We start from the raw sequence: 57,537 nt of genomic DNA on the forward strand, positions 1-57,537 counted from the left end.
CTGATCGTAGTTATGAAGATAGCAGGAGCATTGATTCAGCCTATGGGTGATGAGAAAATGGCAAAGTGTCTTGATGCCATGGGAAACAATCTAGTATTAGTTTTTGCCGCATTACTTACTGTAGTCTTAATGTTTTTTTTGCTAGTTACCATGATTATTGCTGCTGGCAGTGTTGCCATGATGCTTCGATAGGGGTTGGTAAAATAACATATGATCGCTTTCATTACAGTTTGGATAAAGGGCATTATATTTGTAGTATTGTTTGCCTCCTTTCTTGAACTTTTGTTACCTAATAACAGTATGCAACGCTTTGTTAGAGTAATTATGGGTTTATTCATCATGCTGGCGATAGTAAATCCTATCATTGGTGTTATTGAGCATCAATTAACGGCTGATCAATTACCGGTACTGGCAGCACGAGCAGACAGTAACGTAGCTGCTGTCGATGTCTTACAGGCTACTAACAATGTTGCCGGAAAACGTGATCAATTGGCCCGTGATTTATATGTAAAAGATTTATCCAGACAAATTAGAGCAACTGTCATGGCCGTCGATGGTGTTGCTGATGCTAAAGCAGTAGTAACTATTGATAATGGCGATACTGGCACACCCCCAACTAGTAAAGGAATGGGTAAATTAAAAAATGTAGTGATATATATTGAACCAGGAATTACTGCCAGTGAACGAAAAATTTCCAAGGTTGCTGTCGGCGTTTCTATTCCTGAAGCGGCCCCTGAAGCAAAGAAAGTGCCTGCAGTGGTAGTAGATAAAGTTACCCGGGTAGTGACAGAACTCTATCAGCTTAGAGCTAGTCAAGTTGAAGTTAGGTGGATGAATTAAGGAGGTTAAGGCTATGAGTATGCAAGGAACTTTCCTGAAGGAATGGCTATCAGGAGCAAAAAAAGTTATGCCCAGCCAATTGCTGAAAGCTGGGGTAGTAAACGCCAGGCTGCTATGGCTGGGATTACTGGGAATTATCTTGCTGGTATTTGGCGGTGTCTATGAACCGTTTATTGCTACACCGAAACCAATTGTTCCCGTCGAAACTGTCAAAAATACGCCGGCGGTGAACCGTAGTTATGAAGAAGCTCTTGAGAGCAAGGTGGGCAATTTATTAGCGCAGATTAAAGGCGCAGGCGCGGTATCTGTAAGTATAACACTAGAAAGAAGCAGTAAGCAGGAGCATGCTCAAAATATCACCAAAGAAACAAAAACAATCCAAGAAAAAGATAATACCGGTGGTATCCGCACCACAACGGAAACGAAAGAATCGCAGCAAGTGTTATTAAGCAAAGAAAGTGGAGCTGATAAACCAGTAATGGTTCAAGAATATAAGCCTGTCATTAAAGGTGTACTGGTAGTGGCTGAGGGCGCCCAGGACTCAGCAGTTAAAGCCAATCTAACCAAAGCCATTGAAGCAGGTCTTGGAATTCCAGCCTATAAAATAACTGTTTTGCCCCAAAGAAAGTGAGGTTAAAAGAGATGAAAATAATATCTGTTTTTTTCATAAACAAACTAGGAAAATTTGCCTCTTTGCTCGTAGTCTTAGGGATACTTTTACTGATAATCAGCGGTGCCTGGAACTACTACCAGGATATGCTTCAGGTCAGGGCTAACCGGTCTAATGCTATGCAGGTTACAAAGCAGGTATTTCCTGATCAAGTTGTACCGGTTATGGCTCCTGATTTTTTTACCGAGTATCGTCTGGAACGGGATAAAATACGCAGTGAACGGTCTGATCTTTTGCGAGAGATTATCCAGAATGCCCCCACCCAGGATACCAAACAACAAGCGCAGGAAACAATCCTCAAAATGACTTTGGAAAAACAGCGGGAAGTAGAAATGGAAAACCTGATTAAAGCAAAAGGGTTTACTGATGCGCTGGTCTTTGTTCGCGACAATTCGGTTAGCGCAGTAGTTAAGACAACGGCACTTACCCACGAAGAGGTTGTTCAGGTGGCCGAAGTAATCAGTCGTATTTCCGGGATCAAGCCTGGCGATATAACGATTAGTGCAAAACCATAACCACAGCATACGGCTATGGTTTATTTTTCTAACCAAAATTGTAAAAGTGGAAAAAGCTTGGTATAATATATAGTTATAAGATATCTGTCTCTCTATATAATAGTTAGTAGTATGTAGCTGAGCGTTAGGGGGGTTGGAGTGGAAAAGAAAGAACGCCTGGAAAAGACTGAGCATAATGATGTTGGTTCTATTCGGATAGCTGATGAAGTAGTTGGCATAATTGCCGGACTTGCAGCAACAGAGGTAGCTGGTGTTGCTGGCATGAGCGCTGGCTTAGTTGGCGGTATTGCTGAAATGCTGGGCAAGAAAAACCTTTCAAAAGGTGTTAAGGTTGAGGTCGGCGAACGGGAAGCAGCTGTTGATCTATATATCATTGTTGAATATGGTGTCCGCATACCGGATGTAGCCTTACGGGTCCAGGAAAATGTTAAGCGCGGCATTGAGTCTATGACTGGTCTTGATGTTGTTGAGGTTAATATTCATGTTCAAGGCGTAGGTTTTGCCGCAGAAGGTAAAGAAGAAGATATTAGGGTAAGATAATTTAGGGTAAGATAATTAGGATTAGGAAAGGCCAAAGAAAGGAGACGCTATGGGAATCATTGACCGCATCATTTTATCAATTTACACATTTTTACTGGCATTCTTGTCAATTGTCGTTATTCTCCTGTCTTTACGCCTTATTCCTTTGGAAGTGGCGGGGACGAGCCTTGCCTATGTATATGGTCAATGGGAAGCTTCGCTGGTTGGAGCCGTTTTTTTTCTGGTAAGTATCAGACTGCTTTTGGCTGGCCTTCGTTCCCGCAAAGTGAAAGATACCATTGTTCACCATAATGACATAGGAGATGTGCATATTTCTCTTACAGCTGTAGAAAATCTGGTAGAGAAGGTAGCACGGCATATTCGAGGCGTACGCGGTATTAAGGTCAAAGTTTCGCTAGTTGGGCAGGAAATAACGGTGAAGTTAAACGCTGTCGTAAGCCCGGAAAGTCATGTTCCAACAGTTGCCAGCGACATTCAGAGTCGTGTACATGAATACATAAAAAATACGGTTGGTATTGAATTAGCCGATGTGCAAGTCATGGTAGAGAACATTAGCAATGATTTCAAAACTAAGCAGCGTGTTGAATAGGGGTGGCAGCATTGAATTCTAAACTCTTGGAGGAAATCTGGCAACAACATAACGGTAAACTTCTAGGGGTAGTATTCGGTTTCGTCTTTGGCATCCTCGTCATATCTTTTGGTTTTTTCCGTACACTATTTGTAGTTTTGTGTGCTGTAGTTGGTTATATTGTTGGTAAACGTATTGATCAAAAAGAAGATATTCTGGAAATACTGGACAAGCTGCTGCCGCCAGGTTATAATCGGTAGTTGCTGAAAGAAAGAGGGAAATTATGAGTCGCAGAAAAGCCCGTGAGATGGCTGTCCAAGCACTATTTCAATTAGATTTTAACTCCGGTGCTACCAGTGATGAAGCACTTAATTCTGTACTTAGTGAGCGGGAAGATACCAATGAGACTACCAGACTTTATGCCCAGTCATTGGTGGAAGGGACTAAGCAAAACCTTGCAGCAATTGATGAATATATATCCGATTTGTCACGGGAATGGAAAATTGACCGTATGGCTGGCGTTGACCGCAATATAGCCAGAATGGCTATTTATGAAATGAAATATAGTCCGGAACCTATGCAGCCAGGTGTTGCGATAAATGAAGCGGTCGAACTGGCTAAAACTTTTGGCACTGAGGATTCAAGCCGCTTTATTAATGGTATTTTAGGGTCAATTGTAAAAAATAAAGAGTTATGATGAATGTTGTATTAGGGATAGATACCAGCTGCTATACTACTTCAGTGGCAATACTTGATGAACAGGGTCAGCTAATTGCTGATTGCCGGCGAATATTATCGGTCAAAGCAGGGAAGCGCGGCCTGCAGCAATCAGAGATGGTATTTCAGCACACGCGCAATTTGCCTGAACTTTTTCTGCAGGCCTGGCCAGACAAACCTATATGTTTTACAGCGATTGGGGTCTCGGCTTTTCCACGGCCATTGCCTGATTCCTATATGCCTGCTTTTCTGGTAGGTGAAGGCTATGCCAAAGTGCTGGCTCTGAGCCAGGATATACCGCTTTATCGTATTAGCCATCAGGAAAATCATGTTTTTGCCGGACTCTGGTCTGCTGGCGGCCCTGTTGCTTCCAGCTTTTTAGCTGTTCATTTATCGGGAGGTACAACAGAAATTGTCCGGGTAGCTAACAATGCAAGCGCACCTGACTCACGGCGTCTGTCTATTGATATTCTGGGCGGCACGAGAGACATTCATGCCGGGCAACTGGTCGACCGTATCGGAGTTCTTCTAGGTTTAACGTTTCCTGCAGGTCCTCGCCTGGAAGCATTAGCGGCAGAGAGCCATGAGCAGGCTATTAAAATTCCCCTAACGGTACGGGAAGCCTGTGTTAGTTTTGCCGGCCCGGAGACCCATATTCGCAAATTAGCAGCACAAGGTATAGCTCCAGCGATAATTGCCGCTAGCGTCGAACTATGTATTGCCAAGGCAGTGACAGCGATGATAAAACAGGCTATCTCCCGCACTGGGCTTACTGATGTATTGCTGGTTGGCGGCGTAACTGCCAATCAGTTTATCAGAAAATATCTCTGCGATCAGCTGGCAGAACCCTTGCATGCCAAATTGTATTTTCCTCAACCTGGTTATAGTCCTGACAATGCAACTGGTGCTGCTTATTTTGCCTTAACCAGCCAGTATTAGTGACCATATAAACTCACCATGGCCACCTTTCTTGCATAGAATACAAAAAGGTTATAGGCCTGGAGGTGACACTATGGTACCTTATATTCTGTCAGGTGCGTTAATTGGCGCAGTTATTGGACATCTAATTCCCCCTGGGTATTTTTTCTGGTTCGTGGTGGGAAGTGTCGGTGGCTATGCAGCGCAACGATATTTTGGCACCCGCTTTTAGGGAATAAAAACAAAAGCCGGGCAGAAGGCTTTCAAAACTCTTTAGCCAGACTTATGTCTGGTTTTTTTTCCTCAGCAGAAAGTAAAAAATATGGAGTATTTTTATGAATAATATCTATACCGTTAGTGACCTAACTAAATATATCAAAAGTATATTTGACCGGGATGCCAAACTAATTTCCGTTTTTGTCAAAGGTGAAATTTCCAACTTTAAAAGTCACTATTCTGGTCACTGTTATTTTACCCTTAAAGATGCTGGCTCACAGATTAAAGGAGTCATGTTCAAAAGCCGGGCACAATTTCTAAAATTTGAGCCCCGTGATGGGATGAAGGTTGTAGCTGTTGGTCAGATTACTGTGTTTGAAAGGGATGGGCAGTACCAGCTTTATGCCGAGCAATTAATACCTGACGGTGTAGGCGAACTAAGTATTGCGTTTAATCAATTAAAAGAGAAATTAGCGGCAGAAGGTCTGTTTGATGACAGCCGCAAAAAAAAGTTAGCTCTTTTACCTACAGCAATCGGTATTGTCACCTCGCCGACCGGCGCTGCCCTGCGTGACATTATTACAGTTGCCAAACGTCGCCACCCAGGCATACCACTCACCTTATACCCGGTTCTGGTTCAGGGGATAGATGCGCCAGGTCAGATTGTACAGGCCATCCGCGACTTTAACCGTTTAAAAAATGTAGATGTACTTATTGTTGGCCGCGGTGGCGGTTCTATCGAGGAATTGTGGGCCTTTAATGATGAGCAAGTGGTGCGGGCAATAGCGGCTTCTCACATCCCAATTGTATCGGCCGTAGGGCATCAAACCGATTATACCTTAGCTGATTTTGCTGCTGACTGCCGGGCGGCAACGCCATCACAGGCAGCCGAAATTGTGGTACCAGATGTCTACGAACTCAAAAGATATATTACTACACTCCAAACCATGCTGGAAAACAATATCCGGTTATATATCAAGCACCGCCGTCAGGCGGTCTGCCAATTGCGGGATAGCAAAGTATTTACTCAGCCGGAAAAACTTTTTGCTGATAAAAGACAATGTATTGATTCGTATATGGAACGGTTGGGGCAATCGATGCGAAAAATTCTTGCAGCTAAACAACAGGTCTTACAAATAAATACGGAAAAACTGGCAGTATTGAATCCTTTAGCGGTCCTTTCCCGAGGCTACAGTCTTGTTCGTACTTTGGAGGGACAAGTTATAACAAATGCCTGCCAGGTAAAGCCTGATCAGCCATTAGAAATAATTTTACATCAAGGGCGCCTTAGTGTTGAAGTTAGTAAAGCAAAGGAGGATATTCATGGCTAGTAAAACAAGCAGCAAACAAAAAAATGTATGTTTTGAGGAGGCTCTTGGCAAATTAGAAGTAATTGTAAAACAATTAGAAGCAGGTGAACTACCGCTGGAAGAAGCGTTAGATAAATTTGGTGAAGGTATAGCCAACGCTAAGTTATGTTTTGAGCAATTGAATACTGCTGAAACACAAATAGATAAAATTTTGCAGCAAGAACAAGGGCGTTTAGTTGAGCAGCCGTTAATCGTGGAGGGGAACTAACTATGACAGCAGAAACATTGGGACAGTACTGCCAGCAAAAAATGGAGTTGATTGATGCCGCACTTTTGCAGTATATTCCGGTTGACAGCTATCAACCCACTATATATGAAGCCATGCGTTACAGCCTGTTTGCCGGAGGAAAAAGGCTGCGGCCGCTTATGCTTATGGCAGCCGCGGATGCCGTTGGCGGCAAAGGCAGTGATTATTTGCCTGTAGCTTGCGGTCTGGAAATGATTCATACCTATTCACTTATTCATGATGATCTGCCGGCCATGGATAATGATGACTACCGGCGGGGCAAACTTACTAACCATAAGGTATATGGCGATGGTATGGCAGTATTGGCTGGTGATGGTCTGCTAACAGCTGCTTTTGGCACAATGTTGTCACAGACCGGGGTGGAGCCTCAAATACTAATCCAGGTAGTTAATGAAATAGCTGTTGCCGCCGGGCCTGCCGGAATGGTTGGCGGTCAGGCAATTGATCTTATTTCTGAAGGTCAGACCGTTGATGCCAAAACGCTGCAATATATCCATCAGGCCAAAACCGGGTCCTTATTTAAAGCGGCTTTGCGTTCCGGAGCTTTGTTAGCCGGCGGCAGCCAGGAACAGCTTACTGCTTTGACTAGTTATGCTTTACAATTTGGCTTAGCGTTTCAAATAACCGACGATATTCTTGATATTGTTGGTACTCAGGATAAAATTGGGAAGCCTGTAGGCAGTGATGTGAAAAACCACAAAGCAACTTACGTAACACTCTACACCCTTGCCGGAGCTAAACAGTTAGCTCAGCAAACAGTAAACGAAGCTCTGTACAGTCTGCGCGGGTTTGGATCTGAAGCTACTATACTGCGTGAACTCGTAGAATACCTAATAAATCGGGAAGCCTGAGGTGTAGTCAATGGCCGGATTCCTAGCCGGAATAGGACAAAATATTATCTTAATGACAGCTTTGACCGCTTGGTTTACTGCGCAAGTGTTAAAAACCATGACAGCATACTGGCGGCATGGTGCCTTTAATGCGGAACGGCTTGTTGGTGCCGGTGGTATGCCCAGTTCGCATACGGCGTTAGTAGTAAGCCTGGCTGTCAGTATCGCATTGAGAGAAGGGATTACATCAGACCTGTTTGCGGTAGCGGTAATATTGGCAGGTATAGTTATGTATGATGCTGCAGGAGTACGGCGGGCGGCAGGGCGACAGGCTAAGGTAATTAACAAGTTGGTACACGAGATGCGAGTAGAACATAAAGTAAAGGAAACCCGTCTTAAAGAACTTTTAGGCCATACACCACTGGAAGTATTGGGCGGAGCTCTTCATGGTACACTTGTGGCCTACGCATTTTATGTATTTTATAGATGAATGTTAATATTTAGATATGCTATAATATGTGTGGTAAAGATACAGTTTCATTAGATATCATATTATTAATAGCAACTTACCTGACCCTAGTCAGGGAAAGCGGGGAACAACTTTGAGTAGACTGCTTGACAGTATTAATGGCCCACAGGATATTAAACACTTTTCCTTGGCCGAAATGGAACAGCTCGCTGAAGAAATCCGCGAGCTTCTTATACATACAGTTGCCGCTACCGGCGGCCATTTGGCACCTAATTTAGGGGTTGTAGAACTTACACTGGCCTTACATAAAATGTTTGATAGTCCTAAGGATAAATTCATTTGGGATGTCGGACACCAATCCTATGTACATAAAATTTTAACAGGACGCCGCACAAATTTTTCTACACTGCGTACTGCTAATGGCATTAGTGGTTTTCCTAAACGCTCTGAAAGTGAGCATGATGCTTTTGGTGCCGGGCATTCAAGTACTTCGATATCTTCGGCTTTAGGAATAGCCTTAGCACGGGATATGTCAGGTGAGAAATACAATGTGGTTGCCATAATCGGTGATGGCTCACTAACAGGCGGAGAAGCTTATGAGGCGCTTAACCATACTGGGCATCTTGGTGTAAATCTTACGGTGATCTTGAATGATAATGAAATGTCTATTGCCAAAAATGTTGGTGCCATTTCAGAATACCTGGCAAAAATGCGTACAGCGCCGACATATTCAAAAGTCAAACGTGATATTGATTTTTTGCTGCGTAGTATTCCGGCAATCGGTGAAAGTGTTGCCAAAGCGGTTGACCGGCTTAAAGGCAGCCTCAAATATCTTTTAGTTCCGGGAATGTTGTTTGAAGAGCTAGGTTTTACTTATTTTGGTCCTATTGATGGACATAACATCCCGTTAATTTTGGATGTACTTACTAAAGCAAAGAGCATTAACGGGCCGGTAATTGTTCACATCGTGACCCATAAAGGCAAAGGCTATTTACCGGCAGAAAATAATCCTGATAAGTTTCACGGGGTAGGACCTTTTTGTGTAGAAACGGGAGAAATAATAAAACCAAGCGGAGCACCGCCTTCCTATACCCAGGTATTTGGTAATGCAATCGTCAAGCTGGCAGAGTGCAATCCCAATATTGTAGCCATAACTGCGGCCATGCCTGACGGTACAGGCCTGAGAAATTTTGCCATGAAATTTCCTAGACGTTTTTTTGATGTGGGTATTGCTGAACAACATGCCGTTACGATGGCCGCTGGCCTGGCTACCCAGGGAAAACGGCCGGTGGTTTCCATATATTCAACTTTTATCCAACGCGCTTATGACCAGATTCTTCATGATGTATGTCTGCAAAATTTACCTGTTATTTTTATGCTGGATCGGGCCGGTATTGTCGGTGAAGATGGGGCAACCCATCACGGTGTATTTGACTACTCTTTCTTACGGCATATTCCTAATATTGTCATTATGGCTCCCAAAGATGAGAATGAGCTGCAAAATATGCTATATACGGCAACTGAGCTTAACGCGCCTGTAGCCATTCGTTTTCCGCGAGGCAGCGGTGTAGGGGTAGAGCTGCAGTCTGAATATACGAAACTCGAAATAGGCAAAGCCGAGAATTTGAGTTCAGGAAAAGATGTAGTTTTACTGGCAGTCGGGGCGTTGGTCGAGCCTTGTCAAAAGGCTGCTGCAATACTTGCTGACAAGGGAATTGCGGCAGGCGTAGTAAACAGTAGATTTATAAAACCGCTGGATGGTCAATTGATCCGTCAAATAGCCCGTGATACTGGTATTATTATTACGGTTGAAGATAATGTTGTCACAGGAGGGTTTGGTTCAGCCGTACTAGAATATATTAACTCACAACACCTTAATTGGGTAAAGGTGTTGCGGCTCGGACTGCCTGACAAATTTATTGAACATGGAACTCGTAATTACCTGTTGAATAAATATGGCTTGCATGCGCAAGGCATTGCAGACAGTGTTGAAACTTTTCTCAGCCAGTTTGGAGCGCGAAAATGACTGGAGAGCGTACGAAAGAACGCCTTGATATATTAGTAATGGAAAAAGGGCTGGCTGCTAGCCGGGAACGGGCCAAAGCCTATATCATGGCTGGCCTTGTTACTGTTGACGGCCAAAAAGTAGATAAGGCCGGTACTGTTGTTCCCACTAAAGCCAATATTGTTGTTCATGGTGACAATATTGGCTATGTTAGCCGGGGCGGCCTCAAGCTGGCTAAAGCTCTAACTTATTTTGGTCTTAACTTAACAGGTAAAGTTATGGCTGATGTAGGTGCTTCAACAGGCGGTTTCACTGATTGTGCTTTAAAAAATGGTGCTGCTAAAGTCTATGCAATTGATGTTGGCTATGGACAGCTTGCCTGGTCGCTGCGAACAGATGAGCGAGTAATAAATATGGAACGTACGAATATTCGTAATGTGCGTCCGGAAGATTTAGCCGAATTACTGGATTTTGTTTCTATTGATGTGGCCTTTATCTCACTTGATAAAGTATTGCCGGTAGTAAAAACGTTGCTGAGCTCTCAGGGGATAGTTGTGGCACTCATCAAACCACAATTTGAGGCAGGGCGGGATAAAGTCGGTAAAAAAGGGGTAGTCCGTGATCCGGCCATCCATCGTGAAGTTATTAACAATGTCATAAAAACTGCTAAATTAAAACTACTTACACCTTTAGGACTGACTTACTCACCAGTAAAAGGCCCGGAAGGTAATATTGAATACCTATTATATCTGGCTAATTATTCAGCCGCAGAAATAATGGATGAGTCAAGTGTTGCGGCGGTGGTCGCCGAGGCTCATACCAACTTAACGGGATGACGGAGGAACACAGGTGTGTTGACTGTAGGGCTGTTTCCTAACACGAAAAAGCAAAGTATTGGTACTGTACTAGGCTGGATTGTACAGTATTTTAAAGAACGCAATGTAAAAGTGATTTTGCCGGAAGATGCGGCACAAAAACTTAACTGTATGCAGCTAGCCGGAAAGCTGGAATGCATGAAAAACGAAATTACTTTTGGTATTACTTTAGGCGGGGATGGTACGCTCCTTAATACGGCCCGGGAAATTGCTCCTGTTGGCATTCCAGTTTGTGGAATAAACATGGGAAATTTAGGTTTTCTGACAGAGATTGAGTTACCGGATTTGAGTGTTGCCCTGGACCGGTTGGTCAAAGGTGATTACTATATTGAAGAACGATTAATGTTGGATGCTGTTGTTATCCGTAATGGCAGTCCCATCTACATTTCGCCTGCACTCAATGATGTAGTTGTTGCCAAAGGCGGTTTTTCCCGGATGATAAAATTAAAATTATTTATTGATGATGAGCTCACGGCTGAATATCCGGCAGATGGACTAATTATTGCTACCTCAACCGGTTCAACTGGTTATTCACTATCCTCGGGTGGACCGATTATTAACCCCGAATTAAAGGTAATTGTTATAACCCCTATTTGTCCGCATACACTGCATTCGCGCGCATTGGTCATTTCCGAACGGGAGGAAATAAAATTACGAATGCAGGCTACTCATGACGATATTGTGCTTACAGTAGATGGCCAGACGGTATATAGTTTGCGGCCTGATGATATCGTAGTTGTGCGGCGTTCAGCCTTTCGCGCCCGGTTTATCAAATTTACTGGTAAAAGCTATTATGAAACCCTACGGACTAAACTACGGCGAGGCGATCGGGATGGTAGTTGTTAATGCCGTTCAAATGGCTCATAATTTTATAATTTCCCGGTTACAAGCGGCTAAGCTCGTAGTTGATGCCACTGCCGGCAATGGTAAAGATACGCTATTTTTGGCAAAGAACACTCCCGCGACTACTGCCATTTTAGCCTTCGATATCCAACCACAAGCTATTGCCAATACAGAGATAGTAGTAAAGCAGCATCAATTCCACCATAAAATACGGCTTATTTTAGATAGTCACGCCAATATTGCCAATTATATTGATCAGCCGATAGATGCTGCTATGTTTAACCTGGGCTATTTGCCAGGCGGGGATCACACGCTAAGTACTTGTCCGGATATCACTATCGAGGCTATAAGCCAAACCCTGCAATTGCTTGCTGTTGGCGGCTTACTAACTGTCGCTGCTTACCCCGGTTATGAGCATGGTAAGCGTGAATGCCAGGCCGTTCACCAGTATCTAGCAGGTTTAAGGCAACAGACATTTGCGATTGGCAGCTGGGGCATGGTAAATCAGACAAACAGTCCGCCAGTTCTCTATGTAATTGAAAAAAGAAGGAGTGAATAGCTTGAAGGCTCTACGTCACTCAAAAATTAAAGAAATTATTGAACGCTACATAATTGAAACTCAGGAAGAATTGGCAGATGCACTAAGTAAACAAGGTATTGCTATTACTCAGGCCACTGTTTCCAGAGACATTAAAGAACTTATGCTTATTAAAGTTCCTACAGGCGATGGACGCTATCGCTATGCTTTCCCAGCTGAGCAAAATATTGTTTTCTCCCAGGCCCGTTTAGAACGCACGTTTCGGGATTCTATCGTAGCTATCGATTCCAGCCAAAACATCGTCGTTTTGCGTACACTGCCAGGTACTGCACAGGCAGTCGCCTATACTATTGATTATGTAAAATGGCCGGAAATTATCGGCACAGTGGCCGGTGATGATACGATCTTTGTTTTGGTTAAGCCGCTTGAAGCTGTTTTGCCGGTCATCGCTAAATTTCAATTACTCATGGGCAGTGGAATGTAGCGTTTTGAGGAGAGATAAGAGATGCTGAAATCGCTGACAGTCAACAATTTTGCGCTTATTGATAAAGCCCATATTGAATTTGTGTCAGGGCTCAATATTTTGACTGGGGAAACAGGGGCTGGTAAATCGATTCTAATTGATGCCTTGTCGATCATTATTGGCGGCAGAGCTTCCGCTGATTCCATTCGCTTTGGGGCTGACCACTTCCGTATCGAAGCTGTTTTTGATATAGCTAACCTTGCTTCGATAAAAGATAGTATAGACGAACAAGGCATTACGCAGGAAGATGACGGTACATTAATCCTTACAAGACGTCTCACCAAGCATGGCAAGAATTCTATTCATATCAATGGCTGTCAGGCAACGTTAACCACTTTGCGAAAAATCGGTGAAAGACTTGTTGATATGCATGGACAGCATGAAAACCAAGCCTTATTGAGACCTGATGTTCATCTGGCACTTACTGATACATTTGTGCCGGAAATCAGCCCCAAACTTGAAGAATACCGGCAAGCCTATAGAAAATGGCACAAGACCAGGACGGAGCTAGCTTCACTTACCCAGGATTCGCGGGAACGACTGCAGCGCGAAGAAATGCTTGCCTGGCAAACACAGGAAATTGCCACTGCCACTTTGACGGTCGGTGAAGAAGAAAAGCTTGAAAGCCAGATTACAATTCTGGCTAATGCCGAAAAAATCATCAATGCCGTATCGCGTTCTTATATGCTTTTAAGCCAGGGGAATAAGGGGTTTAGCGGTGTCGTGTCCTGCCTTGCTGATATTAAACATGATCTCGAAATGGCGGTACGTTATGATACTGCTATCAATGAGCAGTTAGTTGTCGTGACCGATTCTTTATACCAGCTGGAAGAAACAATGGGAGCGCTCAGGGATTATCGGGAAACTATTGATTTTAATCCAGCCAGGTTAGCTAAACTGGAAGAGCGGCTTGATATAATCCATAAACTTGAAAAAAAGTATGGTGCAACCGTTGCGGACATACTTGCTTATTACGAACAGGCTGCTGCGGAACTGGCAGCTATCACTAATTATGATGATCGCCTAACCCAGCTTGAACAGGCAGAAGTTAATCTTGCCAGGGAAGTAGAGCAATTGGCAGCGGTACTTACTAACCTGAGACAGACAGCCGGTCAGGAAATGGCTGGGCAAATATCAGCCCATTTGGCTGATTTGGGTATGCCTAAGGCCAAATTTTTAGTAGATGTTAAACAGACTCAACATTACACTGCTACTGGTGCTAACGACATTGTTTTTTTGTTTTCAGCAAACCTGGGAGAAGAGCCTAAGTTATTACAAAAAATTGCATCAGGCGGCGAATTATCACGGATAGCACTTGCTATCAAAACAGTATGCTCCCAGCGTGAGGAAACGCCGACGATGGTATTTGATGAAATTGATGCTGGCATTGGCGGACAAACAGCCCAAAAAATAGCAGAAAAAATTGCTAGAATTGCTGCTGCTGATACGCAAGTATTATGTATAACCCACCTGCCGCAAATTGCAGCAATGGCTGATTGTCATATATATATTGAGAAAATTATCGCCGAGGAACGGACAATGACCAGAGTCACTACTCTTACTCCCGATGAGGAGTTAACCGAATTGGCCAGGATGGCCTCCGGTGAAATAACACAACTTTCTAGGGATAATGCAGCTCAAATGTTAGAAATGGCTAAGCAAAAAAAAGTGAATTGGAAAAATAAAGCGTAAGCGTGAGCTTGCGCTATTTTTATTGAAAAAATGCTTACTATTCAGCTTCCAAGACAATAAATGCTAATAATTCCGGAATAATCCCCTCTAAATTCGGGAAACTCTAATTTTGCAGTAGATTAAAACTAAAATAATTCAAGAGGTGAGCGGTCAAGCAGTAATTTGGGGAAGAATGTAATAAGGGAGTGATGGCAGAAAATATGACAAGATTTAATCGGCTATTCAACAGCAGGCTAATTGGGGCAATGTTGATTATCAGCGCAATCTTTGCATTTTGTCTTTCTCCCCAATTCCGAAATATTTACGGTCTTCCTCTGCAAATCAGAATTATTGAAGGAGAAACAGCGCTATTTGATGTGAATTTTCCGCTTACGGTTACTGTTAGACATGATAGTGAGAGTATTCGGGTAAAAACTCCGGAATTTTTACCAATTATGGCACTATCACGCTCCGTATCGCTGCAACCAATCAAGCTCGGACAATCCACGGTGGAGTTTAAACTGTTCGGTATTATTCCATTTCGAAGTGTTCAAGTCGATGTATTGCCGCCTGTTCGTCTGATTCCAGGTGGACACTCTATTGGAGTTGTTCTTCGTTCTCAAGGTGTCATCGTTGTTGGTAACTCGCCGGTATTAACTGTGCAAGGACAATATACCACTCCGGCGAAAGATGCAGGCATAGTGGTAGGGGATGTAATTATCAGCATTAATGGCATCGCTGTGCAAAGTGATGCCCAAGTGGCTGAAATAATTGATGAAAGTGGCAAAAATAACCGTAATATTGATATTTTGCTTAAACGCACCGAAGGCCAGCAGCATGTTACAGTATCACCTGTATTATGTAATGATACCAACCGCTATCGTATCGGATTATTTGTGCGTGATAGTGCAGCAGGAGTTGGAACATTGTCTTTCTATGAACCTGACTCCAAAACATATGGTGCGTTAGGTCACGTTATTACCGACAGTGACACCAACCAACCTATTGATTGTGATCAAGGAAAAATCGTACTGGCAACAGTATCAGGGATTCAACACGGTAAAAGAGGACATCCGGGGGAAAAAATTGGCATTTTTATTGAAGAAGACCAATTACTAGGTAACATCAGGAAAAATACCCCCTTTGGAATTTATGGAGAGTTAAATACAAAATTAGTAAATGAAAAATACCCCGAATCAATTCCCGTAGCTTCTATGAGCCAGGTTCAAGTAGGACCGGCTGAGATGTTGACCGTAGTAGATGATCAAACCATTGATAAGTTTAATATCGAAATCCAAAAGATAAACCTCCAGGAATTCCCTGAAAGCAAAGGATTGGTTATCAAGGTTACTGACCAAAGACTTATTGAAAAAACTGGTGGAATTGTACAAGGTATGAGTGGTAGTCCTATTATTCAAAATGGTAAACTTGTCGGGGCGGTAACGCATGTTTTTGTCCATGATCCAACAAGCGGTTATGGTTGTTTTATCGATTGGATGTTGATGGAAAGTGGTATAATTCCTAAAAAAGACCGTCAATCTGCCAGAAAATTATTTAGTTTTTCTGGCAGTATTTTTTATCTTTAGTTAAAGAATTAGTTGTTACTTGTCATATACAATCTTAATCCTATATAATTAAAGGTGAATTTTGAATCAAATTAAAATAATATGGTTTTTTCTTCCAATGAAGGAAGGAATTGCCGTGCGCTTGTCGAATATGTTTATTATACATAGAATAGGTACTGGGAGGATGGGGAAGTATGGTGAGAGAAACAATCAAAGTAGCTATTGCTGACGACAACAAAGAGTTTTCGGATATTTTACAAGAATGTCTTAACCGAGAACCTGATATCGAATTAGTCGGTGTAGCTTATAACGGCGAACAAATATTGTCCATTATTGAGGAAAAGTTGCCAGATGTTATTATTCTAGATATTATTATGCCACATTTAGATGGACTTGGCGTTTTGGAGAGACTTAATCTTTCTAATAATACGAAACGTCCTAAAATAATTATGCTGACTGCATTTGGCCAGGAGACTATAACACAGCGAGTGGTAGAGTTAGGTGCCGACTATTATGTTTTAAAACCGTTTAATATGGATGTACTTATTAGTAGAATCAGGCAGTTAGCTGGTACGGTGAATGTGGCGCACCCGGTTACTGCTGCAGCTACCATGCCTGTAGTCAAATCTCGCCCGATAGATGTGGAAGTTACTAATATTATTAGAGAAATTGGCATTCCAGCCCACATTAAGGGCTATCAGTATCTTCGCGACGCAATTATGATGATTGTAGCAGAAGTGGAGTTATTAGGAGCTGTAACCAAAGTTCTTTATCCCATGATTGCTGAGAAATATTCGACTACCCCTAGCCGGGTAGAACGAGCCATTCGCCATGCTATTGAGGTCGCCTGGAACCGGGGTAATATTGAGATGATTAATAAGATCTTTGGTTACACTATCAAGTTGGATAAAGGTAAACCCACTAATTCAGAATTCATGGCCATGATTGCCGATAAACTGCGAATGGAAATGCGGGCTAGCTAAGCAAATATTGCAAACCCTCTTGACGATTGTGATATGCTACCCCCAGACAGGACAGTGAAATAAAAAACACTGTTCAGTCTGGGGGTAATATTATGCCGAAAAAAGGAAAGATAGCGGCAGAAGAAAAAATACGTATCGTAGAATCATATCTATCAGGAAAAGTCGGATGTTGTGAAGCGGGACGATTGGCAGGAGTAAATCATAAGACGATTGCAGATTGGGTCAGCCGATATAAGTCGGAAGGGTCGGGAGGATTTCTGCCCCAAAAGCATGAGCGGGCATACAGCAAGGAAACGAAGCTATCGGCGGTTTTTGATTATTTGACTGGAAAAGGTTCCTTGCAGGAAATATGCCAGGAATACAAAATACGGAGTACCAAACAACTCCGGGACTGGTTAAAGGTGTATAATCGTCATGAGGACTTCACGATACAGACAGGAGGAAGCCGCATGACGAAGGGCCGGAACACCACCGCACAAGAGCGGATACAGATTGTAAAAGAGTGTATTTCCAATGGATATAATTATGGCGCAGCAGCGCTCAAATACCAAGTTTCATACCAGCAGGTCTACACGTGGACAAATAAATATCGCAAGATGGGAGAAGCGGGGCTGGAAGACCGGCGGGGACACCGCGCCGGAACGCTGCCGAGCCGTACGCCGGAGGAAGAACTAAGAGACCGGATAGCGCAGCTTGAACGGGAAAAATACGATCTTGAAATGGAGAACGCCTTGTTAAAAAAAGTGAAGGAATTGGAAAGGAGGCGACGCTGAGCTTCGTAAGGTGTCAGTCAACCTATGAAGCAGTGAGAATACTATCTGAGGAGCGGTCATTTCCTGTATGGAAGCTCTGCGACTTTTTACACATCACGCGTTCAGCATATTATCGATGGCTGATGCATCCGAAGAGCAACCGTGAGTTGGAGAACGAGCGAATTGCAGGTGTAATTGGGAATATACATAAAGCGCATCCGGATATGGGATACCGTAGAATACGGGACGAGTTAGACAGGAAACACGACATCCATGTAAATGATAAACGTATTCTTCGGATCAATCGTGCTCTTCATATCCAATCAACGATTAAGTATAGAAGGCACGGATGCACCAGGAGCGCGACATCTCCGGAATACATCGCCAAAAACTATCTAAAACGGCAGTTTCACGCAGATGTGCCAAACTCGAAATGGCTGACGGATGTGACGGAGTTCAAGTATTACATTGGGCCGGAAGTCCACAAGATATATTTGAGCGCTATATTGGATCTGTATGATCGGCGCATCGTCTCCTATGCCCTAGGCGATCACAATGATAACAGGATCGTTTTCGACACATTTGACGCTGCAGTGACCTCCAATCCCGATGCCCATCCGATGTTTCACAGCGACCGTGGTTTCCAATACACAAGCCGTTCTTTTCACATGAAGATTCAGGCCGCAAGAATGAAGCAAAGCATGTCTAGAGTGGCGCACTGTATCGATAACGGTCCGATGGAAGGCTTTTGGAGCATTCTAAAACGTGAAATGTATTATGGGTACAAATTCACCAGCCGGGAACAGCTTGCGCAAACTATTTCCGACTACATCTATTATTACAATTACCAGCGTTTACAGCGTCGTTTGTCTGTCATGACACCGATGGAGTTCCATCAACAGTACACAAAGGCTGCATAAAAAAACGCTGCCCACCATTCGGTCAACAGCGATCAAGTTCTTCTATTTTTTCATTGTCCTCTTGACGGGGTGCACAGCATTGTCTTGAGGGTTTGTTTATTTATTGCAGGATTTTTTAGCCAGGCAATGAATAAAATAACAACATACTTATCTTTATTCAACTCATTACGGAGGCTTTAGTATGCAGCAGTATAAGATTCTTGCTATTAATCCTGGCTCAACTTCAACCAAAATAGCTGTCTATACTAATGATGTAATTGACTTTGAGCAAGTTATCCGTCATAGTATTGACGAGCTTAAACCTTTCACAACAATCTATGATCAGTATGACTACCGGTTGCAGTTAGTGAAGAAAGCTCTCTCAGACCACCATATCATAGTTAATAGCTTAGCGGCTGTTGTCGGGCGTGGTGGTCCGTTAAAACCGCTAGGCAGTGGCACATATGCGGTAAACGATAGAATGATCCATGATTTAAAACGAGAAGTACAAACTGAACATGCCTCCAACTTGGGTGGCATGTTAGCAAGAGGCATTGCCGATCAGAACAATATTCCGGCTTTTATTGTAGATCCGGTAAGTGTAGATGAGCTCGAACCATTGGCCAGAATTACCGGCTTACCAGAGATACCTCGCCGCAGCTTGTTTCATGCCCTCAATTTAAAAGCCGTTGCCCATAGCGTAGCCAAAGATTTAAATAAAGACTATGCTGCCCTTACCTTAATTCTTATTCATCTTGGTAGTGGTATTTCTGTTGGTGTGCAGCAAAATGGCAAAATGATTGATGTAACCAATCCTAATGATCTCGGTCCTTTTTCTCCGGAACGTGCCGGTGCTGTACCTTCCTATGGTTTGCTTAACCTGTGTTTTTCCGGTAAATATACCCTTGATGAAATCAAGAAGAAGCTAATTGGCAATGCGGGGTTGCTGGCTCATCTTGGTACCAGTGACGGCCGGGAAGTGGAAAGCCGCATTGCGGGTGGCGATACTAAAGCTGCCCTCATTTATGAGGCGATGGCTTATCAGGTAGCAAAAGAGATTGGCGCTATGGCCACTGTCGTACACGGGCAGGTGGACGGAATTGTTCTCACCGGTGGTTTGGCTTATTCACAAATGCTGGTCAAAATGATTACCGACCGGGTGAATTTTATCGGTCCAGTGATCGTCCATCCCGGGGAAGACGAACTTAAGGCTTTGGTTGAAGGGGCTTTACGGGTATTGCGTGGTGAGGAGCAAGCGAAAGCCTATGAGTGAACTTGTTTCAGCAGAGCTGAAACATCGGTGGGTTCAGGTGGGGAGTCTACCCCACCTGACAAACGCCGCCTGCAGAGGCGGGAGCTTAACTCGCCGCAAAAGATAAACAGGAAACTGGTAATTACTGGTGAGTATTCTTGCTCAGCAACTCATGCAGCGTTTTATACTTTTTGCTCATGGTATGTAATTCTTTAAGTAACTCCCGGATCGTACCACTAAAGTAAAAGCCTTGAGCCAAAATCACTTTCATGGGGACATCCCTCCTTATGGAGGTAAGATATGAACTATTTTAGTAATATATGTTAAAAAAAATAGGAGGCTATTATATGTCACACACCCAGACAGATCTTTATGAACAGTTAACAAGCTCGGAACGTTTATTTGAGGGTAAAGTCATTAACCTGCGACGGGATGAGGTAATTCTTCCTAATGGCCGAACCGGAATGCGGGAAGTGGTAGAACACCCTGGCGCAGTTGCCATTGTGCCGGTAACAACTGATGGCGGTATTATCCTGGTACGGCAATTTCGTCATCCCATTGGCCAGATTATTCTCGAAGTACCTGCCGGAAAACTTGATCCTGGTGAAGACCCCGCAGATTGTGCAGAGCGTGAATTAGCTGAAGAAACTGGTTTTATGGCCAATAAATTGCGCAAGCTGACATCCATGTATACAACTCCGGGATTTTCCAATGAGATTATTCATATCTATCTGGCAGAAGATCTTGTCGAATCAGATAAACAGCCTGATGAAGACGAGTTTATTCACACTGAGGTCTTTACCCCTGAACAAATCCGGGAAATGATTGCCAGTGGTGAACTATGTGATGCCAAGAGCTTAGTGGCGTTATGTTTGGCAGGAATATAACTATATGTTAAATCAGTATTTTACTGATCTGCACATTCATGTAGGCATGAGCCACAGCGGTAAATGGGTAAAAATCCCAACTTCAAGGCGGTTAACAGTCCGCGGAATCTTAGAGGAAGCAACTGATCGTAAAGGGTTGAATATCATCGGTATTATTGATGCCTTATCGCCATTGGTACTTGCCGATTTAAAAGCGCTTATCGAAGAAGAAGTACTTTTGCCAGCCAGCAGTGGTGGCTATATCTACCGGGATAATACGCTCGTTGTACTTGGTGCGGAGATTGAAACACGGGAAGTAAACGGTGGTTTGGCACATACCCTGATATTTGTGCCTGATTTTAAAACAATGACAACCTTCTCTGCCTATATGAGTCAATATATCCGTAATATTAATCTTAGTTCGCAAAATGCCCATATACCCCTAAAACAGCTCATTCAAATTGCCAGCGGTTTTGAGGCCCTTATCATCCCAGCCCATGTTTTCACTCCCCATAAAAGCCTTTTCGGCGTATGCTGCCAACGGTTATCCCATATTCTGTCTGATCAGGATATGGGTAAAATAGCGGCAATTGAACTAGGACTAAGTGCGGACAGCAACATGGCAGACAGAATCAGTGAGTTAGCCGGCTACACGTTTATAACCAATTCAGATGCCCACTCACTTGATAAAATTGCTCGTGAATACAATATTTTTTCTATGGAAACCTTGTCATTTCAAGAGATAGCTAACACCTTATCCCGTACAGGAGAGCGTCAGGTTATAGCCAACTATGGGCTTGATCCCCGCTTAGGAAAGTATCACCGTACTTTTTGCCACAAGTGTGGCTTTACTGATAACCAAACTGGTCTGAATCTTGATGCCTGCTGCCCAAAATGCGGCAGCAATACGTTAACTAAGGGTGTATTTGAACGGATTAATGAAATAGCCGATTATGCTGAGCCACATCCGCCTGCACACCGGCCGCAGTATTGTTATCAAATACCTTTAGAATTTATCCCCGGACTAGGTAAAAAAGTTATGGCTAAACTACTGGAAGCATTTGACACAGAAATGAATATTCTACACTACGCGACGCATGAAGCTTTGTCAACCGTGGCTGGTATTAAAATTGCCAATTTTATTATGGCTGCACGAGTTGGAACGGCAGCAATCAGTGCTGGCGGCGGCGGCATTTATGGTCGCATGCTAAATATAGTGGACAAATAGGTCTAAACAGTTTTAGCAAGACATATATTGTAGCAGGTACTGACAGGGAGGTACATGCATGCTAAAACTTTTTCGCCGTAATGCCGCCGATTATATTCGCGCGAATATTGTGGCTTATTTTTTTATGATACTTATTTTTGTTATCGGCATAGTTATTGGAGCTATGGCTGTAAAAACACTGCCTGATGAACAAAAAATAGAACTTGTCGGCTATTTGCGAGTATTCTTTCAAGGTCTGACGGAACAACCATCGGGAATCGGTACTACCCAATCCCTGTTAACTAGTGTAATTGGTAATAATAGTAGACTAATTGGTATTATGTGGCTGCTGGGTTTTACTATTGTCGGTATACCCTTTGTCCTGTTCATGGTATGTTTACGAGGATTTGTTATTGGGTTTACTGTTGGGTTCTTAGTCAACGAATATGTAATGAAAGGGTTATTATTTGCTATTGTTGCCGTGTTGCCGCACAATTTTCTAGCTGTGCCCGCTATTTTAGCCACCGGGGTAGCGGCGACAACCTTTTCTTTAATGTTAGTGCGGCGTAAGCATCATAGCAAAGATAATCTACTTTACAACTCAATCGCCTATTCGGTATTTTGTTTAGCTATGCTGGTGATAATGCTGGGCGCGGCACTAATAGAAGTATTTGTTTCACCGGTATTTATGAAACTGGTAGCACATCTTATCCGCACATAAAAAAACGCTACGCGTCCTTTGTCTTACGTTGAGTCAATGGAGAATACAAGGTGAGGGGTTTACTTTTGGCATTGCCCCAAGCCTCCAAAAACTGAAAAGCCGGGCAATATTCCTAAAATCCGTAAACTCACTACGCTCAAACAGTACGGATTTTTTAACGGAATACCGCCCGGCTTTTCTCCTGCGAAACGCTTTTTCCGGCAAAGGCCGGGGGGTTATTACTTATAATTGAATTTACAAAATAAGAATAAAGCTACTACGGGGTGAATAAGTTATACTATTAAGTTAAGCAGCAATGAGTAAACAAATTACGGTGGGAGGGGAAGTAAAGGCGCATGGTAATAACATTTTATTGGCGAAGTTTCCTTAAAAGATCCAAATTATATATCAAGATTATTCTATTAACGCTTATTATCTTCTATATTCTACCTGCATTGATTACCTTACTAATGGAATACAACAGTCCTGGTCTGAAAATACGCGACCAACATCTATTAGAAAAGCCTTTACGGGTTATGGCTACTGCTAGTCTGGTTGACATTTACGGTATGACATAGAGTAGCAGCTCTTACAAAAAAATGCTAAAACTTTACAAAACAACAGTAGACAAATAAAGGAAAAGTAAACTTAATGTTGAATAAAATAGCTAGACCAGATACTTGTAATGTGTTGGCCGGAAATCTGGGAAGAAAAAAGGGTGGTAAAATAAAATGGAATCGTATGTTAATGAATTCATTAACTACCTTGCAGTTGAGCGGGGATTAGCTCAAAATACGCTAGAATCTTACGGACGGGATCTCAGGCAATACCAGACGTTTTTGCAAAATAGTCAATTAGATTTTTTACAAAACTCAAATCGTGACACCATCCTAAGTTATCTTAACAATCTCCAAGTCAAGGGGCGGGCTGTTTCTACAATATCACGCAATCTTGCTGCGATCAAATCATTTTATCAATATCTTGTTCGCGAACGTCATCTCGAAAAAGACCCGGCCGTGAACCTGGAGTCTCCAAAACTCGAAAAGAAATTACCTAAGATTCTTAGTATTGCTGAAGTGGAAGAGTTATTAAAACAACCCAACACCATTCAACCTACTGGCCTTAGGGATAAAGCCATGCTGGAGTTATTATATGCTACTGGTATCAGAGTTTCAGAGTTAATCAATCTCAATATATCTGATGTAAATCTTGATATGGGGTATATCAAATGTTATGGTAAAGGGGCTAAGGAACGGATTGTACCACTGGGCTCAATTGCTGCCAAATGTGCGCAAGAATACATAAATAAAGGCCGTCCTAAGCTGGTTCGCACCTACGAAGAGTCTTCTTTGTTTGTCAACCATCATGGTAACCGGCTTACTCGTCAGGGTTTCTGGAAAATTATTAAAAAATACGCGTTGGAAGCTAATATTACCAAGGACATTACTCCTCATACCCTTCGGCATTCCTTTGCTACCCACTTATTGGAAAACGGCGCCGATTTACGTTCGGTTCAGGAAATGCTCGGTCATGCCGATATATCAACAACACAAATTTATACTCATGTAACAAAAAATCATTTGAAAGAAGTATATGATAAAACACATCCCCGCGCATAATAGTACTATACTACTTTACAGAGGAGCTATAGAAATTTGTTTAAACGAATATTTGTGATTGTACTTGACAGTGTAGGAATTGGAGCTATGCCTGATGCTTTTCACTATGGCGATACGAAAGCCAATACGCTGGTACATATTGCTGAATATAAGGGCGGGCTGAATTTGCCGGTACTGGCTAGCATGGGGTTAGGTTTAATTGAACCCATTGCTGGTATTCCGGAAGTTTCCCGTCCTATTGCTGCTTTTGGGAAGATGGCTGAGATTTCTGTTGGTAAAGATACAACAAGTGGCCATTGGGAATTGGCTGGTTGTCCACTGTTTACCGCATTTCCTGTGTACCCAAACGGGTTTCCACCTGAAGTCATCGAAAAGTTCACCACTTATACCGGGCTGCGTGTCTTAGGCAATAAAGCGGCATCAGGTACAGAAATTATCGTGGAATTAGGCGAAGAGCATTTGCGTACAGGCCAACCAATCGTATATACTTCAGCTGATAGTGTTTTTCAAATTGCTGCCCATGAAGAAATAATTCCTCTGGAACGTTTATATGAATTATGCAAAATAGTCAGAGAGAAAATTTGCGTTGGTGACCATGCTGTTGGCCGGATTATTGCCAGACCTTTTATTGGTAAACCGGGAAGTTTTGCCCGCACTGCCAATCGCCATGACTATAGTTTACAGCCACCTGAAGCAACCGTTCTTGATCTGCTGAAGCAAGCCGGCTTATCAGTGACTGGTATTGGTAAAATTGCCGACATTTATGCCCATCAGGGCTTAACTCAGTCGTATCCTACTAAATCCAACAAGCAGGGTATGGAAATTATTACAGACCTTGCTGAAAGAGATTTCACCAATGGCCTGATAATGGCCAACCTTGTCGAATTTGACAGTGCTTACGGACATCGCAACGATCCGGCAGGCTATGCTCAGGCACTGGAAGAGTTTGACCTTGCTTTAGCCAGTTTCAAAGCTAAACTCACAGAGGATGATTTATTATTCATAACTGCAGACCATGGCTGTGATCCTACACTAGCAGGTACTGACCATACAAGAGAATATGTGCCGCTTTTAGCCTATCACCAACGCTTGGCGGGACAGGTGATAAATCTGGGAGTACGATCAACATTTGCCGACCTGGGAGCAACGATAGCTGATAATTTCGGGTTACCACCGCTGGCGTATGGACAAAGTTTTCTAAAAGACCTATTGAGGTGATAAATAGTGTGGGCTGCTGATATAATTACCAAAAAACGTGATGGCGCAGAGCTTTCAGATAATGAAATTGAGTGGTTGATAAAATCATATACAAGTAATGAGATACCAGATTATCAAATGGCAGCTTGGCTGATGGCGATCTTCTTTCAAGGCATGACAAACAAGGAAACGGCTGCTCTTACCATGGCTATGGCAACTTCCGGGGATATAGTTGATCTAAGTCAAATACCGGGGATTAAGGTGGACAAGCATAGTACAGGCGGAGTAGGCGATAGTACTACTTTGATCCTTGCACCCCTTGTAGCTGCTGCCGGAGTACCTGTAGCCAAAATGTCCGGACGGGGTTTGGGTTTTACCGGCGGAACCATTGATAAGCTGGAAGCTATTCCTGGCTTTAAGACCACACTGGCTCACCGTGAGTTTATTGCCAATTTGCTAACCTATAATATTGCATTAACCGGTCAGTCAGCTGCCATTGCTCCGGCAGATGGTAAACTTTACTCGCTCCGGGATGTTACAGCCACAGTAGAAAGCATACCGCTCATTGCCTCCTCCATAATGAGTAAAAAGATTGCCTCCGGCGCCGATAAAATTGTGTTAGATGTCAAAGTCGGCAATGGTGCCTTTATGAAGAATAAAACAGATGCCATTCGTTTAGCTGAAACGATGGTTGGTATTGGACAATTTGTTGACCGGGAAACAATAGCAATAATAACAAACATGGAGCAGCCCTTAGGTATGGCTGTCGGCAATAGCCTCGAGATTAAGGAAGCGATTAAACTATTATCAGGACAGGGAGAACTCGCGCTCAGAGAGATTTGTCTAACACTCGGCTCACATATGCTGGTGTTAGGAAAGAAAGCATCAACCCCTGAAGAGGGATACCGGCAGTTAGCCGCCTTGATCGATAATGGGCAGGCTTTAGCCAAGTTTGAAGAATTCATTGCTGCTCAAAGCGGTGATGCTACTATTGTGCATGACAATACTAAGTTACCCCAGGCCCATTTTATTCAAGAAGTAAGCAGTTTGGGACAAGGTTATGTTACGGCTATTAGTGCCGCTCAGATTGGGTATGCTGCAATGCGGCTTGGAGCAGGACGGGAATTTAAAGGACAAGCAATTGACTTGTCTGCAGGTATCGTTATGCAATGCCGGTTGGGTCAAGCCATTAGACGCGGGCAGCCCCTGGCAACTATCTATACGAATGACAAGTCAAGGCTTGAAGAAGCCAGATTAATGATCCAGCAGGCTGTTCGGATTAATACCCAACCCGCTGCTGCCATACCACTGGTAATGGGAATTGTTGATAAACATGGATTTCGCAATTGGCTGGCATAACGCCAGTCAATTTTTTTTGTTCTAATTTTGGTTAAGCTTTTTTAATCCGGGAAATCATAAATTCAAAGGAAAGGAGTGTTCTAAATTGATCCGAAAAACATTGCTAGCAACATTAGTATTATTTGCATTTGCTGTTACTACCGTTCTTGGCGCTCCGTTGGCACCAGCAAAATCACCGGCAGATGCACAGTTGCAGACAAGTGCTGTATCAGCTGTTCTCATGGACGAAAATGGAACCCTGCTTTTTGAGAAGGATGCCCATAAGCGATTGCCACCTGCCAGTGTAACTAAGATTATGACGTTGCTCTTAGCTGTTGAAGCCATTGAACAAGGGCGCATTAATCTTGTTGATGAAGTGTATACCAGTGAAACTGCCTGGCGTCAGGGTGGTTCGCAGATTTGGCTGGAACCAGGAGAAAAGATGACAGTTAAGGATGTGCTGTCAGCTATCGCTGTTGTGAGTGCTAACGATGCTGCCGTAGCACTGATGGAGCATATTTATGGCAGTGAACAGTCAGCGGTTGAAGCTATGAATAACCGGGCTGAATCGCTTGGCCTTGCGGATACTCATTTTAACAATGTGAATGGATTGCCAACAACCGATCACTATATGAGCGCTTATGATGCTGCGCTAATTGCTAAAGAAGCTGTTACACACCCATTATATATGGACATGTGTGGTATCAAAGAAACATGGCTGCGGGACGGCAAGAATTGGCTTGTTAATACCAATAAACTGCTGTGGTGGTACAAAGGCGGCGATGGTTTAAAAACCGGCTGGACGGAAGAAGCAAAGTATTGTTTTGTCGGCACTGCCAAGCGGGATGGCCTCCGGCTTATTTCGTCAGTCTTTGCCACACCTGAACCACGCTCACACCTTAGAGAAAGTATGAAATTGCTTGATTGGGGTTTCGCTAACTTTGCCGCTGTACCAATAGTAAATCAGGGAGCAGTAGTAGAGCGGCTAAAAGTCAACAAAGGGATTGAAAAGGAAATCCAACTGGTAGCCTCTCAAGACTTAAATCTAATTATCAGCAAAGGACAAAGCAAAAACTTACAGAAAAAGATAGTAGCCGATTCAAGTATTAACGCACCAATAACCGAAGGTCAAAAATGCGGCGAACTAGTTGTAATCAAAGATGGTAAAGAAGTCGGCAAGGTTAATCTGATTGCAGAAAAATCCATTCCTAAAGCTGGTTTGATACGCATTTTTCAGACTATGATCACTAATATATTTACTGTATTTAACTAGCCTCATAATCTAGCTGTTCTTGAAACTGCAGGAAAATTTCTGCAGTTTTTTATTTTTATTTGGCAGGAAAATTTTTCCTTTTATCGAATTAGCTATATAGTAATGCTGATAACTTAGGAGGTTATATCGTTGAAAGTCGTTACATTTATGAAGCAAGGTATTCTTGTTGTAAGGCTTGAGGGTGAGTTGGATGTTTGCGGGGCTAACGAATTTCGTACTTCAGTTGACGAGGCGCTTGCTGCAACAGGTGCCAAACATATCTTACTTAATATGCAGGGCGTTAGTTTTATCGATAGTTCGGGATTGGGTGTTGTTCTTGGGCGGTACAAGCGTATTGCTCAACTTGGAGGTAAAATACTTGTCGTTCATCTTGAACCACAGATAAAGCGGATATTTGAATTGGCTGGATTAATGAAAATATTGACAGTCTATCAATCAGAAGAGCAAGCGTTAGATTTACTATGAGGAGGCTTTGCCAGTGGGAATCCAAATAAAAAATCAGATAAAGCTCACAATCTTAAGTATTAATGAAAATGTGGGATTTGCCAGAGCCGCTACCGCCGCTTTTTCAGCCCAGGCAGATTTGACGCTCACGGAAATTGATGAAATTAAAGTCGCTGTTTCAGAGGCGGTCTCTAATGCCGTCATTCATGGTTATGGCAGTGATCCCCATAAGCAAAATTATATTGAATTAGTAATGAACTTGTATCAAGATAAACTTGAGTTTATCATAATTGACTATGGCCATGGAATTGCCAATATTGAAGAAGCACGGCAACCTTCATTCTCAAGTGATCCGGAACGCATGGGGCTGGGTTTTGTCTTTATGGACTCTTTTATGGATGAGCTGGAGGTTCTATCTAAACTCGGTCAGGGTACAACCATAAGAATGGTTAAACTGCTTGTACCAAGTACCGAGCACTAGGTGAAGAGCATGCTCAAAGAAGAAGAATTTAAAGAACTGCTAACTAAGGCCCAATCTGCCGACATATCGATAAGTGACCAAGCGAAAGAGCGTATTCTTGAAACCAATCTAAATCTAGTACGAAGCATTGTGCACCGCTTTACCAATCGCGGCTATGAATGGGATGATTTGTTCCAAATCGGCTGTATTGGCCTCTTAAAAGCGATTGAGCGTTTTGATTTGGGCTTTAATGTTAAATTTTCTACCTATGCTGTGCCGATGATCATTGGTGAAATCCGGCGATATATTAGAGATGATAATCCGGTTAAAGTCAGCCGTCCGTTAAAAGAACTTGCTTTTCGGGTCCATAAGACACAGGAAAAGTTGCAGGGAAACCTGGGACGTGAGCCAACAATTACTGAAATTGCTAAAGAACTGTCGCTCGCCCCGCAGGAAATTGTTTCAGCACTGGAAGCCGTTCAGCCCCAAGTATCTTTATATGAACAGACGTTTCAAAGCAGTGATGGCGGCGATGCTATCCATCTGCTGGATCAACTCGTATTAGCAGATGGTCAGGATAGTGGTTATTTTGATAAATTAGCATTGCGAGAGGTATTAACCCGTCTGCCGGTAAAGGAACGCACGGTAATCTATTTACGCTTCTTTGCTGATAAAACCCAGGCAGAAATTGCAACGATAATTGGATTATCTCAGGTACAGGTATCACGAATAGAAAAGCAAGCACTCAAAATAATTAGAAAACTATTGCAGACCTCATAAGTGAGGTCTGTTTTTATTTTACTATATATTCGCAAAAGTCTTTAACCACGTTGTATATAGTAAATTAAATTGCGGGCATAATAAATAGGGGTGATCATAATGGAACGTAGTATCGATAATTACAAACTTAAAGGGATCATTTACCTGTTCATAGTATTTTTGGTGATGGCCAGCAGCACGGCCGCCTGGCTTTATTTTAGTTCAGACATTCCCAAGAAAACTCCGATGCGGGCTAAACAAGTTTTTCTTTGGCATAACAATCAAAATAATGCACAAACTAGTATTGCCAATTAACTATAATCATTACAGGGGGTAATACGATGGTTGTAAAAGTCATTGAGTTAGTAGGAACATCTCACCACAATTGGACTGAGGCAGTTGACAATGCTGTTCTGGAAGCTTCTAAAACGGTAGACGACATTATGGGAGTTGAAGTCACCAATTTTACCGCGAATGTAGGCAAGGGGCATATTGCAGAATACAAAGCTGATGTGAAGATTGCTTTCCAGGTTCACCACTAAGATTTCTTGGAAATCAAGAAAGACACCTCTTGTGGTGTCTTTTCTTGTTAGAAAGTACTCGCGCGAGTGGAGGTGGCAAACACATGTTTAAGAGTAAAGCCAGTCAGGCCGAGCAACAACAATACCAGGAAAAATTTGAACAACTAAAACCTAAAACACCGATCCTCAAAAACGTAATCTGGGCATTTATTGTCGGTGGGTTAATTTGTGTGTTAGGACAATTTTTAGTGAATTATTTTGTAAGTTTGGGGTTTAGTAACAAAGAAGCTGGTGGTCCTACTTCTGTTGTATTAATATTTTTAAGTGCTTTGTTCACCGGATTAGGTATCTATGATGAACTGGGCCGCAGGGCAGGAGCTGGTTCTATTGTGCCAATTACCGGTTTTGCCAATTCAATCGTAGCTCCTGCTATGGAGTTTAAACGCGAAGGCTATGTATTTGGTATTGGCGCAAAGATGTTTATCATTGCCGGACCCGTACTCGTATATGGCATCTCAACAGCCATACTTATTGGCTTTATTTATTGGTTACGATTATAAAAAGCGAGGGAAATAGCATGAATAAAAAACGCGGACAACAAAGCATTATTTTTGCCTCGCCACCGGTCATAACAAGTACAGCTAATATAGTGGGGCCGATGGAAGGGGATGGCCTCTTAACCGAGTTCTATGATCGAATACTCAGCGATACTCTTGATAATAATTCCAGCTGGGAACAATGTGAATCCGCCATGATGGAATGGGCGATAAAAACCGCAGTAACTAAAGAAACTAGTGCCATTGATGATGTTGACTATGTTCTTGCCGGCGACTTGCTTAATCAGTTAATGAGTACCCATTTTGCACTAAGAGGCGTCGGACGACCTTTTTTGGGGTTGTATGGCGCTTGCTCGACAATGGTGGAAGGGATGCTAGTCGGTTCTACGCTGATTGATGGGGGATTTGCCAACAAGATTGTTGCCGCTGCGTCCAGCCACCATGATGCAGCCGAACGGCAATACCGCTTTCCAACAGAACAGGGTGTGCAACGGCCAATGGTATCACAGTGGACAGTGACCGGTTCAGGCGCTGCAGTTATTTCGGCCATTGGTAATGGACCGCGGATTACCGCTGCAACAGTGGGTAAAATAGTAGATATGGGGCTAAAAGATCCTAACGCTATGGGACCGGCAATGGCTCCCGCCGCTGTTGATACGTTATGGCATCATTTTGAAGACTCTGGCCGCCAGCCTGATTATTATGACATGATATACACTGGTGATCTTGGCAGTGTCGGTAAAGCGTTGGTTATCGAGCTATTTAAAGAAAAAGGTGTTGATTTATCGGCAAATTACGAAGATTGTGGCTGCATGATTTTCAGTAAAGATCAGGATCCCCATGCCGGTGCCAGCGGCTGCGCCAGTTCAGCTATAGTATTTACCGGCTATATTTACCGGCTGCTTATGCAGCAAAAGCTGCACAGGATTCTACTAGTAGGTACAGGCAGTTTACACAGTACGACATCGTATCAACAAAAAGAATCTATACCCTGTATTGCGCATGCTGTAGCACTCGAGATGTAAAGGAGGTAACCCACATTTGCAAACCTATCTAATGGCCTTTGTCATTGGCGGCTTGATTTGTGTACTTGGGCAACTACTCATGGATCTCACTCCGCTTACGCCAGCTCATGTCTTAGTATTATTTGTCGTCTTAGGCGGTGTTCTCAGCGGCTTAGGTCTATATCAGCCGTTAGTTGATATTGGTGGCGCCGGAGCAACCGTTCCGTTACCTGGGTTTGGTCATTCCCTGGTGTCTGGCACAATTGAGGAAATAAACAAAGTAGGTTTATGGGGAATCTTTACCGGAGCTGTTAAAGCAGCTGCAGCCGGAATAACGGCTGCAATCGTTTTCGCTCTGGCCATAGCAATAGTATTTAATCCGAAAGGGTAAATACTAGTACTATGGGATAGTGTCCTTAGTAAATTATGGGGTGATAAATGTGCCAAAGCGAGTTTCTAAAATAGCAAGTTATATTAAGCCTAACCAGTTACGATCACAAAGTCCGGAGCGTTCACAGATCGATGAGAGTGTTATCGAAGACATGGCCAAAATTTTTATGCAAACACAGGCTAATATGGTAAATAATCCTAAACAACAAACGAATAATTCCCAGGAAGTACTAAACCTATTACACCAAATTAATAATAAACTAGAAAACTTACAAGGCTCTCTTACCAGTAGTGATGCCGATGATCAGTCCCAGCAAGACATTCCACAATCTGGGCAAAATCAAATAAGCCAACAGATACAATCCGGGCAAAACGCTCAGGCAACTGCCAGTTCGACCGCTGAATCTGATGTGTCACAAGAATTAAAAAAATTATTTAGCACTTTACTTACAACTGGCGGACAAGCAACCACCTCCGGTGGCAAGCAAGCGGAAAATGCAAGCAGCCAAAAACAAATTCAGCAGCAACAAAGCCAAAACACCACGCAAGGTAACAATCAAAATTCCTCAATTGCTGTACAAACAGCGGCACAAGTACTTTCCCAAGCCCAGTATGAACTTTCCAATGAATTAGAAGCAAGCCTGCAAAGTCTCAAACAAGTAATAAGTGAAAGTGAAAAAATTGCTAATAAAATTAGCAATTTATTAGGAGAAGAAAATAACCAAAAGCAATGAGGTGTTGAATTGGAGAAGGTAACTGAACTTGATAAAAAAATCCGCGTTATTCTTGTTACCGATGGTGACAGGGTAGCTCAGCAAGCAGTTGAAACAATTGGCGCCTCTTTGGGATTACGATGTATTTCAGCTTCAGCAGGCAATCCAACACCCATCAGCGGCAAAAAAATTGTTGAGCTTTTGAAAACCGTCCCCTATGATCCGGTGTTAGTTATGTTTGATGATAAAGGCCGCTGCGAAAAAGCGGAGGGAGAACAGGCACTTGAATATGTTGCCAATCATCCTGACATCGAAGTACTCGGCGCAGTAGCAGTAGCCTCCAATACTACTGGTATCGACGGAGTCCATGCTGATGCATGTATTGACTGCCAAGGGCATGTAATTGATCTGTCAGTTGATAAAAAAGGAGAAATAAAAAAACAAAAGGATTGTGCCTGCAATCCGATGATTACTGGTGATACTGTTGATGTGCTTAATGATGTTGAAATACCGGTTATTATCGGTGTAGGCGATATCGGAAAAATGGATAAACATGACGATCTTAGCCGAGGTGCACCAATCACCCGGAGAGCAATTGAAGAGATACTGAAACGGAGTGACATTATTCATGGCTGATGAAAAAACAATTGCCAAAGAGATTGACAGCAATATAAATTATATTAAAGCCAAACTGGGGGTTGGCGAAACTTTTGATATCATCTTCCGTGAATACAAAGTAGGTCGAAAACGTGCGGCTTCCTTTTCCATAAATGGCATGACCAATGATGTTGTGTTATCAAATGTACTCGAAGAATTGACTGCCTACAACCAGGAAGATTTGACGATTAATACCTTAGAGAAACTGTTTTATTCCCGGGCAACCCATTCCCAGGCCAAACTACTGACAACTATGAATGATGCAATAACCAGTCTGTTATCAGGAGAAATGCTTTTTTTTGTTGATGGCGCAGAACAGGTCATCGTTCTAGATGCTCGTGCCTACCCGGCCCGCGCTCCTGCCGAATCTAATATTGAAAAAGTTACCAGAGGTTCGCGTGATTCTTTTGTCGAAACGATCGTATTTAACACGGCTCTAATCCGCAGACGTTTACGTGACCCCAATCTACGATTTGAAATAGTTAAGGTTGGTACGCGGTCTCAGTGTGATATTGCCGTTTGCTACATTAAAGATATTACCAATACAGAGTTAATTGCTACTGTCAAAGACAGGCTTAACAATATCAATATTGATGGCATACCGATGGCCGAAAAGGCTATCGAAGAATATATTGTCGGCGGCAGTAAGTGGAACCCGTTACCAAAAGTGCGGTACACCGAGCGTCCCGATGTTGCTGCAGTCCACCTGCTAGAAGGTCATGTATGCATAATTGTGGATACTTCGCCGAATATTATGATTTTGCCAACAACTCTGTGGCATCATGTACAACACGTCGAGGAATTTCATCAAAATGTAGTTATTGGCTCCTACCTGCGGCTAATTCGATTAGTTGGTGTGTTACTGTCATTAATTCTGCCGCCTTTATGGCTGGCATTCGTATTAAGCCGCCAGTTATTGCCTGAGTCGCTTGCTTTTCTCGGCCCCCAGTCGCCCGGCATAATACCTATCGGTATCCAATTTCTCCTGGCAGAATTCGGCGTGGAGTTAGTCAGAATGGCAACTGTGCATGTTCCTACAGCGCAGTCTACTGCGCTCGGTTTTATCGGCGCTTTCATGCTGGGCGACATTGCCACTAAGGTGGGGTTATTTGGCAATGAGACTATTTTTTATACTGCCGTAGCGGCAGTCGGTGCTTTTGCTACTCCCAGTATGGAATTTGCTATGGCAATACGTCTCTTTCGGGTCATCATCCTTATTTTAGTGATGCTGTTTAAAATACCAGGCTTATTGGGTGGGTTACTAGCAGTCTTCCTGCTGATGCTAACAACAAAATGTTTCAATATTCCCTATTTATGGCCAGCGCTGCCTTTTAATTTTAGTGCCATGAAAGATGTATTATTCCGTCTGCCGATACCAAACAAGATCCTACGTCCAGCGGTGCTTAAACCGCAAGATCAGGATCGACTTCAAAGTTCCGGCGAACAAGAAGATACTAAAAAGAATAAGGGCAATAAAAACAAATAAGAAAATGCCGCCCACTTTCAATTGCGGGCGGCATTTAAGTTGCTATTGAGATTCACTTACCGCGGAAAAATTGGCGTATACGTCCCATGCTTTCATTGATAGTAGCTTGTTGTTCCTCAAACGCCCCTTTGTTTTCGGCATTAATAGCATCTTTCATTTGGTTTACTGTTGCATGGGTCTTGGTAACCTCACCCCAAACACCAATTTGTTCCATACTTGGCTTTACTTTTTCCCATGTTCCCTGTAATTCTTTTACTTTAGCTGCAGCTTTTGGCCAATTTTTATCTTCTACAAAGAAGCTGACATTACGAATTCCGTTGCTAACAGCAATAATATCGGCAATAGGGGATAGTTTATATGATTTGCCAATATCGCTTACACTACCCATAAACTTAATTAGACTTTCGTAGGAGCCGGTTACCTTTTTACCATTGATGGCTGCTGTTAATTCTTCCATCGCTGCATCGGCTTCTTTTACGCCCTTTTTGTCGCCGACTGCGGCTTTAGCCTGTTGCCACAAAGCCTGTAGATTAGTAATTCCTGACTGAACCTGTGACCAATCTTCCTTATTAACTCCCTCAAATACAACCCCGGCAGTTGCTTCCAGGTCATATAATTCAACAGGTGCTGAAAAAAAACGTTCGATAAACGGTGGGTTTGGTTTTGACTCTACTGGTTTACCTGTTGGACCTATTTCTGGTTTGGGAGCAGGTTCAGACAGCGATCCGGATAAAAAGCCACAGCCAGTTAGAAATAGTGTCAAGAAAAGTAAGGACATTATACCAACTTTTACTGGTAATGATAGCCGCATCTAAGTAAATACCTCCTTCTTTTTTAGACAAAAATCATCCATTTGGGCCACCTATGTTTAGTCTAAACAAGTGTTACACATTTTAGTATAGAAATAATCGTCTATTTCATTTTGCTTTTTACTGCTTTTTTAGTATAATTTAGTAGTACGTTAAACGAAAGTTATGTTATAAGGAGGCTGTCTATTGTTTGGTTTTGATGCCGATATGATATTTCGGATTCCGGCACTATTAATTGCACTGACTGTACACGAATATGCGCATGCGAGGGCTGCTGTGACTTTAGGTGATCCGACACCAAGGCTTCTGGGGCGATTAACGCTAAATCCAGTCGCACATCTTGATCCGCTTGGTCTTATCATGCTATGGTTGTTTAAATTTGGCTGGGCTAAACCGGTACCTATCAACCCCAACTACTTTAAGAATTATCGCCAGGATATGTTAATCGTGTCCTTAGCCGGTCCGGTGTCAAATATGTTACTTGCGCTGTTAACAGCTTTCCTTATTGGAATTTTGGCTAAAATGCAGCTTTTAAACGGAAGCTGGATTAAGGTTTTGTGGATGACCTATACCTATAACATCATCCTGGCCATTTTCAATCTGGTACCGATACCACCGTTAGATGGCTCCAAAATATTGGCAAGCATACTTCCTGGTCGACAGGGACGAATTTTTGAACAAGTAGAACAGTATGGACCATTTATATTAATGGGGCTTGTCTATCTTGGCGTTATTGGTATGATTACTTATCCGCTTGAAAAAGGCTTGTCTTATGTAATTAATGCAATAGTTATGACAATTTTGTAACAGGAGGAGATACACTTGGCAAAAAAACGTATTTTTAGTGGCATGCAGCCATCAGGAAATTTTCATATGGGGAACTATCAGGTGCTTGCCAATTGGATTAACATGCAGGCAGAGTATGATTGTGTATATGCGATAGTAGACTGGCATGCGCTTACGTCTTCGTATGAAGATACCAGCAGAATTCCTGAACGCATTGAACATATGGCACTTGACTGGTTGAGTGCTGGGCTTGACCCGGAAAAAAATATTATCTTTGTGCAATCACACGTAAAAGAACATGCCGAATTGCATTTGTTATTATCCATGATGACCCCGTTATCCTGGCTTGAACGGGTACCCACTTATAAAGATAAATTACAGCAACTGGGTGAAATGGGTAAAGAAATTAATACCTACGGCTTCTTGGGTTATCCTGAACTGATGGCTGCCGACATCATGCTCTATAAAGCTGATGCTGTTCCGGTAGCTGAAGACCAAATACCGCACCTTGAACTGACACGAGAGATTGTTCGCCGGTTTGCGAATTTGTACAAGCCGGTGTTTCCTGAACCTCAGGCTATCTTAAGTCCACTGCTGCCAGGTATTGACGGACGCAAGATGAGCAAGTCCTACGGTAATGAAATTCCTTATGCAGCTGAACCGGATGAACTGCAGGCCCGGGTAAGACTTATGATTACCGACCCCCAGCGGGTCAAGAAAACTGATCCTGGCGACCCCGATATTTGTACAGTATATACCTTCCATAAAATTTTCAGTCCCGAACACAGTGAGATTGCCGGTCATTGCCGTAATGCCGGCATCGGTTGCGTAGACTGCAAAAAGCGGTTAGCCCAAAAGATGATCACTACTCTTGCCGATGTTCACGGTCGTCGTAAAGAGCTGGCTGCCAAACCTGATAAGATCAAAGAGATACTAGCCTACGGTGCTGAACGCGCACGGAAAATAGCAGCTGCAACCATGGAAGAAGTCCGGTCAATTATGCATCTGAGCTAACTTGTGGCTTATAGTATTAAGCTAGACGCTTTCGAGGGGCCATTAGCCCTATTGATGCATCTGATTGAAAAAAATCAGGTGGATATCTATGATATTCCCATAGCCACAATAACTGAGCAATATTTAGATTATCTTAAGGCCATGGAACAGTTTAGTATTGACGTGGCCAGCGAATTTTTGGTTATGGCAGCTACCCTGTTACAGATAAAATCGCGGATGCTATTACCACGTCCAGTTGTTTTAGAAGCAACCGAAGAAGGTATTGATCCACGGCAAGAACTAGTCGAACGATTAATTGAATACCGTAAATTTAAACAAATTTCACTGCTGCTTAATAAATTAGGGCACGACCGGGAACAGTTTGTTACCCGCTTTCCTCAGGAATTTGCCAAACAATTCCCGCTGCCGGAAGGACTTTGCCTTGACGATCTCCTGAAGGCATTTGCCGCACTGTGGGAAAGTTCTATCCCGGAATTTGCCGAAATTGCCCCTGAACAAATTAGCGTTAAAGATAAAATGCATGATATTATTACCCTCTTACGAAATAACAACGGGCATCTGGAATTTAACAGGACTATTATCCGGACAGGCTCCCGGTCGGAGTTTATTGCTGCTTTTTTGGCACTACTGGAACTAATCCGCTTAAAAAAGATCGTCATTTACCAGCAGAAGCCGTTTGCACCGATTGGCCTTACATTAAAGGAGTGACAGGAGAATATGTCGAACCGGCATTTGTGGGGAGCCATTGAGGCGTTGTTGTTTGCTAGTGGGCAACCGCTTCCACCGGAAAAAATTGCCGGGATACTCAACATTTCTATTGAGGAGGTCCATACACTAACTAATGATATGGCAACCTCAATGGCTGATGAAAAACGGGGCTTAACGATTGTTGAGGTAGCAGGTGGATATCAACTATGTACCAAGCCGATTTGGTTTTCCATTGTCAGTAAATTGGCTGAAATACAAGACAGCAGGTTGTCGGCAGCTGCATTGGAAACACTGGCAATTGTAGCCTTTAAGCAGCCTGTAACCAGACAGGAGATTGAAGGCATTCGTGGCGTTAACGCCGATCGAGTAATTGCAACCTTGCTTGACCGTTTTCTCATTAAAGAAATCGGACGCAAAGAGGCGGTAGGACGCCCGATTTTATATGGCACTACTAACGAATTTTTGCAATGCTTTGGGTTAAAAAGCCTGGATGATTTGCCAGCTATTGCCAGCTTAGTGCCTGTTGCCCCTGAGCAGTGAACTTGTTTCAGCATAGCTGAAACATCGGCGGGTTCAAGTGGGGAGTCTACTCCACCTGAACAAACGCTGCCTGCAGGGGCCGGAGTCTAACTCGCGCAAAAGATAAAAAGACAACTAATGGTTGTCTTTTTTTTTATCCAGATGGAAAGTTTGCGTTAACGCGTAGAGACATGAAATGCATAGTTTCGGGCAGTAGTGTAAAAAATCTAATATACCGAAGACAAAGAGGTAAAATACATGAACAATTGGCTATTCGTTTTGACGTCGACAGCCATTTTGCTAGTACTGGTTTTTCGTGTCAACGTATATATTGATTTACGCTTTTGCCGCCGTAACGATGACGATTATGTAGCTGTTACTGTATATGCCTTGCAGAAACTCTTTATTTATACTATAAAAATCCCAACAATTAAGCTTGTTCAGTATGATGATTTACCTTGGATTACATCTGAAATAGACGCTCCGCGGGGGGCAGCAACAACAAAGGTAAATCGTGAACAGCGCTTTATACAAAAAAGCATCAAACTATTATTCTATAATCCGGAACGTTTCCTGCGTCTGCTCAGAACAGCTAACCAGCTTATTCGTGGCTATCTCCGCTATGTGAATAGCCTTTCCAAGGGAATTCATTGTAAAAAATTTAAGTTAAAGATAATATATGGTTTTGAAGATGCCGCCTTTACTGGCATTATGATGGGTATACTAGGTTCATTGACTGAAAGTATGCTGAGATCTATACATAATCGACTGGTATTAGATGCCAAGCCGTGTATTAAAATACAGCCAATTTATGGGCACAGTCAACTTGAGATTGAGCTCAAGTGTATATTCAGGATACGATTTGGTAATGTTATTACTGCAACTATGGCAAATTTACTAAATTCAATGCACAGGGAGGCGACTCGCAGTGGCTGAGCATCCAATACAGGGTTTGATGAAAACGGCTATGGAAAGCATCAAAGGCATGATAGATGTCAATACCATTATCGGCGATGCAGTGGAAACTTCTGATGGCACAGTAATTATTCCCATCTCGCGGGTAGCATTTGGATTTGCAGCTGGCGGCGGTGACTATGAAGCGGAGGAGTTAAAAACCGACCACCCTTTTGGTGGTGCCAGCGGCGCTGGTATTAGCGTTAAGCCAGTAGGCTTTTTAGTATGCTCGCCAACTAATGGTGTACGGTTTATGTCTGTAGAAAGCAATCTTTTTTATGACCGTCTGATAGATATGGTGCCACAAGTAATGACTAAAATTGAAAATATGCTAAAAGGTGGTACTGATGAGGAAACTGACCTTGAACAGCTTGCTCATCCTGCCGCAACCGATTCTTCCCACCAGCATTCGGCTTACAGATAGTTTGATCTGAGCATGTATTGATTTATATGTAAACCCACACATAATTGTGTGGGTTTTTACATATAAATCTACTAATCATTAAGCTAAGCCATCAAGTTTCTCTTTAATTTGAGTAGAATGTAAAGCCTCTGCTTCAGCAAAATGTTTGAACATTTTAGCGACTTCCTGGTCGCCAATGCGATCAGCGAAAGACTGATAATCACGCACAAGTTCTTGCTTTTGCGTAAGTGTGGTACGTAAGGCTGTTTTGAGGTCAAGAGTTTCCATAGTGAATCACCTCCTTGAATTTGTTACTATTATCTCCGGCTGCGCATTAAATAATCCCCGGATATTATTACATCCAAAATTAGACAAGTTTTGTAATAAGTTAATTTTGACCTTGAGCCAAATTAATTATATAATAAGATTTGGCTTATAATTAAACGAAGGGATTGGACTCATGCGACAACTAGCTAATCTTGGAATACTGTTAGTCATATGCCTGGTGTTTTTGCCAACAACAGTATTCGCAGGAGATTTTATACCAGAACTTACGGCTAAATCAGCCATCGTCATGGAAGCGTCAACAGGAAAAGTGCTTTATAGCAGAAATGCCAGCGAACGGCGTTATCCGGCCAGTACTACCAAGATTATTACATTAATTACCGCGCTGGAGTATGGTAATCTTGATGATAATGTAGTTGCCAGTCCCAATGCCGCTACCACCGAAGGCTCGTCACTGTGGCTTTCACCTGGAGAACAGCTTAAACTACGTGACATGTTGTATGGTATAATGCTTGTTTCTGGTAATGATGCTACCGTAGCCGTAGCTGAGCATATTTCGGGATCAGTCGAAGGCTTCGCCAAGCTAATGACTGAAAAAGCGCATGCGCTTGGTGCAGTCAACAGCAACTTTGTAAATACCAGCGGACTACCTGATGAAAGACATTACACCACCGCCTATGATTTAGCTATAATTACGGCATATGGCTATAAGAATCCGCTATTTACTCAAATTGTTTCTACCAAGAATAAAATCATTCCCTGGCCTGGCAAAGAACATGATCGGGATTTATACAACGAAAATAGAATGTTATGGTTATATGATGGGGCAAATGGGGTTAAAACCGGCTATACCGACGCAGCGGGACGCTGCCTGGTTTCAGCTGCCAATCGAAATGGTATCCAAATCGTTGCGATCGTACTGGATAGTGAACGCATGTGGGATGATTCGATCAAGCTTTTGGATTATGGCTTTGCGCAGCTTAAACAAGTGCCTGTCATTACTAAGGGTGATATCTTAAAAACTGTTAAAATCAAAGAGGGAAAAGCAAGCAATGTCAAGTTACTGGCAGCCAATGATATTATCTTACCGATAGCAGACAATGAGCACGACAAATTTACCACTGTTGTTGAAGCCCCCGCCAAAATTACAGCGCCGATTGCTATTGGTCAGAAACTTGGCACAGTTAAAATTATGTACAATAACGTAGAGGTTGCCAATACAGATTTAATTGCCGACCAGCCGGTAGAAAAAAAATCATTTTTTACCATGTTTTGGGGATCAGTAGTTAGTTTCGTAACATTCGTAATTCATAACTTTGCTTGAAGGACGCCATTAGGCGTCTTTCTTTACGTTCTAGCTGGCTATAATTTGTCATACCATCATAATGGGTGATATTTACCATGATTAATCTAATTTGGATGGTACTTATAGCCAGTGGTATTATTTATGCCGGCATGAATGGACGTATTGAAGTTGTTACAGCAAGTGCTATCAGTGCAGCTAAAAGCGCAGTAGAATTATCCATTAACTTAATTGGCGTCATGTGTTTATGGTTGGGTATTATGCGAATTGCTGAATCAGCAGGCCTAATCAAAATCATTTCCTATCTTTTACAGCCCCTCGTAGGTTTACTGTTTCCCTCTGTACCCAAAAACCATCCGGCTATGGGTGCCATTATTATGACACTTAGTGCTAATATGTTAGGGCTGGGTAATGCTGTAACACCGCTTGGGATTAAAGCTATGCAGCAGTTACAAACCCTTAACCCCAAAAAAGATACGGCTACTGCAGCTATGTGCACCTTATTGGCACTCTGTACTACCGGCTTTACTCTCGTTCCGGCCACGATTATTGCCTTACGCTCTGCGGCAGGTTCAGTCAATCCTACCGAAATTGTAGGGTCAACCCTTATTGTTAGTTTGTTTGCTACCATTTTGGTACTTATTGTTGATCGGCTGTGTCAAATGATATGTAAACGGTAAGCAAGGGGGATGTCCTCATGTTGCTTGAACTGTGTGAGCAGTTATCAGTCTGGGTAATTCCTGCTGTACTGCTCCTAATTCCGGTAATTGGGTATTTTAAAAAAGTAAAAGTATATGAAGCCTTTGTTGAAGGCGCTGCCGAAGGGTTTCACACAGCCATCCGCATCCTGCCATGTCTTGTTGCCATGCTGGTAGCTATCAGTATCTTCCGGGCATCAGGGGCCTTGGATGCGTGTGTAGAGTTTATGGCCCCGGTACTGCATATGCTAGGTGTACCAGCTGACTTAGTGCCGCTGGCAATCATGCGGCCACTGTCAGGAAGCGGCTCGCTGGGAATAGCGACCGAACTCCTCAACACCTATGGTCCTGATTCCCTGGTTGGGCGAATAGCCTCTACCGTATTAGCCAGTACTGACACAACCTTTTATGTGTTGACAGTCTATTTTGGCGCAGTGGCTGTCAATAATCCCCGCTATGCACTGCTAGTTGGATTGTCTGGTGATATTGCCAGTTTCCTGGCTTCTGTTTACATATGCCAATATCTGTTCGGTACTAACTGGTAACAATTTGTTACCAGTATTTTTATGCTTGTATTTTGTGGCACTTCAAGGAGCAACGAATACACTGTAGTGTGATTTCAAAGCAGGAATTGGAGGGGAAGTCTATGATTAAGGTGGTCGTGGTCGGTGGTGGCTGGGCTGGTTGTGCCGCAGCGTTAGCAGCGTCTAAAGCGGGAGCTCAGGTAGTTTTACTTGAACGCACCGACTTATTGCTGGGAACGGGTTTAGTTGGCGGTATATTCCGTAATAACGGCAGGTTTACAGCAGCTGAAGAAGCAATTGCCATGGGCGGCGGAGATTTATTTGTGGCCATGGATGCTAATACCAGACACCGGGGCATAGATTTTCCCGGACATAGTCATGCGTCTTTTTATGATGTAACTACCATGGAGCCATTGGTAAAAAGGATTCTCCAAAACTATGGTATTGATATTAAGACACGTGCAAGAGTATCTGGTGTTGTTAAACATGGGAAGAAAATCCAGTATCTCACTGACGACAATGATGAAATTATTAATGGTGATGCCTTTGTTGACACAACAGGAACTACCGGTCCAATGGGCAATTGCTTAAAGTATGGTAATGGCTGTGCCATGTGTATTCTTCGCTGCCCGACTTTTGGGCCGCGGGTGAGCCTAACCGCCAAAGCTGAAATCAAAGAAGTAATGGGTAAAAAAGCAGATGGCTCCTATGGTGCAATGAGTGGCTCCTGCAAGATTAATAAAGATTCGCTTAGCTTGGAGCTCAAATCCCAGTTGGAAAAAGAGGGCATGGCAGTAATCCCCTTGCCTGAAAATCTTAAAAAATCAGGTATGCTCGGCAAAAAGGCTTGTTCACAATATGCCATTGCTGATTATGCCGAGAATATTGTTCTTATTGATACTGGTCATGCCAAGCTGATGACCCCTTTTTTTCCGCTTGACCTGTTACGAACGATACCCGGACTTGAACGCGCCCGTTATGAAGATCCCTACTCTGGCGGAGTAGGCAACTCTATCCGCTATCTGGGCATTGCCCCCTGTGATAGTTCACTAAAAGTGGAGGGAATAGATAATTTATTCTGTGCAGGCGAAAAATCAGGAATATTAGTTGGTCACACGGAAGCTGTGGTAACCGGGCTGCTTGCTGGCCACAATGCCGTTCGCTGTTGCCTTGATATGCAGTATCTTGAACTCCCGTCCGAATTGGCTTCCGGTGATTTTATTCGGTTTATTCATGAACAAATGACCACAGAGGAAGGAATTAAACTAAGATATACCTTCTCGGGTTCGATATATTTCGAACGCATGAAAAGCTTAGGGCTTTATTCAGCACAACGCAGCGATATTACGGAACGAATAAACAAGGCCGGCCTTACCGATATTTATAATACTTGTTTGGTATAATGAGGAGGGATCGTTATGCTTAAAAAATTGGCTAGCCGATGTATTGATATCAACTCACCCTATTGTCCCTGCCTGCTAGCGGAAACTAATCATTGCACTTTTTGCAGTCATTTGAAAGGTAAGGAGGTATGTGACTGTAACTGGAGTGGAGTGTGCATACTATATGAAAAACAGTGGCAACTGAAAAAAAATAATTGGCTAAGTGATATTGATGCACCAGTACGTTTGGAAGCTGATACTGAGTTTGTCGTAAAAGAGAAAATTTCTGAGCATACATACTTATTAGAAATTGAAGTTACGCCTGAACTTGCTCAGTCAGTTGACAAATGCGGCTCTTTTGTTTTTTTGCGCCGGCCAATAGACCAGCAATTTTATCACTTTCCCACCGGTGTAATGAAGGTAACCGGGAATACTATTCAGGTAGTTGTCGAAACAATTGGTCCTAAATCTGCGCGTCTGCTAGCTAATGATAATAAACAAGTATTAGTACGTGGACCATATTATAATGGTATTTTTGGTCAACCCTGGATTGACAATATAGATGATGGTAAAATATTATTAATAGTTGGAGGTATCGGACAGTCACCAGCTATACCAATAGCCCGGCAACTAGTAAAAAAGAACAACACTATCCAGGTTATTGTAGCACCTGGAAAGATTGGGAAGGTATTTATTGCCGGCGAACTTATCGAGCTTGGAGTTAACGTTCAGGAAGTAGCCTCTATGCGTGAGCTGGGAATACGTCTTTTGTCCGAGCAGTTGGCCGATAGCCAAAAATGTCCGGAACTAATCGTCAGTGCCGGCCCTGATGACCAACATTATGGAATTATTACTGCTATGCACGCCGCGAGAGTTAGTCTGCCGATGGCAGCTACTAATAACACTACTATGTGCTGCGGTGAAGGAATTTGTGGCAGTTGTGAACGAGTAACCAAGGACAATAAACATGTGCGTACCTGTAAAGTCCAGACTGATTTTAGTCAATTCATTCAAGAGTAAAATACATTTTGAAAGTAGGAATCGAAATTTAATGTTAGAACGTTTGCAGAAAGTAATTGCGCAAGCTGGAGTTGCTTCACGGCGGGATGCCGAAGAGCTCATAAAAGCGGGGCGGGTAACGGTTAATAACAAGGTTGTTACCGAACTTGGTACCAAGGTTGAGCCTAAACGGGATCGGATTGCCGTTGATAACAAACTGATAAAAGCCGAAAAATATCTCTATATTTTACTTAACAAACCCAAAGGGGTAATAACAGCTCTGGAAGATCCTCAAGGCCGCAAAACAGTGGCCGACCTTGTTGCCAATATTCCGGAGCGAATTTATCCTGTTGGCAGACTGGATTATAACACCGAAGGATTACTTATTATGACCAATGACGGCGATTTAACCAATACCTTAACCCATCCCAGTCATGAAATTGCTAAAACTTATTTAGCGAAGGTTCAGGGGTATCCCCCGGAGGAGAAGCTTGATAAGTTACGGGTAGGTATTAAACTGGAAGATGGCATGACTGCCCCTGCTAAAATCAATAAGATAGCCATTGACCAGGAAAAAGAACTGACTACACTGGAGATAGTTATCTATGAAGGTAAAAACAGGGAAATACGTCGAATGTGTGAGGCCATCGGCTATCCTGTGAAAAATCTCAAACGAATTCAAATTGCCTTCTTAACATTAGAAGGGCTTCGCCGTGGGCAGTACCGCCAACTGCACGCGGGGGAAGTGGAGGAATTAAAAAGATTGGGCAAAAAACAAAGCGATTAATTTTTTCACCCTTATTTCGGAGAATAAGGGTTTTTTACTAAATTAACTACAATACTACTTTTGAAAAGTGAGTGTGAGATATGAAACAGGTTCTTATCATTGGTGGCGGTGCTGCCGGCCTTATGGCAGCAGTCAGCGCCGCACAGCACGGAGCTAAGGTAACAATATTGGAAAAAATGAAGGATATCGGTCGTAAAATACTCATTACGGGAAAGGGACGCTGTAATCTTACTAATAGCTGTGATATTCCTGAATTAGTAAAAAACATGCCAGGAAACGGTTCCTTTTTATACAGCGCCTTTCATGCCTTTAGCAATCTTGATAGTATTGAATTCTTCAATCAGGCCGGCTTACCAACAAAGGTGGAACGCGGCGGACGTGTCTTTCCAGTCAGCGATCAAGCCAAAGATGTCATTAAAGCATTTGCCAGGCAACTAGCCAAACTAGATGTTGCTGTTACATTGGGGCAGCCGGTAAAAAAACTAATCGTAGAAAATGGCAGGGCCATTGGCGCTGCCACGATTGATGCTGAATATCGGGCTGATGCTATAATTGTCACCACAGGTGGCGCATCCTATCCAGGTACAGGCTCTTCCGGTGATGGCTATCGATTGGCTGAGGTTATCGGCCATACCATTGTACCGCTCAAACCGTCCTTGGTACCGCTTGAAGTCGAAGAAGACTGGATAACCGAGCTACAGGGATTATCACTCAAAAATGTTACGGCAACTGTTATCTGTGACGGTAAAAAAGCAGCTGATGAATTTGGTGAGATGCTATTCACTCATTACGGCTTGTCTGGCCCTATAATTCTATCCTTGAGCAAAAAGGTCGCAGAACTATTTGTTGCCACTCCTGATAAAGAAGTAACAATAGAAATTAATCTTAAACCTGCACTCAGCATGGAGATTTTGGACAAGCGATTACAACGTGATTTTACCAAATTTGCTAAAAAACAACTAAAAAATTCCTTGCATGAACTGCTGCCAGCCAAACTAATTCCTGTTGTAATTGACTTGTCGTTTATCGACGCCGATAAATTTGTTCATCAGATTACCAAAGAAGAACGCTCTCGTTTACTGAATGTTTTACAACATCTCACATTTACAATTCCTCAAACCCGGCCGGTGACTGAAGCTATCGTAACCGCCGGTGGTGTCAGCACTAAAGAAATAGATGCTCGCACAATGGAGTCCAAATTGGTCAACGCGCTTTTTTTTGCGGGAGAAGTCATTGATATTGATGGTTATACTGGTGGTTTTAATTTGCAAGCAGCCTTTTCTACCGGTTATGTGGCCGGCAAGTATGCGGCGACGTAATACTATGTTTGCAGGCCCGGCGGGTGGTGTATTGACAATGCTCCACCACTAGCGTTTGACTTTTGCTTTTGCCAACACACCACCCGCCTGCAAAAATCTTACATCTTGTATATAGCGATAGGAGGGAGTCGTATGGAAAACAGGAATAACAGGTTCCGTCGCAAATACATTATTACTATTGATCGCCTGCTTATAAGACTGACGACAATTGCTGTTATCCTGTTAGTAGTTGTTCAAGCACTCCTCTTACATGCCGACACCCGGAAATATTTATCGCTAGTAGATAAATTGGAGGGAGAACAACTAACATCTCCCCCAACAATGTATGCTGCTGACATTTCCCGGGTTGATTCTAATAAAATAATGACCACGGTAGACAAAGTTATTGCCAAATCCATACGTTCCTTACGCTCTGGTCAAGAGATTACGATCCGAATGATTACCCCGGCAGCTACTGGCGATGGATTGCTAACAATAAATGGTGAAGTAGTTGGTAATTTTGCCAAAGGAAACATTGAATTTACTGTATATAACGGTGATTATATTGAAATTGACGTTACCAAGCTTACAAGGCCTGCTCAATTTATTATTGATACCCATAAAAATGATAGGATACTATCACCGTTAGATGGTATTCTACTCCAAAGCCGGAGTAATGTCATAGTTGTCGGCAAGGTTATATTGAAACGGTAAACTACTGCTGGAAAGCCATCACATAAAATTGCCAATAGTTGCTAAAGATTAGAGGAAATTTTTATTAGGCAGGGAAGTTATATTTAATATATTTTTCGATATTTGTGGAGGCCTATTATGATTATTTTGATGAATGCAGCCACTGCCGACCAAGTAGACCGAGTATTGGATAAGCTTCGTCAACTAGGTTTAGATGGCCACTTAATCTCCGGCTTAAGTGATAAAATTATTACAGCCAATGGTGACCTAGCTGCCTGTAATCCCGACTTATACGAAAGAATGCCTGGTGTCGATAAAGTTCTGCTTGTTGAAACACCTTACAAATTGGCCAGCAGAGAATTTCAGCCCAAAAATACTGTTGTCAAGGTTGGCAGCGCCAGTTTTGGTGGTAAATCCATACCGGTTATTGCCGGACCATGCGCGATTGAAAGTTATGAGCAGCTATATCAGGCAGGTGTAAGTGCCAAAGCCGCTGGCGCAGCCATGCTGCGCGGTGGCGCTTATAAACCACGCACCTCACCTTATAGTTTTCAAGGACTAGAAAAAAAAGGACTGGAAATAATCAAGAAGGTTGGGCGAGAATTAGCTTTGCCGGTTATCTCGGAAGTAACTGATCCGCGTAACGTGGAGTTAATGGCAGAACATGTGGACATGCTGCAAATTGGCACACGTAATATGCAAAACTTTGTGTTGCTCAAAGAAGTAGCCTTGAGCAAGAAACCGGTTTTGCTTAAACGTGGTCTGGCGGCAACTATTGAGGAATGGCTTATGGCTGCCGAATACATACTGTCAAGCGGCAATAATCAAATCGTACTTTGTGAGCGGGGGATCAGGACTTATGAAACCTATACACGAAATACCTTAGATTTGACCGTCGTACCGGTAATTAAACATCTAAGTCACTTGCCTATTATTGTTGATCCCAGCCATGGTACAGGCAGCTGGCGTTGGGTTAGTCCTATGGCCAAGGCGGCGATAGCTGCCGGGGCAGACGGCCTCTTAATTGAAATGCACCAAAACCCGGAAGAAGCCTTATCTGATGGACCACAGTCACTAACGCCGGAAAATTTTGCTCAACTTATGGTAGACTTGAGTAATTTAACTACCGTACTCGGACGTTCATTAACTAACAAAATCAAATAGTAAAGAGGGAAGATTATGAGTAAAATCATTCAAATACCAAAAACCGGTGGCTTAACAGGAGCAATCACGATTCCCGGAGACAAGTCAATATCGCATCGAAGTATCATGCTGTCTGGGCTTGCTGATACACCTGTGACAATAACAAATTTTTTGCATGCGGCTGACTGTTGGTCAACAATTAATTGTATGCGGTCCCTAGGGGTAATCGTTGAGGAAGATACGGGCGGTGTACTTACGGTCAAAGGCAAGGGGGTCTATGGACTGAGCGAGCCTGGCGATGTACTTGACGCTGGTAATTCTGGAACCACCATCAGGCTGTTAACAGGCTTACTGGGTGCTCAGCCGTTTTTTAGCGTTCTGACAGGCGATGCTTCCATTAGAAAACGTCCGATGGCGCGAGTAATCACACCACTAGCTAAAATGGGCTTACAAATAGCAGGACGCGGTCAATCACGCTATGCGCCGCTGGCCATCAGTGCACCTGAGCAAGTCTGCGGTATTGAATATGATATGCCTGTTGCCAGCGCCCAGGTAAAGTCGGCGATATTGCTGGCAGCACTTTATGCCAATACGCCGACCACCATTACAGAACCCATACCCTCACGCGATCATACAGAACGCATGTTTGAAACATTTGGGATACCTGTGAAACGGGAAGGCCGGGCTATTATCCTTGAACCAATACAAAAAATTGTTGCGCCCAAGCGCCTTGATGTACCTGGCGATATTAGTTCAGCTGCCTTTTGGCTGGTAGCGGCATCCATAATTCCTAATAGTGAATTAGCCTTAATTAATGTTGGTATTAACTCGACGCGTACAGGTATTCTTGATGTCTTAACACAAATGGGGGCAGATATAACCATTACCAATAATCGCTGGAGCGGACGGGAACCGGTTGCTGATATTATTGTCCGTTCGGCTAATCTAAAAGGCGTGACGATTGATGCTGAGATTATCCCGCGTCTTATTGACGAAATTCCCATACTTGCCGTAGCTGCTTTATTTGCAGAGGGACAAACTGTTGTCAAAGGTGCAGAAGAGCTCCGGGTAAAAGAAACCGATCGTTTAAAGGCCGTTGCACTCGAACTGGGAAAAATGGGGGCTACAATTATTGAAAATCCGGATGGCCTTGTTATCGACGGACCACAAAGTATAAACTCCGCTAGCTGCGATTCCCACCATGACCATCGTATGGCCATGTCGCTGGCGGTTGCTGGCTTGGCTGCTCAGGGTGTTACAATTAACGAACCGGACTGTGTAAAAATTTCTTATCCTGACTTTTTTGACGTTTTATCTAAGTTTAGGCAGGATTAACAAGGAGACAACTTATGAAGCGATTAATTATTGCCATTGATGGGCCGGCAGGTGCAGGAAAAAGTACTGTGGCTAAGCTTACTGCCCAAAAATTAAATTATAACTATATCGATACCGGGGCTATGTACCGGGCAGCAGCCTGGCAGGCGCTCCAACAAAACGTTGAACCAACTAATCAAACAATTGCTGAATTAGCCCATAACCTTGACTTAAAGCTGGATTATAAAAATGGCAAAACCAATATAACTGTAGCCGGTCAGGATATTACCGAGGCTATTCGCACTCCGGAAATCAGCCGTCTTGTACCCAAGATAGCCCAAGTAGCCGAAGTTAGAGAGGTTATGTTAAAATTACAGCAAGATATGGCCAAACTGGGTGGGGTTGTTATGGATGGCCGTGATATTGGTACCCATGTCTTACCGCATGCCGATATAAAAATTTTTTTGACTGCCTCAATTGCTGAACGGGCTAAACGCCGCTGGCAGGAGTTACTATCTAAAGGGTATACAATACAATTGAGTGAACTGGAAGCGGAAATTGCTTACCGCGATAAGGAAGACTGTGAACGTGAACTTGCCCCTTTACTAGTCGCACCTGATGCTATTACCATTGATACTACCGACCTTTCTATTGAAGCTGCGGTGACAAAAATAATAGACTTGTGTAGGGAGAAACTGACAGGTGTATGAATTATTGCGTATGTTCTTTACCATTCTTTTTTCAATCGTATTTCGCTGGAGAATTTCCGGAGTTGAGAATATTCCTGCCGGCGGCGCTATCATTGCAGCAAATCATATAAGTCTTTGGGATCCACCGGTAGTCGGTACTGCCATACCACGCAGAGCGCACTTTATGGCTAAGGAAGAGTTATTTGCCAATCCTGTGTTTGGCTGGCTGATTAGCAAATTAGGGGCTTTTCCCGTAAGACGCGGCGCAGCCGACAGAACAGCAATTAAAACCGCATTAACGCTCCTTAAAAATGGTTCTATTCTGGTGATATTTCCCGAAGGAACCCGTAGTAAAGATGGAAAACTAGGGGCTCCGGAAGCAGGACTGGCTCTGCTGGCGCTCAAGGCTGGTGTTCCAGTTATCCCGGCTGCTGTTATTGGCACAAATAAGATATTTCGTGATGGTCATGTGCTGCCGAAGTTTTGCATACGGTTTGGTAAACCGATCCTGTTTGGCTGCGACACTGCCGGTAAAGAAAGTATGGGAAAAATGAGTGCCCAGGTTATGACTGAAATTAGTCACCTCCTGGAAGAAGCAGATACTTCAATAACTAAGCAGGTATAAGCATGGAAAACACGACAATTGAAGTGTTAGACACAAACTTATCCATAATCTTAGTGCAGCGGATTGCCATAATTGCTGTTTTCGCCTATGTATTATCTCATACACAAGCATTTAGACTAATTTTCAAAAAAAATACCACTTCCCGTGAGAAACTCATATTGGTCTTTATCTTTTCAATGATCTCTATTGCCGGCACATATTTTGGTATCCCAATTGAAGGCGCACTTGCGAATGTCCGGGATACGGGAACCATTGTCGCCGGCCTCCTGGCCGGCCCGGTAGTTGGAACCGCAGTTGGCCTGATTAGCGGTATCCATCGCATTTGTCTGGGAGGCTATACGGCTCTGCAATGCGGCATTGCTACTTTGCTTGGCGGTATCCTTGCAGGTTACATCCACAAACGAACAAAGCCCAAAGTTCCCGAATGGATTACTGGTACAATTACTGGCATTGGCGTTATTTTACTTAGCATGGGGTTAATTATAGTATTTGCTAAACCTTATGAAACAGCCTTATCACTTGTTAAACAAATTACCATTCCCATGTCAATGGCCAATTCTCTGGGAATAGCTATCTTTATGATTATTATTCATAATGCCCGGGAACATCAGACTAAAATTGCTGCTCTGCAAACACACAGAGCGCTCAGAATAGCCAATGTAACTTTGCCTCACTTTCGGCAGGGACTTAATTCGATGTCGGCTGAAAAGGTGGCAGTCAACATATTAAGCATGACTTCCGCCGCGGCAGTAGCGATTACTGATTTGGAGCGGGTTTTAACCCATATTGGATTAGGAAACGATCACCATATCAAGGGGTTGCCGATATTTACGAAATTAACTAAATCCTGCCTGGCTCAGGGACAGATTACTGTAGCACAGAGCCAAAAGGAAATTGGCTGCACGGCAGCGTCTTGTCCCTTAAAGTCAGCCATAGTAGTACCGCTTTACTGCCGGGATGAGCTTGTCGGTACTCTGAAAATGTATTATGCCCACGAAGAAGCACTTACAGCACTTGATATTGAATTTGCTCAAGGACTTGGACAGGTATTTGGTACCCAGCTTGAATTATCAGCCCTTCAGCATAAGGCAGAATTGGCCGCAAAAGCCGAGCTCAAAGCTCTCAGAGCCCAAATTAATCCGCATTTTCTGTTTAATTCTTTAAACACGATTGTTTCTTTCTGTCGTACCAATCCAGATAAAGCACGCAAGCTCCTAATCGAATTGAGTGAATTCTTTCGCCGCAGTCTGAAAACGGCCCGTGATTTTGTAACTCTCCAAGAAGAATTGGAGCATGTAGACTCTTATCTAACCTTGGAACAAGCCCGGTTTGGCGACAGACTAATTATTGAACAAGATATTGCCCCAGATACTCTTGCGATATTAATTCCTACCTTCACGCTTCAGCCCTTAGTGGAAAATGCGGTAAAGCATGGTCTCTTAGCTAAAGCAGATGGAGGTACCATTCAGCTTGTTGCTAAAACAATCGGGAGGTGTGTCGAAATTGCCATAACCGACAATGGTCAAGGCATTCCCCCCGCGATCCAGGAGCAAGTGTTGGAACCGGGGTTTGGCAAAGGTGCTGGTGTGGGACTAACCAATGTCAATGAACGGCTTAAAGCTATATATGGAATCAAATATGCTCTCGCCATTCACAGTGTAGAAGGGGAGGGGACAACAGTATTGCTTCATATTCCTATTGATGCAGAGGTGGTTGTTAATGGCTGAACAATACCTTACGATTAGGGTTATGATTATTGATGACGAGGCGCCAGCACGCAGTGAGTTAAAATATCTATTAGAGCAATTTCCCGAAGTTACTATTGTTGGGGAATTTTCAAGCGGTGAAGCAGCTCTTGCTGCTATACCGGCACTTAATCCCCATTTAGCTTTCATGGATATTGCAATGGCAGGTTTAAATGGATTACAAACCGCCGAAAAAATGAATTTAGCTAATGTCATACCGCTGGTTGTTTTTGCTACTGCTCATGAAGAATTTGCTGTAAAAGCGTTTGAACTTAACGCCGTCGATTATCTACTAAAGCCCTTCTCTGGAAAACGGGTCGCAAAATGTATTGAAAAAGTTCGCACGCTACTCTCTGAATCGATGCCGGTAAATGCCAATAAGCGAAATGACGACTTGCCTGCGCTCTATAGCTTACAGAAACTAGCAATAGAGCATAATGGTAAAGCCTTTGTAATTGATACTAAAGACATTATTGCTGCGTATTGTACAGAAGGACAATTATCCATACGGACGGTTAACAAATGCTACTACTCCAATATGCCTCTCCAGGATCTGCAGTCTCGCCTCGATGAACGTTTGTTTTTTCGTACACATCGTGCCTATCTTGTTAATATTGAAAAGATCCGCGAGATAATCCCATGGTTTAACGGTACTTATAATCTAATAGTAGAGGGATTAGCCGAAGAAATCCCCGTAAGTCGCCAGCAAGTCTCAAAGCTGAAAAAAATGTTTGGTTTATGAAAAGGCATGTAACTATGTAAATAAATTCTGCCATTGACCGGGATGATAATGTATTTCATCCTGTTTTTTTGTCATTTCACCGCATACATATTGTTAGCTGACACAATATACTGTATTATTTGAAATAGGATGAAGAAAATTCCAGTGAAAGGAGGCGGGTAGTTACTACGGAGGCGCTTGTTTATGTTCTACTTCTTATTTTGAAAGGAGGACTTATTTAATGAATTCAGTGAATCTTTTGGTAATTGCTGTTTGTGTTTATGTTCTGGCATATCGGTATTATTCCGCCTTTATTTCGGCAAAAGTACTGGCATTAAATGATGCCAACATAACTCCTGCCTATCGTTGCAATGATGGCCGTGAGTTTGTTCCTACCAACAAATGGGTATTATTTGGTCATCACTTTGCTGCCATCGCTGGTGCGGGTCCGCTTGTTGGTCCGGTACTTGCTGCCCAGTATGGCTGGGGTCCTGGTTTTATGTGGATTTTGCTAGGTTCCGTATTTGCAGGCGCAGTTCACGATTTTATCGTCTTGTTTGCCGCAATGCGCCACAATGGTCAATCACTGGCCGTTATTGCCCGGCGTGAGGTTAGCCCGTTGAGCGGGATAACAACCTCACTTGCCACTTTCTTTATTATTATCGTTGCTCTTGCCGGCTTGGCTATCGTTGTTGTAAATGCTCTATTTAAAAATCCTTGGGGCTTATACACATTAGCGATGACCATCCCGATTGCTATTTTTGTTGGTCTTTATATGTTTAAAATTCGCCCAGGCGCCATTCGTTCTGGTTCAATTATCGGTTTCCTCTTAGTACTGGGTGCAGTATTCACCGGTCACTGGCTGAGCCCTGGTCAGCCGTGGGCTGGTATAGCCAGTATCTTTGACCTTACCAAACCACAGTTATCAGTCGCACTGCCACTTTATGGCTTCTTTGCGGCTGTTCTGCCAGTATGGCTCTTGTTGGCTCCGCGTGATTACTTAAGCACGTACATGAAAATTGGTACCATTTTTGCGTTGGCCTTTGGTATTCTCATTGTCCAGCCTACGATTAATATGCCTATTACTACTAGATTTATGGATGGCGGCGGACCTATCATTCCCGGGCCCTGGTGGCCATATCTGTTTATCACCATTGCCTGTGGAGCCATTTCCGGTTTCCATGCGCTAATTAGTGCAGGTACTACCTGTAAGATGATTGAACAAGAATCTCAGGCCCGCATGATTGCTTATGGCGGTATGATTACAGAAGGCTTTGTTGCTGTAATGGCTATTATTTCGGCAGTTGTACTTATGCCTGGCGACTATTTTGCAATCAACAGCCCCGCGGCAGTATTTGCTAAACTGGGAATTCCCCCTGTTGAGCTCAAAGAATTGTCCCGACTAGTAGAAATGGATGTTGCCCATCGTCCTGGCGGCGCAGTATCGCTGGCCGTTGGTATGGCCCATATCTTCTCCAATATCGGCGGTATGAAGCACCTTATGAGCTACTGGTATCAATTTGCTATTATGTTTGAGGCGCTCTTCATTCTGACCACAATCGATGCCGGTACCCGTGTAGCCCGTTATATTCTCCAAGATATGCTTGGCACTTATTTGTATGCTCCACTTAAACAAGCTAATTGGTGGCCTGGCATTCTCTTTACCAGTGCTCTCGTATCCTACTTCTGGGGTTATTTGCTCTATAGTGGAGATGTTGCCTCCATCTGGCCGCTCTTCGGTGTCGCCAACCAGCTTTTGGCCGTAATTGCCCTATCTATTGGCACAACCATTATCTTAAAAATTGCTCCGAAAAAATCATATGCCTTGATAACATTTGCGCCACTTGTTTTCCTGGCAGTAACTGTTCTTGCCGCTGGTGTAATGAACATAGAAATGTTCTTCAAACGTGGTGATGCACTTGGTACTACCAACGGCTCGATAAGTATTGCCCTCATTATTCTAGTAATTGTTACTTTGGCTGACTCGATTAGAGTGTGGCTCAAACTCTTAAAAACTGATAAGCCTGTCGGTATGAATACCGAGATTTCATTTCAGTCTTGCCCAGTTAATTCCAATCCTCCGCCCAACATTCCCAGCTAATAATTAGATTAGGGAAACAAAACCGCCACTATGTTAGCTTTGGCTGAATAGTGGCGGTTTTTATTTGAAACATAGGGATAAAGGGGTTATAATAAGGTGATTAAACCAAAGACTACCATGCAGGAGGCTAATGTGAAAATTTTCCTGGCCGAACACCGAGGTTTTTGTTATGGCGTCAAACGAGCTGTCGATATGGCTATCAGCTCACTTGATGTAAACTGTCCGGTACATACTTTAGGTCCGATTATCCATAATCCGCAGATGATAAGCCACCTTAACGAATTAGGTATTAGTACGGTTGACAAACTGGAAGAAATAGCAGCAGGCAAAGTCATTATCCGGTCACACGGCGTTGGCCCCGACATATACGACCAGGCCGAAAGCAAGCAATTGCAGGTGGTAGATGCCACCTGTCCACATGTAAAGAAGGCTCAACAAGCAGCCCATGAGCTCTTACAAGCAGGCTACAAGGTAGTTATTGTTGGCGAACCTCACCATCCTGAAGTGCAAAGTATTCTTGCCTGGACAAACCAAGCAGCCTCAGTAGTAGAAACACCTGCTGAGGCCGAAGCGCTGCCACATTGTTCCAGGCTGGGGGTAGTAGCTCAAACTACATTTGCCGCTGAGAGATTTCAAGCTATTGTCACAATTTTACAAGCCAAATGCCAGGAACTCAAAATTGAACGCACCATTTGTACGGCAACTGATCTAAGGCAGCAAGCAGCCATCAATTTGGCCCAAAAAGTAGACCTTATGATTGTTGTAGGCGGCAAAAATAGTGCCAATACAGCTCGCTTGGCCAGCGTCTGCCAGGAAACCGGCAAGGCTGCTTATCACATCGAATCAGCTGATGAACTACAGCCTGAGTGGTTTACAGGTGTACAAACTGCCGGGATTACAGCTGGAGCATCAACACCTGATTGGGTAATTAAGGAGGTATATGAAAAAATGGAAGCACTAACTATGACTGATATTAGTAAAGTAGAGAATGGCAGTATTATAAAAGGGACTGTGGTTGGTGTCCGGCATGATGAGGTATT

At 43.1% G+C, this 57,537-nt stretch carries 69 protein-coding genes (2 of these 69 cut by a window edge); 66 read left to right on the forward strand and 3 right to left on the reverse strand.

The window, feature by feature from the left end; all coding sequences use genetic code 11:
- The 25 genes from spoIIIAE to buk all read left to right on the forward strand — a co-directional run.
- A protein-coding gene (gene spoIIIAE / locus SALPA_RS24530; RefSeq protein ID WP_145100235.1) for a stage III sporulation protein AE crosses the window boundary here: on the forward strand, positions 1-192 show its 3' end. It extends 966 nt beyond the left edge of the window; the window shows 192 of its 1,158 coding nt (coding positions 967-1,158); its start codon lies beyond the left edge, outside the window; it ends in the stop codon at positions 190-192.
- An 18-nt stretch (positions 193-210) separates the two neighbouring features.
- Positions 211-840 (forward strand): stage III sporulation protein AF, encoded by a 630-nt coding sequence (gene spoIIIAF, locus SALPA_RS24535; RefSeq protein ID WP_145100238.1) that lies wholly within the window; start codon positions 211-213, stop codon positions 838-840.
- Positions 841-853: 13 nt separating this feature from the next.
- On the forward strand, positions 854-1,471 hold the full coding sequence (locus SALPA_RS24540) for a hypothetical protein (protein ID WP_255451334.1): 618 nt from the start codon (positions 854-856) through the stop codon (positions 1,469-1,471).
- 11 nt (positions 1,472-1,482) lie between these two features.
- Positions 1,483-2,025, forward strand: a complete 543-nt coding sequence (locus SALPA_RS24545) for a SpoIIIAH-like family protein (RefSeq protein WP_145100240.1) — start codon at positions 1,483-1,485, stop codon at positions 2,023-2,025.
- Positions 2,026-2,163: 138 nt separating this feature from the next.
- Positions 2,164-2,565 carry an Asp23/Gls24 family envelope stress response protein gene (locus SALPA_RS24550; RefSeq protein ID WP_021170058.1) on the forward strand — a complete coding sequence of 134 codons (402 nt, stop codon included), beginning with the start codon at positions 2,164-2,166 and terminating at the stop codon, positions 2,563-2,565.
- 49 nt (positions 2,566-2,614) lie between these two features.
- On the forward strand, positions 2,615-3,154 hold the full coding sequence (gene amaP, locus SALPA_RS24555; RefSeq protein WP_145100243.1) for an alkaline shock response membrane anchor protein AmaP: 540 nt from the start codon (positions 2,615-2,617) through the stop codon (positions 3,152-3,154).
- A gap of 2 nt (positions 3,155-3,156) precedes the next feature.
- Positions 3,157-3,393: a DUF2273 domain-containing protein gene (locus SALPA_RS24560; RefSeq protein ID WP_255451335.1), complete on the forward strand. Its 237-nt coding sequence runs from the start codon at positions 3,157-3,159 to the stop codon at positions 3,391-3,393.
- A 23-nt stretch (positions 3,394-3,416) separates the two neighbouring features.
- Positions 3,417-3,830: a transcription antitermination factor NusB gene (gene nusB, locus SALPA_RS24565; protein ID WP_145100249.1), complete on the forward strand. Its 414-nt coding sequence runs from the start codon at positions 3,417-3,419 to the stop codon at positions 3,828-3,830.
- Positions 3,827-4,789, forward strand: a complete 963-nt coding sequence (locus SALPA_RS24570) for an O-sialoglycoprotein endopeptidase (RefSeq protein ID WP_255451336.1) — start codon at positions 3,827-3,829, stop codon at positions 4,787-4,789. The genes nusB and SALPA_RS24570 overlap by 4 nt, the downstream gene beginning before the upstream one ends.
- Before the next feature lie 73 nt (positions 4,790-4,862).
- Positions 4,863-5,000 (forward strand): hypothetical protein, encoded by a 138-nt coding sequence (locus SALPA_RS29285; protein WP_186451221.1) that lies wholly within the window; start codon positions 4,863-4,865, stop codon positions 4,998-5,000.
- A gap of 103 nt (positions 5,001-5,103) precedes the next feature.
- Positions 5,104-6,315, forward strand: coding sequence for an exodeoxyribonuclease VII large subunit (xseA, locus tag SALPA_RS24575; protein ID WP_145100252.1), 1,212 nt, complete (start codon positions 5,104-5,106; stop codon positions 6,313-6,315).
- Positions 6,308-6,562: an exodeoxyribonuclease VII small subunit gene (gene xseB / locus SALPA_RS24580; protein WP_145100255.1), complete on the forward strand. Its 255-nt coding sequence runs from the start codon at positions 6,308-6,310 to the stop codon at positions 6,560-6,562. Before xseA ends, xseB begins: the two co-directional genes overlap by 8 nt.
- A gap of 2 nt (positions 6,563-6,564) precedes the next feature.
- On the forward strand, positions 6,565-7,452 hold the full coding sequence (locus tag SALPA_RS24585; RefSeq protein WP_145100257.1) for a polyprenyl synthetase family protein: 888 nt from the start codon (positions 6,565-6,567) through the stop codon (positions 7,450-7,452).
- Between the two features lie 10 nt (positions 7,453-7,462).
- Entirely contained in the window at positions 7,463-7,921 is a 459-nt protein-coding gene (locus SALPA_RS24590) for a divergent PAP2 family protein (RefSeq protein WP_145100260.1), read from the forward strand.
- A gap of 112 nt (positions 7,922-8,033) precedes the next feature.
- Complete coding sequence (dxs, locus tag SALPA_RS24595; protein WP_145100263.1) at positions 8,034-9,926, forward strand: 1-deoxy-D-xylulose-5-phosphate synthase; 1,893 nt, start codon at positions 8,034-8,036, stop codon at positions 9,924-9,926.
- Positions 9,923-10,741, forward strand: coding sequence for a TlyA family RNA methyltransferase (locus tag SALPA_RS24600; protein WP_145100266.1), 819 nt, complete (start codon positions 9,923-9,925; stop codon positions 10,739-10,741). The genes dxs and SALPA_RS24600 overlap by 4 nt, the downstream gene beginning before the upstream one ends.
- Before the next feature lie 15 nt (positions 10,742-10,756).
- Complete coding sequence (locus tag SALPA_RS24605; RefSeq protein WP_145100269.1) at positions 10,757-11,626, forward strand: NAD(+)/NADH kinase; 870 nt, start codon at positions 10,757-10,759, stop codon at positions 11,624-11,626.
- The gene (locus SALPA_RS24610) at positions 11,613-12,182 is read left to right on the forward strand and encodes a class I SAM-dependent methyltransferase (protein WP_255451337.1); all 570 of its coding nucleotides are present in this window, start codon (positions 11,613-11,615) and stop codon (positions 12,180-12,182) included. Before SALPA_RS24605 ends, SALPA_RS24610 begins: the two co-directional genes overlap by 14 nt.
- A gap of 1 nt (position 12,183) precedes the next feature.
- Positions 12,184-12,645: an arginine repressor gene (gene argR, locus SALPA_RS24615; protein WP_145100272.1), complete on the forward strand. Its 462-nt coding sequence runs from the start codon at positions 12,184-12,186 to the stop codon at positions 12,643-12,645.
- A gap of 21 nt (positions 12,646-12,666) precedes the next feature.
- On the forward strand, positions 12,667-14,376 hold the full coding sequence (recN, locus tag SALPA_RS24620; protein WP_145100276.1) for a DNA repair protein RecN: 1,710 nt from the start codon (positions 12,667-12,669) through the stop codon (positions 14,374-14,376).
- 188 nt (positions 14,377-14,564) lie between these two features.
- Positions 14,565-15,941: a SpoIVB peptidase gene (gene spoIVB / locus SALPA_RS24625; RefSeq protein ID WP_255451338.1), complete on the forward strand. Its 1,377-nt coding sequence runs from the start codon at positions 14,565-14,567 to the stop codon at positions 15,939-15,941.
- Positions 15,942-16,114: 173 nt separating this feature from the next.
- Positions 16,115-16,903, forward strand: a complete 789-nt coding sequence (spo0A, locus tag SALPA_RS24630) for a sporulation transcription factor Spo0A (RefSeq protein WP_145100279.1) — start codon at positions 16,115-16,117, stop codon at positions 16,901-16,903.
- A gap of 92 nt (positions 16,904-16,995) precedes the next feature.
- Positions 16,996-17,676: a helix-turn-helix domain-containing protein gene (locus tag SALPA_RS30595; protein ID WP_145100282.1), complete on the forward strand. Its 681-nt coding sequence runs from the start codon at positions 16,996-16,998 to the stop codon at positions 17,674-17,676.
- The gene (locus tag SALPA_RS30600) at positions 17,673-18,575 is read left to right on the forward strand and encodes an IS3 family transposase (protein ID WP_255451414.1); all 903 of its coding nucleotides are present in this window, start codon (positions 17,673-17,675) and stop codon (positions 18,573-18,575) included. Before SALPA_RS30595 ends, SALPA_RS30600 begins: the two co-directional genes overlap by 4 nt.
- Before the next feature lie 181 nt (positions 18,576-18,756).
- Positions 18,757-19,827, forward strand: a complete 1,071-nt coding sequence (buk, locus tag SALPA_RS24645) for a butyrate kinase (protein ID WP_145100285.1) — start codon at positions 18,757-18,759, stop codon at positions 19,825-19,827.
- Positions 19,828-19,948: 121 nt separating this feature from the next.
- On the opposite strand, the gene SALPA_RS31680 is transcribed toward buk, so the two are convergent.
- On the reverse strand, positions 19,949-20,077 hold the full coding sequence (locus SALPA_RS31680; protein ID WP_255451339.1) for a hypothetical protein: 129 nt from the start codon (positions 20,075-20,077) through the stop codon (positions 19,949-19,951).
- A gap of 76 nt (positions 20,078-20,153) precedes the next feature.
- Between SALPA_RS31680 and SALPA_RS24650 the strand changes: the two genes are divergently transcribed.
- The 19 genes from SALPA_RS24650 (at position 20,154) to SALPA_RS24740 (ending at position 34,997) form a co-directional block, all read left to right on the forward strand.
- The gene (locus SALPA_RS24650; RefSeq protein ID WP_145100288.1) at positions 20,154-20,693 is read left to right on the forward strand and encodes an NUDIX hydrolase; all 540 of its coding nucleotides are present in this window, start codon (positions 20,154-20,156) and stop codon (positions 20,691-20,693) included.
- 4 nt (positions 20,694-20,697) lie between these two features.
- Complete coding sequence (locus tag SALPA_RS24655) at positions 20,698-21,900, forward strand: endonuclease Q family protein (protein ID WP_145100291.1); 1,203 nt, start codon at positions 20,698-20,700, stop codon at positions 21,898-21,900.
- 58 nt (positions 21,901-21,958) lie between these two features.
- A complete protein-coding gene (spoIIM, locus tag SALPA_RS24660) occupies positions 21,959-22,600 on the forward strand; it encodes a stage II sporulation protein M (protein ID WP_145100295.1) in 642 nt (213 codons plus the stop codon).
- A gap of 335 nt (positions 22,601-22,935) precedes the next feature.
- The gene (locus tag SALPA_RS24665; RefSeq protein WP_145100298.1) at positions 22,936-23,157 is read left to right on the forward strand and encodes a hypothetical protein; all 222 of its coding nucleotides are present in this window, start codon (positions 22,936-22,938) and stop codon (positions 23,155-23,157) included.
- 153 nt (positions 23,158-23,310) lie between these two features.
- The gene (gene xerD / locus SALPA_RS24670) at positions 23,311-24,198 is read left to right on the forward strand and encodes a site-specific tyrosine recombinase XerD (protein WP_145100300.1); all 888 of its coding nucleotides are present in this window, start codon (positions 23,311-23,313) and stop codon (positions 24,196-24,198) included.
- Positions 24,199-24,234: 36 nt separating this feature from the next.
- Entirely contained in the window at positions 24,235-25,416 is a 1,182-nt protein-coding gene (locus SALPA_RS24675; RefSeq protein ID WP_145100303.1) for a phosphopentomutase, read from the forward strand.
- 6 nt (positions 25,417-25,422) lie between these two features.
- The gene (locus tag SALPA_RS24680) at positions 25,423-26,754 is read left to right on the forward strand and encodes a pyrimidine-nucleoside phosphorylase (protein WP_145100306.1); all 1,332 of its coding nucleotides are present in this window, start codon (positions 25,423-25,425) and stop codon (positions 26,752-26,754) included.
- Positions 26,755-26,839: 85 nt separating this feature from the next.
- On the forward strand, positions 26,840-28,006 hold the full coding sequence (locus SALPA_RS24685; protein ID WP_145100309.1) for a D-alanyl-D-alanine carboxypeptidase family protein: 1,167 nt from the start codon (positions 26,840-26,842) through the stop codon (positions 28,004-28,006).
- 129 nt (positions 28,007-28,135) lie between these two features.
- Complete coding sequence (gene spoIIAA, locus SALPA_RS24690) at positions 28,136-28,471, forward strand: anti-sigma F factor antagonist (protein WP_145100312.1); 336 nt, start codon at positions 28,136-28,138, stop codon at positions 28,469-28,471.
- A gap of 13 nt (positions 28,472-28,484) precedes the next feature.
- Positions 28,485-28,931 carry an anti-sigma F factor gene (spoIIAB, locus tag SALPA_RS24695; RefSeq protein ID WP_255451340.1) on the forward strand — a complete coding sequence of 149 codons (447 nt, stop codon included), beginning with the start codon at positions 28,485-28,487 and terminating at the stop codon, positions 28,929-28,931.
- A 9-nt stretch (positions 28,932-28,940) separates the two neighbouring features.
- Entirely contained in the window at positions 28,941-29,690 is a 750-nt protein-coding gene (locus tag SALPA_RS24700) for a SigF/SigG family RNA polymerase sporulation sigma factor (RefSeq protein WP_145100314.1), read from the forward strand.
- Between the two features lie 99 nt (positions 29,691-29,789).
- Positions 29,790-29,984, forward strand: a complete 195-nt coding sequence (locus SALPA_RS24705) for a hypothetical protein (protein WP_145100317.1) — start codon at positions 29,790-29,792, stop codon at positions 29,982-29,984.
- Positions 29,985-30,010: 26 nt separating this feature from the next.
- The gene (locus tag SALPA_RS24710) at positions 30,011-30,211 is read left to right on the forward strand and encodes a dodecin family protein (protein WP_145100320.1); all 201 of its coding nucleotides are present in this window, start codon (positions 30,011-30,013) and stop codon (positions 30,209-30,211) included.
- 83 nt (positions 30,212-30,294) lie between these two features.
- On the forward strand, positions 30,295-30,750 hold the full coding sequence (gene spoVAC, locus SALPA_RS24715) for a stage V sporulation protein AC (RefSeq protein ID WP_145100323.1): 456 nt from the start codon (positions 30,295-30,297) through the stop codon (positions 30,748-30,750).
- Positions 30,751-30,767: 17 nt separating this feature from the next.
- Entirely contained in the window at positions 30,768-31,772 is a 1,005-nt protein-coding gene (gene spoVAD / locus SALPA_RS24720; protein ID WP_145100326.1) for a stage V sporulation protein AD, read from the forward strand.
- A gap of 31 nt (positions 31,773-31,803) precedes the next feature.
- Positions 31,804-32,142, forward strand: coding sequence for a stage V sporulation protein AE (gene spoVAE, locus SALPA_RS24725; protein ID WP_145102249.1), 339 nt, complete (start codon positions 31,804-31,806; stop codon positions 32,140-32,142).
- A 49-nt stretch (positions 32,143-32,191) separates the two neighbouring features.
- Positions 32,192-32,875 carry a hypothetical protein gene (locus SALPA_RS24730; protein WP_145100329.1) on the forward strand — a complete coding sequence of 228 codons (684 nt, stop codon included), beginning with the start codon at positions 32,192-32,194 and terminating at the stop codon, positions 32,873-32,875.
- A 9-nt stretch (positions 32,876-32,884) separates the two neighbouring features.
- Positions 32,885-33,490 carry a stage V sporulation protein AE gene (locus tag SALPA_RS24735; RefSeq protein WP_145100332.1) on the forward strand — a complete coding sequence of 202 codons (606 nt, stop codon included), beginning with the start codon at positions 32,885-32,887 and terminating at the stop codon, positions 33,488-33,490.
- Entirely contained in the window at positions 33,483-34,997 is a 1,515-nt protein-coding gene (locus SALPA_RS24740; protein ID WP_145100335.1) for a spore germination protein, read from the forward strand. Before SALPA_RS24735 ends, SALPA_RS24740 begins: the two co-directional genes overlap by 8 nt.
- 52 nt (positions 34,998-35,049) lie before the next feature.
- Here the strand turns inward: SALPA_RS24740 and SALPA_RS24745 are convergent, their stop codons facing one another.
- Positions 35,050-35,808, reverse strand: coding sequence for a hypothetical protein (locus tag SALPA_RS24745; protein ID WP_145100337.1), 759 nt, complete (start codon positions 35,806-35,808; stop codon positions 35,050-35,052).
- Positions 35,809-35,992: 184 nt separating this feature from the next.
- Here SALPA_RS24745 and SALPA_RS24750 point away from each other — a divergent pair, with 184 nt between their 5' ends.
- From SALPA_RS24750 to ytfJ, 6 genes are all read left to right on the forward strand, one after another.
- The gene (locus tag SALPA_RS24750; protein ID WP_145100340.1) at positions 35,993-36,613 is read left to right on the forward strand and encodes a site-2 protease family protein; all 621 of its coding nucleotides are present in this window, start codon (positions 35,993-35,995) and stop codon (positions 36,611-36,613) included.
- 15 nt (positions 36,614-36,628) lie between these two features.
- Positions 36,629-37,606 carry a tryptophan--tRNA ligase gene (trpS, locus tag SALPA_RS24755; protein ID WP_145100343.1) on the forward strand — a complete coding sequence of 326 codons (978 nt, stop codon included), beginning with the start codon at positions 36,629-36,631 and terminating at the stop codon, positions 37,604-37,606.
- A 54-nt stretch (positions 37,607-37,660) separates the two neighbouring features.
- Entirely contained in the window at positions 37,661-38,314 is a 654-nt protein-coding gene (locus SALPA_RS24760) for a ScpA family protein (RefSeq protein ID WP_145102251.1), read from the forward strand.
- A gap of 9 nt (positions 38,315-38,323) precedes the next feature.
- Entirely contained in the window at positions 38,324-38,854 is a 531-nt protein-coding gene (scpB, locus tag SALPA_RS24765; protein ID WP_145100346.1) for an SMC-Scp complex subunit ScpB, read from the forward strand.
- 237 nt (positions 38,855-39,091) lie between these two features.
- Entirely contained in the window at positions 39,092-39,769 is a 678-nt protein-coding gene (locus SALPA_RS24770; RefSeq protein WP_145100349.1) for a DUF2953 domain-containing protein, read from the forward strand.
- Positions 39,762-40,211: a GerW family sporulation protein gene (ytfJ, locus tag SALPA_RS24775; protein WP_145100352.1), complete on the forward strand. Its 450-nt coding sequence runs from the start codon at positions 39,762-39,764 to the stop codon at positions 40,209-40,211. Before SALPA_RS24770 ends, ytfJ begins: the two co-directional genes overlap by 8 nt.
- Before the next feature lie 78 nt (positions 40,212-40,289).
- Here the strand turns inward: ytfJ and SALPA_RS24780 are convergent, their stop codons facing one another.
- Positions 40,290-40,478 carry a rubrerythrin family protein gene (locus tag SALPA_RS24780; protein ID WP_145100355.1) on the reverse strand — a complete coding sequence of 63 codons (189 nt, stop codon included), beginning with the start codon at positions 40,476-40,478 and terminating at the stop codon, positions 40,290-40,292.
- A 172-nt stretch (positions 40,479-40,650) separates the two neighbouring features.
- On the opposite strand from SALPA_RS24780, the gene SALPA_RS24785 reads away from it, so the two are divergent.
- From SALPA_RS24785 to SALPA_RS24860, 16 genes are all read left to right on the forward strand, one after another.
- The gene (locus SALPA_RS24785) at positions 40,651-41,799 is read left to right on the forward strand and encodes a D-alanyl-D-alanine carboxypeptidase family protein (RefSeq protein WP_145100358.1); all 1,149 of its coding nucleotides are present in this window, start codon (positions 40,651-40,653) and stop codon (positions 41,797-41,799) included.
- A 77-nt stretch (positions 41,800-41,876) separates the two neighbouring features.
- Entirely contained in the window at positions 41,877-42,458 is a 582-nt protein-coding gene (locus SALPA_RS24790; RefSeq protein ID WP_145100361.1) for a nucleoside recognition domain-containing protein, read from the forward strand.
- A 17-nt stretch (positions 42,459-42,475) separates the two neighbouring features.
- A complete protein-coding gene (locus tag SALPA_RS24795) occupies positions 42,476-43,021 on the forward strand; it encodes a spore maturation protein (RefSeq protein WP_145100364.1) in 546 nt (181 codons plus the stop codon).
- Between the two features lie 101 nt (positions 43,022-43,122).
- Positions 43,123-44,403, forward strand: coding sequence for an FAD-dependent oxidoreductase (locus SALPA_RS24800; RefSeq protein ID WP_145100367.1), 1,281 nt, complete (start codon positions 43,123-43,125; stop codon positions 44,401-44,403).
- A gap of 15 nt (positions 44,404-44,418) precedes the next feature.
- Positions 44,419-45,402, forward strand: a complete 984-nt coding sequence (locus tag SALPA_RS24805) for a hypothetical protein (protein ID WP_145100370.1) — start codon at positions 44,419-44,421, stop codon at positions 45,400-45,402.
- A 31-nt stretch (positions 45,403-45,433) separates the two neighbouring features.
- Positions 45,434-46,168, forward strand: a complete 735-nt coding sequence (locus SALPA_RS24810; protein WP_145100373.1) for a pseudouridine synthase — start codon at positions 45,434-45,436, stop codon at positions 46,166-46,168.
- Between the two features lie 80 nt (positions 46,169-46,248).
- Positions 46,249-47,487 (forward strand): NAD(P)/FAD-dependent oxidoreductase, encoded by a 1,239-nt coding sequence (locus SALPA_RS24815; RefSeq protein ID WP_145100376.1) that lies wholly within the window; start codon positions 46,249-46,251, stop codon positions 47,485-47,487.
- A gap of 132 nt (positions 47,488-47,619) precedes the next feature.
- Positions 47,620-48,180, forward strand: a complete 561-nt coding sequence (locus SALPA_RS24820; RefSeq protein WP_145100379.1) for a DUF5359 family protein — start codon at positions 47,620-47,622, stop codon at positions 48,178-48,180.
- 117 nt (positions 48,181-48,297) lie between these two features.
- The gene (gene aroF / locus SALPA_RS24825) at positions 48,298-49,323 is read left to right on the forward strand and encodes a 3-deoxy-7-phosphoheptulonate synthase (RefSeq protein WP_145100382.1); all 1,026 of its coding nucleotides are present in this window, start codon (positions 48,298-48,300) and stop codon (positions 49,321-49,323) included.
- 15 nt (positions 49,324-49,338) lie between these two features.
- The gene (aroA, locus tag SALPA_RS24830; RefSeq protein ID WP_145100385.1) at positions 49,339-50,637 is read left to right on the forward strand and encodes a 3-phosphoshikimate 1-carboxyvinyltransferase; all 1,299 of its coding nucleotides are present in this window, start codon (positions 49,339-49,341) and stop codon (positions 50,635-50,637) included.
- A gap of 14 nt (positions 50,638-50,651) precedes the next feature.
- Positions 50,652-51,326 carry a (d)CMP kinase gene (gene cmk, locus SALPA_RS24835; RefSeq protein WP_145100388.1) on the forward strand — a complete coding sequence of 225 codons (675 nt, stop codon included), beginning with the start codon at positions 50,652-50,654 and terminating at the stop codon, positions 51,324-51,326.
- Positions 51,319-51,930 (forward strand): 1-acyl-sn-glycerol-3-phosphate acyltransferase, encoded by a 612-nt coding sequence (locus tag SALPA_RS24840; protein ID WP_145100391.1) that lies wholly within the window; start codon positions 51,319-51,321, stop codon positions 51,928-51,930. Before cmk ends, SALPA_RS24840 begins: the two co-directional genes overlap by 8 nt.
- A gap of 2 nt (positions 51,931-51,932) precedes the next feature.
- The gene (locus SALPA_RS24845) at positions 51,933-53,657 is read left to right on the forward strand and encodes a sensor histidine kinase (protein ID WP_145100394.1); all 1,725 of its coding nucleotides are present in this window, start codon (positions 51,933-51,935) and stop codon (positions 53,655-53,657) included.
- Positions 53,650-54,417 carry a LytTR family DNA-binding domain-containing protein gene (locus SALPA_RS24850; protein ID WP_186451222.1) on the forward strand — a complete coding sequence of 256 codons (768 nt, stop codon included), beginning with the start codon at positions 53,650-53,652 and terminating at the stop codon, positions 54,415-54,417. Before SALPA_RS24845 ends, SALPA_RS24850 begins: the two co-directional genes overlap by 8 nt.
- Positions 54,418-54,637: 220 nt before the next feature.
- On the forward strand, positions 54,638-56,497 hold the full coding sequence (locus tag SALPA_RS24855; protein ID WP_145100400.1) for a carbon starvation protein A: 1,860 nt from the start codon (positions 54,638-54,640) through the stop codon (positions 56,495-56,497).
- A gap of 96 nt (positions 56,498-56,593) precedes the next feature.
- Positions 56,594-57,537: the beginning of a bifunctional 4-hydroxy-3-methylbut-2-enyl diphosphate reductase/30S ribosomal protein S1 gene (locus SALPA_RS24860; RefSeq protein ID WP_255451342.1), read on the forward strand. 1,054 nt of this gene lie beyond the right edge of the window; the window shows 944 of its 1,998 coding nt (coding positions 1-944); the start codon lies at positions 56,594-56,596; the stop codon falls past the right edge of the window.

The sequence above is a fragment of the Sporomusa sp. KB1 genome (assembly GCF_007830295.1).
In the GTDB taxonomy this organism is placed as follows: Bacteria; Bacillota; Negativicutes; order Sporomusales; family Sporomusaceae; genus Sporomusa.

Bases quoted from the DNA above. Each gene is read 5' to 3' on its own strand.
- SALPA_RS24585 (WP_145100257.1), top strand. From the start codon at position 6,565: ATGACAGCAGAAACATTGGGACAGTACTGCCAGCAAAAAATGGAGTTG.
- SALPA_RS24650 (WP_145100288.1), top strand. From the start codon at position 20,154: ATGTCACACACCCAGACAGATCTTTATGAACAGTTAACAAGCTCGGAA.
- SALPA_RS24665 (WP_145100298.1), top strand. From the start codon at position 22,936: ATGGTAATAACATTTTATTGGCGAAGTTTCCTTAAAAGATCCAAATTA.
- SALPA_RS24815 (WP_145100376.1), top strand. From the start codon at position 46,249: ATGAAACAGGTTCTTATCATTGGTGGCGGTGCTGCCGGCCTTATGGCA.
- SALPA_RS30595 (WP_145100282.1), top strand. From the start codon at position 16,996: ATGCCGAAAAAAGGAAAGATAGCGGCAGAAGAAAAAATACGTATCGTA.
- SALPA_RS24850 (WP_186451222.1), top strand. From the start codon at position 53,650: ATGGCTGAACAATACCTTACGATTAGGGTTATGATTATTGATGACGAG.
- SALPA_RS24545 (WP_145100240.1), top strand. From the start codon at position 1,483: ATGAAAATAATATCTGTTTTTTTCATAAACAAACTAGGAAAATTTGCC.
- SALPA_RS29285 (WP_186451221.1), top strand. From the start codon at position 4,863: ATGGTACCTTATATTCTGTCAGGTGCGTTAATTGGCGCAGTTATTGGA.
- SALPA_RS24810 (WP_145100373.1), top strand. From the start codon at position 45,434: ATGTTAGAACGTTTGCAGAAAGTAATTGCGCAAGCTGGAGTTGCTTCA.
- SALPA_RS24740 (WP_145100335.1), top strand. From the start codon at position 33,483: ATGGCTGATGAAAAAACAATTGCCAAAGAGATTGACAGCAATATAAAT.
- SALPA_RS24705 (WP_145100317.1), top strand. From the start codon at position 29,790: ATGGAACGTAGTATCGATAATTACAAACTTAAAGGGATCATTTACCTG.
- spo0A (WP_145100279.1), top strand. From the start codon at position 16,115: ATGGTGAGAGAAACAATCAAAGTAGCTATTGCTGACGACAACAAAGAG.
- buk (WP_145100285.1), top strand. From the start codon at position 18,757: ATGCAGCAGTATAAGATTCTTGCTATTAATCCTGGCTCAACTTCAACC.
- amaP (WP_145100243.1), top strand. From the start codon at position 2,615: ATGGGAATCATTGACCGCATCATTTTATCAATTTACACATTTTTACTG.
- SALPA_RS24790 (WP_145100361.1), top strand. From the start codon at position 41,877: ATGATTAATCTAATTTGGATGGTACTTATAGCCAGTGGTATTATTTAT.
- SALPA_RS24780 (WP_145100355.1), bottom strand. From the start codon at position 40,478: ATGGAAACTCTTGACCTCAAAACAGCCTTACGTACCACACTTACGCAA.
- SALPA_RS24590 (WP_145100260.1), top strand. From the start codon at position 7,463: ATGGCCGGATTCCTAGCCGGAATAGGACAAAATATTATCTTAATGACA.
- SALPA_RS24785 (WP_145100358.1), top strand. From the start codon at position 40,651: ATGCGACAACTAGCTAATCTTGGAATACTGTTAGTCATATGCCTGGTG.
- aroF (WP_145100382.1), top strand. From the start codon at position 48,298: ATGATTATTTTGATGAATGCAGCCACTGCCGACCAAGTAGACCGAGTA.
- SALPA_RS24745 (WP_145100337.1), bottom strand. From the start codon at position 35,808: ATGCGGCTATCATTACCAGTAAAAGTTGGTATAATGTCCTTACTTTTC.
- aroA (WP_145100385.1), top strand. From the start codon at position 49,339: ATGAGTAAAATCATTCAAATACCAAAAACCGGTGGCTTAACAGGAGCA.
- recN (WP_145100276.1), top strand. From the start codon at position 12,667: ATGCTGAAATCGCTGACAGTCAACAATTTTGCGCTTATTGATAAAGCC.
- SALPA_RS31680 (WP_255451339.1), bottom strand. From the start codon at position 20,077: ATGAAAGTGATTTTGGCTCAAGGCTTTTACTTTAGTGGTACGATCCGG.
- SALPA_RS24845 (WP_145100394.1), top strand. From the start codon at position 51,933: ATGGAAAACACGACAATTGAAGTGTTAGACACAAACTTATCCATAATC.
- spoVAE (WP_145102249.1), top strand. From the start codon at position 31,804: ATGGCCTTTGTCATTGGCGGCTTGATTTGTGTACTTGGGCAACTACTC.
- spoVAD (WP_145100326.1), top strand. From the start codon at position 30,768: ATGAATAAAAAACGCGGACAACAAAGCATTATTTTTGCCTCGCCACCG.
- SALPA_RS24540 (WP_255451334.1), top strand. From the start codon at position 854: ATGAGTATGCAAGGAACTTTCCTGAAGGAATGGCTATCAGGAGCAAAA.
- SALPA_RS24800 (WP_145100367.1), top strand. From the start codon at position 43,123: ATGATTAAGGTGGTCGTGGTCGGTGGTGGCTGGGCTGGTTGTGCCGCA.
- SALPA_RS24760 (WP_145102251.1), top strand. From the start codon at position 37,661: ATGCATCTGATTGAAAAAAATCAGGTGGATATCTATGATATTCCCATA.
- SALPA_RS24795 (WP_145100364.1), top strand. From the start codon at position 42,476: ATGTTGCTTGAACTGTGTGAGCAGTTATCAGTCTGGGTAATTCCTGCT.
- SALPA_RS24710 (WP_145100320.1), top strand. From the start codon at position 30,011: ATGGTTGTAAAAGTCATTGAGTTAGTAGGAACATCTCACCACAATTGG.
- SALPA_RS24855 (WP_145100400.1), top strand. From the start codon at position 54,638: ATGAATTCAGTGAATCTTTTGGTAATTGCTGTTTGTGTTTATGTTCTG.
- spoIIIAF (WP_145100238.1), top strand. From the start codon at position 211: ATGATCGCTTTCATTACAGTTTGGATAAAGGGCATTATATTTGTAGTA.
- SALPA_RS24700 (WP_145100314.1), top strand. From the start codon at position 28,941: ATGCTCAAAGAAGAAGAATTTAAAGAACTGCTAACTAAGGCCCAATCT.
- spoVAC (WP_145100323.1), top strand. From the start codon at position 30,295: ATGTTTAAGAGTAAAGCCAGTCAGGCCGAGCAACAACAATACCAGGAA.
- SALPA_RS24570 (WP_255451336.1), top strand. From the start codon at position 3,827: ATGATGAATGTTGTATTAGGGATAGATACCAGCTGCTATACTACTTCA.
- SALPA_RS24805 (WP_145100370.1), top strand. From the start codon at position 44,419: ATGCTTAAAAAATTGGCTAGCCGATGTATTGATATCAACTCACCCTAT.
- SALPA_RS24820 (WP_145100379.1), top strand. From the start codon at position 47,620: ATGGAAAACAGGAATAACAGGTTCCGTCGCAAATACATTATTACTATT.
- SALPA_RS24770 (WP_145100349.1), top strand. From the start codon at position 39,092: ATGAACAATTGGCTATTCGTTTTGACGTCGACAGCCATTTTGCTAGTA.
- xseA (WP_145100252.1), top strand. From the start codon at position 5,104: ATGAATAATATCTATACCGTTAGTGACCTAACTAAATATATCAAAAGT.
- xseB (WP_145100255.1), top strand. From the start codon at position 6,308: ATGGCTAGTAAAACAAGCAGCAAACAAAAAAATGTATGTTTTGAGGAG.
- xerD (WP_145100300.1), top strand. From the start codon at position 23,311: ATGGAATCGTATGTTAATGAATTCATTAACTACCTTGCAGTTGAGCGG.
- cmk (WP_145100388.1), top strand. From the start codon at position 50,652: ATGAAGCGATTAATTATTGCCATTGATGGGCCGGCAGGTGCAGGAAAA.
- SALPA_RS24610 (WP_255451337.1), top strand. From the start codon at position 11,613: ATGGTAGTTGTTAATGCCGTTCAAATGGCTCATAATTTTATAATTTCC.
- spoIIM (WP_145100295.1), top strand. From the start codon at position 21,959: ATGCTAAAACTTTTTCGCCGTAATGCCGCCGATTATATTCGCGCGAAT.
- scpB (WP_145100346.1), top strand. From the start codon at position 38,324: ATGTCGAACCGGCATTTGTGGGGAGCCATTGAGGCGTTGTTGTTTGCT.
- SALPA_RS24600 (WP_145100266.1), top strand. From the start codon at position 9,923: ATGACTGGAGAGCGTACGAAAGAACGCCTTGATATATTAGTAATGGAA.
- SALPA_RS24655 (WP_145100291.1), top strand. From the start codon at position 20,698: ATGTTAAATCAGTATTTTACTGATCTGCACATTCATGTAGGCATGAGC.
- nusB (WP_145100249.1), top strand. From the start codon at position 3,417: ATGAGTCGCAGAAAAGCCCGTGAGATGGCTGTCCAAGCACTATTTCAA.
- spoIVB (WP_255451338.1), top strand. From the start codon at position 14,565: ATGGCAGAAAATATGACAAGATTTAATCGGCTATTCAACAGCAGGCTA.